The sequence below is a fragment of the Actinomadura fulvescens genome (assembly GCF_039533225.1).
GTDB lineage: Bacteria > Actinomycetota > Actinomycetes > Streptosporangiales > Streptosporangiaceae > Spirillospora > Spirillospora fulvescens.
Map to the genome: position 1 here is coordinate 961,415 of NZ_BAAATD010000001.1, position 55,649 is coordinate 1,017,063.

Annotated in this window: 55 protein-coding genes and 1 riboswitch (1 of these 56 cut by a window edge); of the genes, 34 read left to right on the forward strand and 21 right to left on the reverse strand. The window is 72.5% G+C overall.

The window, feature by feature from the left end; all coding sequences use genetic code 11:
• The 8 genes from ABD333_RS04530 to ABD333_RS04565 form a co-directional block, all read left to right on the forward strand.
• Positions 1–730, forward strand: the final stretch of a protein-coding gene (locus ABD333_RS04530; RefSeq protein ID WP_344537916.1) for a primosomal protein N'. The gene continues 1,358 nt to the left of window position 1, outside the view; the window shows 730 of its 2,088 coding nt (coding positions 1,359–2,088); the start codon falls outside the window, past its left edge; it ends in the stop codon at positions 728–730.
• Positions 731–746: 16 nt separating this feature from the next.
• On the forward strand, positions 747–2,594 hold the full coding sequence (locus ABD333_RS04535; RefSeq protein WP_344537918.1) for a hypothetical protein: 1,848 nt from the start codon (positions 747–749) through the stop codon (positions 2,592–2,594).
• A gap of 61 nt (positions 2,595–2,655) precedes the next feature.
• Positions 2,656–3,201 (forward strand): peptide deformylase, encoded by a 546-nt coding sequence (def, locus tag ABD333_RS04540; RefSeq protein WP_344537920.1) that lies wholly within the window; start codon positions 2,656–2,658, stop codon positions 3,199–3,201.
• Positions 3,202–3,203: 2 nt separating this feature from the next.
• Positions 3,204–4,130, forward strand: coding sequence for a methionyl-tRNA formyltransferase (fmt, locus tag ABD333_RS04545; protein WP_344537922.1), 927 nt, complete (start codon positions 3,204–3,206; stop codon positions 4,128–4,130).
• Positions 4,130–5,548 (forward strand): RsmB/NOP family class I SAM-dependent RNA methyltransferase, encoded by a 1,419-nt coding sequence (locus ABD333_RS04550; RefSeq protein WP_344537924.1) that lies wholly within the window; start codon positions 4,130–4,132, stop codon positions 5,546–5,548. The genes fmt and ABD333_RS04550 overlap by 1 nt, the downstream gene beginning before the upstream one ends.
• Before the next feature lie 107 nt (positions 5,549–5,655).
• A complete protein-coding gene (locus ABD333_RS04555; RefSeq protein WP_344537926.1) occupies positions 5,656–6,606 on the forward strand; it encodes a phosphatase PAP2 family protein in 951 nt (316 codons plus the stop codon).
• Positions 6,607–6,618: 12 nt separating this feature from the next.
• The gene (gene rpe, locus ABD333_RS04560) at positions 6,619–7,302 is read left to right on the forward strand and encodes a ribulose-phosphate 3-epimerase (RefSeq protein ID WP_344537927.1); all 684 of its coding nucleotides are present in this window, start codon (positions 6,619–6,621) and stop codon (positions 7,300–7,302) included.
• Positions 7,299–7,949, forward strand: a complete 651-nt coding sequence (locus tag ABD333_RS04565) for an HAD-IA family hydrolase (protein ID WP_344537929.1) — start codon at positions 7,299–7,301, stop codon at positions 7,947–7,949. The genes rpe and ABD333_RS04565 overlap by 4 nt, the downstream gene beginning before the upstream one ends.
• A 25-nt stretch (positions 7,950–7,974) precedes the next feature.
• On the opposite strand, the gene ABD333_RS04570 is transcribed toward ABD333_RS04565, so the two are convergent.
• A complete protein-coding gene (locus ABD333_RS04570) occupies positions 7,975–8,430 on the reverse strand; it encodes a MarR family winged helix-turn-helix transcriptional regulator (protein ID WP_344537930.1) in 456 nt (151 codons plus the stop codon).
• Positions 8,431–8,544: 114 nt separating this feature from the next.
• On the opposite strand from ABD333_RS04570, the gene ABD333_RS04575 reads away from it, so the two are divergent.
• Entirely contained in the window at positions 8,545–8,961 is a 417-nt protein-coding gene (locus ABD333_RS04575) for a DUF6069 family protein (RefSeq protein ID WP_344537932.1), read from the forward strand.
• A gap of 51 nt (positions 8,962–9,012) precedes the next feature.
• On the opposite strand, the gene ABD333_RS04580 is transcribed toward ABD333_RS04575, so the two are convergent.
• Entirely contained in the window at positions 9,013–9,420 is a 408-nt protein-coding gene (locus ABD333_RS04580) for a DoxX family protein (RefSeq protein WP_344537933.1), read from the reverse strand.
• Between the two features lie 236 nt (positions 9,421–9,656).
• Positions 9,657–9,787, forward strand: a riboswitch (FMN riboswitch).
• A gap of 83 nt (positions 9,788–9,870) precedes the next feature.
• Between ABD333_RS04580 and ABD333_RS04585 the strand changes: the two genes are divergently transcribed.
• From ABD333_RS04585 to ABD333_RS04615, 7 genes are all read left to right on the forward strand, one after another.
• Entirely contained in the window at positions 9,871–10,482 is a 612-nt protein-coding gene (locus tag ABD333_RS04585; RefSeq protein WP_344537935.1) for a riboflavin synthase, read from the forward strand.
• The gene (locus ABD333_RS04590; RefSeq protein ID WP_344537937.1) at positions 10,479–11,126 is read left to right on the forward strand and encodes a nicotinamide mononucleotide transporter family protein; all 648 of its coding nucleotides are present in this window, start codon (positions 10,479–10,481) and stop codon (positions 11,124–11,126) included. Before ABD333_RS04585 ends, ABD333_RS04590 begins: the two co-directional genes overlap by 4 nt.
• The gene (locus ABD333_RS04595; RefSeq protein ID WP_344537938.1) at positions 11,123–12,415 is read left to right on the forward strand and encodes a bifunctional 3,4-dihydroxy-2-butanone-4-phosphate synthase/GTP cyclohydrolase II; all 1,293 of its coding nucleotides are present in this window, start codon (positions 11,123–11,125) and stop codon (positions 12,413–12,415) included. Before ABD333_RS04590 ends, ABD333_RS04595 begins: the two co-directional genes overlap by 4 nt.
• Complete coding sequence (ribH, locus tag ABD333_RS04600; protein WP_344537940.1) at positions 12,412–12,924, forward strand: 6,7-dimethyl-8-ribityllumazine synthase; 513 nt, start codon at positions 12,412–12,414, stop codon at positions 12,922–12,924. The genes ABD333_RS04595 and ribH overlap by 4 nt, the downstream gene beginning before the upstream one ends.
• A gap of 42 nt (positions 12,925–12,966) precedes the next feature.
• Positions 12,967–13,842: an ATP phosphoribosyltransferase gene (hisG, locus tag ABD333_RS04605; protein WP_344537941.1), complete on the forward strand. Its 876-nt coding sequence runs from the start codon at positions 12,967–12,969 to the stop codon at positions 13,840–13,842.
• Positions 13,835–14,281, forward strand: coding sequence for a PH domain-containing protein (locus ABD333_RS04610; RefSeq protein ID WP_344537942.1), 447 nt, complete (start codon positions 13,835–13,837; stop codon positions 14,279–14,281). The genes hisG and ABD333_RS04610 overlap by 8 nt, the downstream gene beginning before the upstream one ends.
• A gap of 158 nt (positions 14,282–14,439) precedes the next feature.
• Positions 14,440–15,021, forward strand: a complete 582-nt coding sequence (locus ABD333_RS04615) for a Uma2 family endonuclease (RefSeq protein WP_344538844.1) — start codon at positions 14,440–14,442, stop codon at positions 15,019–15,021.
• 128 nt (positions 15,022–15,149) lie between these two features.
• On the opposite strand, the gene ABD333_RS04620 is transcribed toward ABD333_RS04615, so the two are convergent.
• The 4 genes from ABD333_RS04620 to ABD333_RS04635 form a co-directional block, all read right to left on the reverse strand.
• A complete protein-coding gene (locus ABD333_RS04620; protein ID WP_344537943.1) occupies positions 15,150–16,085 on the reverse strand; it encodes a D-alanyl-D-alanine carboxypeptidase family protein in 936 nt (311 codons plus the stop codon).
• A 97-nt stretch (positions 16,086–16,182) separates the two neighbouring features.
• Positions 16,183–16,797, reverse strand: coding sequence for a hypothetical protein (locus ABD333_RS04625; RefSeq protein ID WP_344537944.1), 615 nt, complete (start codon positions 16,795–16,797; stop codon positions 16,183–16,185).
• Complete coding sequence (locus tag ABD333_RS04630) at positions 16,794–18,197, reverse strand: selenium-binding protein SBP56-related protein (RefSeq protein WP_344537946.1); 1,404 nt, start codon at positions 18,195–18,197, stop codon at positions 16,794–16,796. Before ABD333_RS04630 ends, ABD333_RS04625 begins: the two co-directional genes overlap by 4 nt.
• 58 nt (positions 18,198–18,255) lie before the next feature.
• Positions 18,256–19,509: a sulfite oxidase gene (locus ABD333_RS04635; RefSeq protein ID WP_344537948.1), complete on the reverse strand. Its 1,254-nt coding sequence runs from the start codon at positions 19,507–19,509 to the stop codon at positions 18,256–18,258.
• Positions 19,510–19,615: 106 nt separating this feature from the next.
• Here ABD333_RS04635 and ABD333_RS04640 point away from each other — a divergent pair, with 106 nt between their 5' ends.
• From ABD333_RS04640 to ABD333_RS04660, 5 genes are read left to right on the forward strand one after another with little or no spacing between them, the layout of a single operon-like run.
• Positions 19,616–20,521 carry an AAA family ATPase gene (locus ABD333_RS04640; protein ID WP_410558463.1) on the forward strand — a complete coding sequence of 302 codons (906 nt, stop codon included), beginning with the start codon at positions 19,616–19,618 and terminating at the stop codon, positions 20,519–20,521.
• An 11-nt stretch (positions 20,522–20,532) separates the two neighbouring features.
• Positions 20,533–21,648 (forward strand): vWA domain-containing protein, encoded by a 1,116-nt coding sequence (locus ABD333_RS04645; RefSeq protein WP_344537950.1) that lies wholly within the window; start codon positions 20,533–20,535, stop codon positions 21,646–21,648.
• Positions 21,649–21,650: 2 nt separating this feature from the next.
• On the forward strand, positions 21,651–22,769 hold the full coding sequence (locus ABD333_RS04650) for an XdhC family protein (protein ID WP_344537952.1): 1,119 nt from the start codon (positions 21,651–21,653) through the stop codon (positions 22,767–22,769).
• Between the two features lie 19 nt (positions 22,770–22,788).
• Positions 22,789–23,370 (forward strand): nucleotidyltransferase family protein, encoded by a 582-nt coding sequence (locus ABD333_RS04655; RefSeq protein WP_344537954.1) that lies wholly within the window; start codon positions 22,789–22,791, stop codon positions 23,368–23,370.
• A 60-nt stretch (positions 23,371–23,430) separates the two neighbouring features.
• Positions 23,431–24,447, forward strand: coding sequence for a carcinine hydrolase/isopenicillin-N N-acyltransferase family protein (locus tag ABD333_RS04660; protein WP_344537956.1), 1,017 nt, complete (start codon positions 23,431–23,433; stop codon positions 24,445–24,447).
• Positions 24,448–24,470: 23 nt separating this feature from the next.
• On the opposite strand, the gene ABD333_RS04665 is transcribed toward ABD333_RS04660, so the two are convergent.
• Both ABD333_RS04665 and ABD333_RS04670 read right to left on the reverse strand, forming a co-directional pair.
• Entirely contained in the window at positions 24,471–25,685 is a 1,215-nt protein-coding gene (locus ABD333_RS04665; RefSeq protein WP_344537958.1) for a DUF6986 family protein, read from the reverse strand.
• Between the two features lie 103 nt (positions 25,686–25,788).
• Complete coding sequence (locus ABD333_RS04670) at positions 25,789–26,055, reverse strand: TauD/TfdA dioxygenase family protein (RefSeq protein WP_425546898.1); 267 nt, start codon at positions 26,053–26,055, stop codon at positions 25,789–25,791.
• A gap of 71 nt (positions 26,056–26,126) precedes the next feature.
• Here ABD333_RS04670 and ABD333_RS04675 point away from each other — a divergent pair, with 71 nt between their 5' ends.
• Genes ABD333_RS04675 through ABD333_RS04685 form a run of 3 tightly spaced genes read left to right on the forward strand, consistent with a single transcriptional unit; the run spans position 26,127 to position 28,583 of the window.
• A complete protein-coding gene (locus ABD333_RS04675; RefSeq protein ID WP_344538848.1) occupies positions 26,127–26,924 on the forward strand; it encodes an ABC transporter substrate-binding protein in 798 nt (265 codons plus the stop codon).
• A complete protein-coding gene (locus tag ABD333_RS04680) occupies positions 26,921–27,745 on the forward strand; it encodes an ABC transporter ATP-binding protein (RefSeq protein ID WP_344537960.1) in 825 nt (274 codons plus the stop codon). The genes ABD333_RS04675 and ABD333_RS04680 overlap by 4 nt, the downstream gene beginning before the upstream one ends.
• Entirely contained in the window at positions 27,738–28,583 is an 846-nt protein-coding gene (locus tag ABD333_RS04685; protein WP_344537961.1) for an ABC transporter permease, read from the forward strand. The genes ABD333_RS04680 and ABD333_RS04685 overlap by 8 nt, the downstream gene beginning before the upstream one ends.
• 29 nt (positions 28,584–28,612) lie before the next feature.
• Here ABD333_RS04685 and ABD333_RS04690 read toward each other — a convergent pair whose 3' ends face one another.
• Genes ABD333_RS04690 through ABD333_RS04705 form a run of 4 tightly spaced genes read right to left on the reverse strand, consistent with a single transcriptional unit; the run spans position 28,613 to position 33,462 of the window.
• Positions 28,613–29,524, reverse strand: coding sequence for an aldose 1-epimerase family protein (locus ABD333_RS04690; RefSeq protein WP_344537963.1), 912 nt, complete (start codon positions 29,522–29,524; stop codon positions 28,613–28,615).
• Positions 29,525–29,555: 31 nt separating this feature from the next.
• The gene (locus ABD333_RS04695; RefSeq protein ID WP_344537965.1) at positions 29,556–30,965 is read right to left on the reverse strand and encodes a YlbE family protein; all 1,410 of its coding nucleotides are present in this window, start codon (positions 30,963–30,965) and stop codon (positions 29,556–29,558) included.
• Positions 30,962–32,470 carry an AllF/FdrA family protein gene (locus ABD333_RS04700; protein WP_344537967.1) on the reverse strand — a complete coding sequence of 503 codons (1,509 nt, stop codon included), beginning with the start codon at positions 32,468–32,470 and terminating at the stop codon, positions 30,962–30,964. Before ABD333_RS04700 ends, ABD333_RS04695 begins: the two co-directional genes overlap by 4 nt.
• Complete coding sequence (locus ABD333_RS04705; RefSeq protein WP_344537969.1) at positions 32,467–33,462, reverse strand: oxamate carbamoyltransferase subunit AllH family protein; 996 nt, start codon at positions 33,460–33,462, stop codon at positions 32,467–32,469. The genes ABD333_RS04700 and ABD333_RS04705 overlap by 4 nt, the downstream gene beginning before the upstream one ends.
• Positions 33,463–33,683: 221 nt before the next feature.
• On the opposite strand from ABD333_RS04705, the gene ABD333_RS04710 reads away from it, so the two are divergent.
• The 5 genes from ABD333_RS04710 to cutA all read left to right on the forward strand — a co-directional run bounded on the left by ABD333_RS04710 (position 33,684) and on the right by cutA (position 40,778).
• Positions 33,684–35,423, forward strand: a complete 1,740-nt coding sequence (locus ABD333_RS04710) for a PucR family transcriptional regulator (RefSeq protein ID WP_344537971.1) — start codon at positions 33,684–33,686, stop codon at positions 35,421–35,423.
• 118 nt (positions 35,424–35,541) lie between these two features.
• A complete protein-coding gene (locus ABD333_RS04715; protein ID WP_344537973.1) occupies positions 35,542–36,993 on the forward strand; it encodes a uracil-xanthine permease family protein in 1,452 nt (483 codons plus the stop codon).
• A gap of 7 nt (positions 36,994–37,000) precedes the next feature.
• Positions 37,001–37,885 carry an FAD binding domain-containing protein gene (locus tag ABD333_RS04720; protein ID WP_344537975.1) on the forward strand — a complete coding sequence of 295 codons (885 nt, stop codon included), beginning with the start codon at positions 37,001–37,003 and terminating at the stop codon, positions 37,883–37,885.
• Entirely contained in the window at positions 37,882–38,361 is a 480-nt protein-coding gene (locus ABD333_RS04725; RefSeq protein WP_344537977.1) for a (2Fe-2S)-binding protein, read from the forward strand. Before ABD333_RS04720 ends, ABD333_RS04725 begins: the two co-directional genes overlap by 4 nt.
• Positions 38,361–40,778, forward strand: coding sequence for an aerobic carbon-monoxide dehydrogenase large subunit (gene cutA / locus ABD333_RS04730; protein WP_344537979.1), 2,418 nt, complete (start codon positions 38,361–38,363; stop codon positions 40,776–40,778). Before ABD333_RS04725 ends, cutA begins: the two co-directional genes overlap by 1 nt.
• A gap of 449 nt (positions 40,779–41,227) precedes the next feature.
• On the opposite strand, the gene ABD333_RS04735 is transcribed toward cutA, so the two are convergent.
• On the reverse strand, positions 41,228–42,043 hold the full coding sequence (locus ABD333_RS04735) for a polysaccharide deacetylase family protein (protein ID WP_344537981.1): 816 nt from the start codon (positions 42,041–42,043) through the stop codon (positions 41,228–41,230).
• Positions 42,044–42,247: 204 nt separating this feature from the next.
• On the opposite strand from ABD333_RS04735, the gene ABD333_RS04740 reads away from it, so the two are divergent.
• Complete coding sequence (locus ABD333_RS04740) at positions 42,248–42,880, forward strand: SRPBCC family protein (protein WP_344537983.1); 633 nt, start codon at positions 42,248–42,250, stop codon at positions 42,878–42,880.
• A 3-nt stretch (positions 42,881–42,883) separates the two neighbouring features.
• On the opposite strand, the gene ABD333_RS04745 is transcribed toward ABD333_RS04740, so the two are convergent.
• The 3 genes from ABD333_RS04745 to ABD333_RS04755 all read right to left on the reverse strand — a co-directional run bounded on the left by ABD333_RS04745 (position 42,884) and on the right by ABD333_RS04755 (position 45,262).
• Positions 42,884–43,705, reverse strand: a complete 822-nt coding sequence (locus tag ABD333_RS04745) for an ABC transporter permease (protein ID WP_344537985.1) — start codon at positions 43,703–43,705, stop codon at positions 42,884–42,886.
• On the reverse strand, positions 43,702–44,793 hold the full coding sequence (locus tag ABD333_RS04750; protein ID WP_344537987.1) for an ATP-binding cassette domain-containing protein: 1,092 nt from the start codon (positions 44,791–44,793) through the stop codon (positions 43,702–43,704). Before ABD333_RS04750 ends, ABD333_RS04745 begins: the two co-directional genes overlap by 4 nt.
• 94 nt (positions 44,794–44,887) lie before the next feature.
• On the reverse strand, positions 44,888–45,262 hold the full coding sequence (locus ABD333_RS04755; protein WP_344537989.1) for an FKBP-type peptidyl-prolyl cis-trans isomerase: 375 nt from the start codon (positions 45,260–45,262) through the stop codon (positions 44,888–44,890).
• A 140-nt stretch (positions 45,263–45,402) separates the two neighbouring features.
• On the opposite strand from ABD333_RS04755, the gene ABD333_RS04760 reads away from it, so the two are divergent.
• Positions 45,403–47,451, forward strand: coding sequence for a hydantoinase/oxoprolinase family protein (locus tag ABD333_RS04760; RefSeq protein WP_344537991.1), 2,049 nt, complete (start codon positions 45,403–45,405; stop codon positions 47,449–47,451).
• Positions 47,448–49,307 (forward strand): hydantoinase B/oxoprolinase family protein, encoded by a 1,860-nt coding sequence (locus tag ABD333_RS04765; RefSeq protein ID WP_344537993.1) that lies wholly within the window; start codon positions 47,448–47,450, stop codon positions 49,305–49,307. Before ABD333_RS04760 ends, ABD333_RS04765 begins: the two co-directional genes overlap by 4 nt.
• A gap of 14 nt (positions 49,308–49,321) precedes the next feature.
• Here ABD333_RS04765 and ABD333_RS04770 read toward each other — a convergent pair whose 3' ends face one another.
• A complete protein-coding gene (locus ABD333_RS04770) occupies positions 49,322–50,014 on the reverse strand; it encodes a B3/B4 domain-containing protein (RefSeq protein ID WP_344537995.1) in 693 nt (230 codons plus the stop codon).
• A gap of 7 nt (positions 50,015–50,021) precedes the next feature.
• Positions 50,022–50,633, reverse strand: a complete 612-nt coding sequence (locus ABD333_RS04775) for a LysE family translocator (RefSeq protein ID WP_344537997.1) — start codon at positions 50,631–50,633, stop codon at positions 50,022–50,024.
• A 29-nt stretch (positions 50,634–50,662) separates the two neighbouring features.
• Here ABD333_RS04775 and pdxR point away from each other — a divergent pair, with 29 nt between their 5' ends.
• Positions 50,663–52,111: a MocR-like pyridoxine biosynthesis transcription factor PdxR gene (gene pdxR, locus ABD333_RS04780; protein WP_344537999.1), complete on the forward strand. Its 1,449-nt coding sequence runs from the start codon at positions 50,663–50,665 to the stop codon at positions 52,109–52,111.
• 3 nt (positions 52,112–52,114) lie between these two features.
• Here pdxR and ABD333_RS04785 read toward each other — a convergent pair whose 3' ends face one another.
• From ABD333_RS04785 to ABD333_RS04795, 3 genes are all read right to left on the reverse strand, one after another.
• Positions 52,115–52,846 carry a GAF and ANTAR domain-containing protein gene (locus ABD333_RS04785; protein WP_344538001.1) on the reverse strand — a complete coding sequence of 244 codons (732 nt, stop codon included), beginning with the start codon at positions 52,844–52,846 and terminating at the stop codon, positions 52,115–52,117.
• A gap of 31 nt (positions 52,847–52,877) precedes the next feature.
• On the reverse strand, positions 52,878–53,354 hold the full coding sequence (locus ABD333_RS04790; protein ID WP_344538003.1) for a GAF domain-containing protein: 477 nt from the start codon (positions 53,352–53,354) through the stop codon (positions 52,878–52,880).
• A 165-nt stretch (positions 53,355–53,519) separates the two neighbouring features.
• Positions 53,520–54,071 carry a uridine kinase family protein gene (locus ABD333_RS04795; RefSeq protein WP_344538004.1) on the reverse strand — a complete coding sequence of 184 codons (552 nt, stop codon included), beginning with the start codon at positions 54,069–54,071 and terminating at the stop codon, positions 53,520–53,522.
• A 58-nt stretch (positions 54,072–54,129) separates the two neighbouring features.
• Here ABD333_RS04795 and ABD333_RS04800 point away from each other — a divergent pair, with 58 nt between their 5' ends.
• Positions 54,130–55,527: an acyl-CoA synthetase gene (locus ABD333_RS04800; protein ID WP_344538006.1), complete on the forward strand. Its 1,398-nt coding sequence runs from the start codon at positions 54,130–54,132 to the stop codon at positions 55,525–55,527.
• Positions 55,528–55,649 lie beyond the last annotated feature (122 nt).

Here is a 55,649-nt window from a genome sequence, read left to right on the forward strand (position 1 = left end):
CGGTCACATAGCCGGAGACTGGCGATGTCCCGAATGCGGGCACATCCACATCCGCGCCATCGTGGTCGGAGCCAAGCGCACCGCCGAGGAGCTCGGGCGGGCCTTCCCCGGGGTGCCGGTGAAGACCTCCGGCAGGGAGGCCGTCCTCGACAGGATCGGGCCGGAGCGAGCGCTCGTAGTGGCCACGCCGGGCGCCGAGCCGGTCGCGGGGGAGGGCTACGCCGCAGCCCTCCTCCTGGACGGCTGGGCGCTGCTCGGCAGGGCGGACCTCCGCGCGGGCGAGGAGACGCTGCGCCGCTGGATGAACGCCGCGGCCCTCGTCCGCCCTGCCGGGACGGTGGTCGTCTCGGCGGAGGGGTCGCTCCCCGTCGTGCAGGCGCTCATCCGATGGGACCCGGTCACGTTCGCCGAACGGGAGCTGGCGGAACGGCGCGACGCCGGTTTCCCGCCCGCCGTCCGGATGGCGTCGCTGACCGCGTCCCCGGCGGCGATCCGCGGCCTGCTGGCCGACGCCAGGCTGCCCGAGGCGGCCGAGGTCCTCGGCCCGGTCCCGGTCTCCGCGCCGCACGACGCCGGCGACGAGCAGGAGAAGGAGCGCGCGCTCGTCCGGGTGCCGCGCGCGGCGGGCGCGGCGCTGGCGAAGGCTTTGAAGGAGGCGCAGGGCGTGCGCAGCGCGCGCAAGGCCGACGAGTACGTCCGGGTCCAGATCGACCCCCTGGAACTGCTCTGAGCACTAGGGTTTCCGCGTGGCAGACAACTGGGTGGAGAGCCTTGCCGATGATCTTCAGCGCTGGGCGGACGGCCGCGCCGACGCCGACGACGGGCCGATAGACGATCTGGCCGACCTGCGGCGGGTCGACGTGCAGGGAGCGTTGCTGCTCCTGGACCTGGCCAGGGAGGAGCTGCGGCTCACCGCCCCGGCCGACCTCACCCCGGAGCGGCTCAGGGAGCTGCTGCTCGACGTCTTCCCGGACGAGGTCGTGGCCGGGGCCGACGAGGTGCCCGCGATCCTGGCGACCGCCGGCACGCTGCTGGAGTTCCTCGGCGAGTCCGGTGCGGTCCCGGCCGGGCAGGCTGCCGCGCTGCGCGCCGAGCTCGACCGGCTGGCGCCGGAGTTCGCCGAGCTCGTCGCGCGGACCGACACCACCGAACGGCAGGCCGCCGCGGAGGTGATCACCGCGATGATGGTGGCCGACAGGGTCTCCCTCGACGACCAGGACGCGGTCGAGGAATGGGTGCGGGCCTTCGAGGCTCTGCCCGAGGACGAACGCTACGCCCGCACCGAGGAGTACCTGCGCCAGGCGGAGGAGCTCGTCGTGCCGCCCGTACGCCTGGCGCCGGAGGCCGAGCTCGCCGCCGCCGCCCGCGCGTCCACGCTGACCTCCCAGGTCCGCGCGCTCGCCGAGTGGGCGGCGGGCCGGCCCGTCACCGAGTTCGGCGACCTCGGCGGCGACGACGCCGCGGCGGCCGTGGCCGCCCTCGGCCTGGAGACCCCGCGGCGGGCGCCGGACGCCCCCGTCCAGGACCAGTCCGACCTGCCCGAGCTCGACCGGCTCTGGTGGGCCGCGACCGAGGCCGAGGTGCTCAAGACGGTCGGCGGCGTGGCCGAGGCCGGCCCCTCGCTTCCCGAGCTCCTGGCGGGCGACGACGAGACGGTCCTCGGCCTCTGGCTGCGGCTGTTCGACGCGGTCGCGGTGCCCGAGCACGAGGGCGAGGACGGCCTCGACGCGATCGAGCTGGTGCAGAACGAGCTCACCGGCGTCCTCATCCACCTGTACGAGCAGGAGGCGCCCTCGTCCGCCAAGGTCCTGGCCGACGTCCTGATCGAGCACGTCACGGCGGCGTACGAGCTCTCCGACGGGCACGCGGTGGCCACGGCCGCCCGGCAGGCCCTCGACTGGGAGCTCGCCGATCTCGCAGGCTGGGGTGCCCTCGAAGTGGCCGGTGACGGCTACGCGCTCACGCCGCTCGGTGTCTGGGCCGTACGCGAGCTGCTGGTCGCCGACGGCTTCGTGGCCCCGGTGGTCGGCGATCTCGCCGAGTCCACCGCCGCGGACCTGGTCGCCGGGCTGGCCTGGCACCGGCAGGACACCGCCGACGAGGAGATCGCCGGCTGGCTGGCCGGCCGGGAGGCCGAGCCCGCCGCGGCCGAGCTGCTGGAGGTCATGCGCAACGGCGGCCCGGGCGCCCGCAACCTCGCGGCGGCCGTGCTGCACCGGATGGACGCGGAGATCGCCCAGCAGGTGCGGGACGCCGCCGACCACCCGCTGGTGGGCCCGTACGCGGCGGTGTGGCTCAACCAGAAGACCGGCGCGCCGATGGAGCTGGAGCGCCGTGAGTTCGCCTGGATGTTCGTCGACACGGTCGCGGGCATGCTGGAGACCACCGAGCCCGCGGAGGCGGTGGCCGCCGCCCTGGCAGGCGCGCCCGCCGAGGTCGAGCTCGACGCCATGATCGACGAGATGTGGCGCTGCGACCACCCCGACACCCCCGAGGTGCTTGCGGCCCTGGGCGACCACGTGCCGGACCGGGCCGTCGCCAAGGCGGCCCGCAAGGCGGCGTACAAGGCCCGCTCGGGTCGGGGCGGTGCCTGAGGTCTCCGTAGACTGGTCGGGTAGGTCCCACTGAACGCACGTGCAGGAAACGGAGTCCCCGTTGGCCGTCAAGCCCATCCGCCTCTTCGGCGACCCTGTGCTTCGCACCCCGGCCGAGCCGGTGAAGGACTTCGACAAGGAGCTGCGCCAGCTCGTGAAGGACCTCACCGACACGATGATCGACGCGCCCGGGGCGGGTCTGGCCGCGCCGCAGCTCGGCGTGAGCCTGCGGGTGTTCACCTACTACGTCGACGACCGGCTCGGCCATGTGGTCAATCCCACGCTCGACCTGTCGGAGGAGCAGCAGGACGGCGAGGAGGGCTGCCTGTCCCTGCCCGGGCTGAGCTTCCCCACGCCCCGCGCCTACCGCGCGGTCGCCAAGGGCTTCAACATGCACGGTGAGCCGATCACGCTGGAGGGCACTGACCTGCTCGCCCGCTGCGTCCAGCACGAGACCGACCACCTGGACGGGATCATCTTCATCGACCGCATGGACCCCGAGCAGCGCAAGGCCGCGATGAAGGCCATCCGCGAGGCTGAGTGGTTCGGCGACCCGGCGCCGGTCGTCAAGGAGTCGCCGCACCGCACGTTCGGGAAGGCACTCTGACGTTGAGACTGGTCTTCGCAGGGACGCCCGAGACCGCCGTGCCGTCGCTGGAGGCGCTGCTGGGGTCAGGGCACGAGGTGGCCGCCGTGGTCACCCGGCCCGACGCGCCGTCCGGGCGCGGCCGCAGGCTGGTCGCCAGTCCGGTGGCGCGGCGCGCCGAGGAGGCCGGGGTCGAGGTCCTCAAGCCCGCCAAGGCGAGCGACCCGGCGTTCCTCGACCGGCTGCGGGCCATCGCGCCCGACTGCTGCCCGGTCGTGGCGTACGGCGCGCTGCTGCGGCCCGCCGCGCTGGAGATCCCGCGGCACGGCTGGGTCAACCTGCACTTCTCGCTGCTGCCCGCCTGGCGCGGCGCCGCTCCGGTCCAGCACGCGATCCTGCACGGCGACGACGTCACCGGCGCGGCCACCTTCCAGATCGAGGAGGGTCTGGACACCGGACCGGTCTACGGCGTGCTGACCGAGCCGATCCTGCCCGCCGACACCACCGGCGACCTGCTCGGCCGCCTGGCGGTCGCGGGCGCCACGCTGCTCCTCGACACCATGAACGGCATCGAGGCGGGCGTTCTCGCGGCCCGGCCGCAGCCCGAGGAGGGCGTCTCGTACGCCGCCAAGCTCACGCCCGAGGACGCCCGGGTCGACTGGACCGCGCCCGCGATGCGCGTCGACCGGCTCGTCCGCGCGTGCACGCCGGCGCCGGGCGCCTGGACCACGCTGCGCGGCGAGCGGGTCAAGCTCGGCCCGGTCCGGCCCGCGCCGGACGCGCCGCCGCTGGCGCCCGGCGAGCTGCGCGCGGGCAAGAAGGAGGTCCTCGTCGGCACCGGCACCCATCCGGTCGTTCTCGGCGAGCTCCAGCCGCCCGGCAAGCGCCGCATGAACGCCGTGGACTGGACCCGCGGCCACCCGCTCACCGACGAGGATCGTTTCAGCTGATGCCGCCCACCCGAAACCGCCGCGGTGACCGCGACCGGAACCGCAGGCCCGGTACGCCGCGCCGCACCGGCCGGCCCGAGGACCTCGTCCGCCGCACCGCGTTCGACGTCATCCGCGCCGTGGAGACCCGCGACGCGTACGCCAACCTGCTGCTGCCGACCCGCCTGCGCGAACGCGGGCTCACCGGCCGCGACGCCGCGCTGGCGACCGAGCTGACGTACGGCACGCTGCGCGGCCGTGGCACCTACGACGCCGTGCTGGCCCTGTGCAGCGACCGTGAGCTGCGCCGCGTCGACGGCCCGCTGCTCGACGTGCTGCGGCTAGGAGCCCACCAGCTGCTCGCCACCAGGATTCCCGCGCACGCCGCGGTGGCCACGGCCGTCGAGCTGGCACGGTCGGTCTCCGGCCCGGGGCAGGCCAAGTTCGCCAACGCGGTGCTGCGCAAGGTGGCCACCCGCGACCTCGACGGCTGGCTCACGATCGTCGCGCCCGAGGGCGGCAACCCGACCGAACGGCTGTCGATCGCCCACAGCCACCCGCGCTGGATCGTCTCGGCCCTCCGCGACGCGCTCGGCCCGGACTCCGGGGAGATCGACGCGCTGCTCGCCGCCGACAACGCCCGGCCGCAGGTGACGCTCGTCGCCCGGCCGGGCCGCGCCACGCCGGAGGAGCTGTACGAGGCGGGCGCGGAGCCGGCGGCCTACTCGCCCTATGCCGCGCTGCTGCCCGAGGGCGACCCGGCGGCCATTCCCGCCGTGCGCGAGGGCAGAGCGGCCGTGCAGGACGAGGCGAGCCAGCTCGTCGCGCTGGCGCTGGCCGCCGCGCCCCTGGACGGCCGCGACGGCCGCTGGGCCGATCTGTGCGCCGGTCCCGGAGGCAAGGCCGGACTGCTGTCGGCCGTCGCCGCCGGCCGCGACGCCCGGCTGCTGGCCGCCGACGTCCAGCCGCACCGGGCCGGGCTCGTCCAGCGCTCCGTGACCGGCGGCACCGGGGTGATCGTCGCCGACGGCACCGCTCCGGCGTGGCGGCCCGGCTCGTTCGACCGCGTCCTCCTCGACGTGCCCTGCACCGGCCTGGGCGCGCTGCGGCGCCGGCCGGAGGCGCGCTGGCGGCGCGGTCCCGGCTCGGTGGCCGAGCTCGGCCCGCTCCAGCGCGGGCTGCTGGCGAGCGCGCTGGAGTCCGTCCGCCCGGGCGGGGTGGTCGCCTACGTGACCTGCTCGCCGCACCTGGCCGAGACCCGCGTCGTCGTGGACGACGTCCTGCGCGGCCGTGCCGACGTCGAACGGCTCGACACGCCGTCGGTGCTCCGCGAGGTCTCACCCGGCCTCGACGGGATCGGTGAGGGGCCGTACGCCCAGCTGTGGCCGCACCGGCATGGCACCGACGCCATGTTCCTGGCCCTGCTCCGCAGGACCTGACGTTTCGTCATCCCGCCGCAAAGCCTGGTATGGCCGCCTCATAAACGTTCGCTCCCTGGGTAGCCTCGTTGATCCGACGGACGCGGACCTGACGTTGGGGGATCTTGGTGCTGACCGGATTCATGCAGCTGATCTCGTTCATCGGGAGCGCGGTGTTCTACCTGCCGCTGCTGGTGCTCGTCTTCTGGTGCGTGGACGCCCGGCTGGGCGCCCGGCTCGCGGTGATCATGTCGGCGAGCTCGGTGATCAACACCGTGCTCAAGGTGACCTTCCACGAGCCGCGCCCGTTCTGGACCGATCCGTCGATCACCGGGCACGAGTCACGGCACTCCTTCGGCATGCCGTCCGGGCACGCGCAGAGCGCGGCGGTCTTCTACGGCTTCCTGGGCATCCGGTGGCCCCGTCCCCTGGTGTGGGCGGGCGCGGCGCTGATGGTGGTGCTGATCGGCCTGTCCCGCGTCCACCTCGGCGTGCACTCGATCTGGCAGGTCCTGGCGGGCTGGGCCATCGGCGGGGTGATCGTGGTCCTCGCGTTCTGGCTGGGGCCGTTCGTGGTGTCGCGGTGGGCACGCCAGCCGATCGCCCTGCAGCTCGCGCTCAGCCTCGCCGTGTCGCTGCTCTGCCTGGCGGCCTCCTGGACGGCCGTACGGTCGCTGGGCGGCTGGCAGTGGCCCGACACCTGGGCCAGGGCGATCGTCGAGGCCGGCGGCACCGCCGAACCTGTGACGCACTACGAGGGAGCGGCCGCGGCCGGTGGGCTCTTCGGCATTCTCGCCGGCCTGTCCTGGACGGGGTGGCGGGGCTGGTTCGAGGCCGGGGGAGAGGTGTGGCGGCGGCTGGCACGGATCCCGGTCGGCGTGTCCGGCGTGCTGGCGATCTACGGGGCGGGGCTCTTCCTCGGGACGACCGACCCGCTCGCCGGGTTCGTCGTGCAGGGCCTGCTCGGCCTGTGGGTGGCGGCGGGCGCCCCGGAGGCGTTCGTGCGGCTGCGCCTGACGACCCGTGCCCCCCGCGTTCTCACCCGGCCGGGTGAGGAGCTCTCGCAACTGCCGCAATAGACTCGGAGGATCATGGCTGCGCAGATCTCACCCAGCATCCTGTCCGCCGACTTCGCCAAGCTGGCCGACGACGTCGCGCTCATCGCCGACGCCGCCGACTGGGTGCACGTCGACGTGATGGACAACCACTTCGTGCCCAACCTGACGCTCGGCCTGCCGGTCGTCGAGGCGCTGCTCAAGCACAGCGCGCTGCCGCTCGACTGCCATCTCATGATCGAGGACCCCGACCGCTGGGCCCCGCAGTACGCCGAGGCCGGGGCCGGCAGCGTCACCATCCACGTCGAGGCCGCCAAGGCGCCGGTCCGCACGCTGCGGACGATCCGGGCGGCGGGGGCGCGCGCCGGGCTCGGCATCAACCCGGCCACCCCGGTCGAGCCCTACGAGGACCTCCTCGGCGAGATCGACATGCTGCTGCTGATGACGGTCGAGCCGGGCTTCGGCGGCCAGAGGTTCCTCGACGTGGTGCTGCCCAAGGTGCGCCGCGCCCGAGAGATGATCAAGGGCCGTGACCTGCCGGTGTGGCTGCAGGTGGACGGCGGCGTGAGCGCCGAGACGATCGAACGGTGCGCCGACGCGGGCGCGGACGTGTTCGTCGCGGGCAACGCCGTCTACGGGAGCGGCGACCCGGCCGAGGCGGTGCGGGCGCTGCGCGGCAAGGCCGAGCACGCCACCTCCGGCGCCGCCTGGTCGCGGTGACCGCGGTCCCGTGCGCGGCGGTCCTGTTCGACACCGACGGGACGCTGGTCGACTCCACGCCGCTGATCGAACGGGCGGCACGTGCCTGGGCGGGCGCCTACGGCATCGATCCGGACGAGTTCCTCGCCGGCGCGCACGGCCGCCGGACCAGTGACCGGATCGCCGAGTTCCTGTCGCCAGGCGAGGTGCGCGCGGCCACCGAACGGCTGGACGGCCTGGAGGCCGAGCTCCTCGCCGAGGGCGGCGTGGTGGCGCTGCCGGGCGTGCCGGCCCTCCTGAACTCGATGAACGGCCTGCCCTGGGCCATCGTGACGTCGATGGACACCGGCCAGCTGAGGGCGCGCACCCGGGTCGCGGGCGTGCCGCTGCCCGAGGTCGTCGTGACCGCCGACGAGGTCACCCGCGGCAAGCCCGACCCGGAGGGCTATCTCCTGGCCGCCCATCGGCTGGGCGTCCGGGCGGGGGACTGCGTGGTGGTGGAGGACGCCCCGGCGGGCATTCGCGCGGGCAAGCAGGCCGGTGCCACGGTCATCGCCGTCACCACGAGCCACGCGCCCGGTGAACTCGCCGAGGCCGATCTGGTGATCCCCGACCTGGCGGGCGTCACCGCCACCAAGACCGGCCTGCTCCTCCCCACGACCGCCTGACCCACCCGGCCCCGCCCCGCGGATCTCAGAGCCGGGGGCAGCTTCCGTGCCAGCCGTCCGGCATGAGCGCCTTGAGCAGGTCGCGCAGAGCCGCCTGGTCGCGTTCGGGCAGATCGAAGACCGCGTCGGCCGCGCTGGCGTTCTCGGCGAGGAGGGCGGCCCGCCTGCGCTGCCCCTCCTCGGTCAGCACGAGGTGTTTGACGCGCCTGTCGGCGGGGTCGGGCCGGCGCGTGACCAGGCCGCGCTGCTCCAGGCCGTCCACGATGCCGGTGACGTTCGAGGCGTCGCAGGCGAGGATCTCGGCCAGGTCGCGCATGCGGGCGGAACCGTGCACCGAGATGAGCGCCTGCGCCTGCGCGGGCGGCAGCTCCAGCGCGGCGGCGGCGCGGGTGAAGCCTTCGCGCAGCCGCCCGGCGACCTGGAAGACGAGCTCCACGAGCTCATGGCTGATCGGGGCGGGGTCGTCGGGCGTGGCGTGCATGCCTTCGATCATAGGCAGCGGTTGGTGGCGTCGAATGTTGAGGTCCTCAAGTATTTCCCTTATGCTCCTCAATGGTTGAGATGCTCAACAATGATCCACCTCAAGGAGTGTGGCATGGTCACGGAGACTCTTGGCACCGGGGCGCGCGTGCGCGCGCGGGGAATCGCGGTGGCGGCGACGGTGGTCGCGACGATGGCGGTATGGGCGGTCGCCGCGCTGGCGTTCGGACAGGACGACCTGGTCGTCCGGCAGCCGGGCAAGGAGGCGATGGAGCTCGGAGCCGGGCAGGTGCTCTTCTTCTCGCTGGTCCCGGCCCTGCTCGGCTGGGCTTTCCTCGCCGTGCTGGAACGGTTCGCCCCGGCGATGGCCCGGGTCGTCTGGACGGTCGTGGCCTCCGTCATCCTGGTGCTCTCGCTCGTGCCGGTCCTGCAGGTCGAGGCCGCGGACGGAACGAAGGTCACCCTCGCTCTGTTGCATCTGGTGGTCGGAGCGGTCCTCATCCCAGGCTTCTGGCGTACGGGCACGAAGTGACGCGGGGCGGTGGCCCGGCGCGTGGCCGGGTCACCGTCGCTTGGCGTGCGGTCAGAAGAGCGGGCCGACGAGATTGAGCCCGGGATTGGCGTCCGACGCGTACAGGACGAAGAACCCGAGCGCGCCGCCCGCCAGCGAGATGTCCTTGTTGAACTGGATCATTTCCATCTGGCGTGCCTCGGCGTTGCTCTGCCTCCAGAAGTCGTGGAAGAGAACCGCCGTCAGCACCAGGAACAGGGCCAGCGCCAGGGCGGCGAGGTCGGGCCAGATGCCCAGGATGAGCATGACCGCGGCCACGCCGATGTAGACGCCGGAGGCCTGCACCGCGAGTTTGGGCTGCGGCAGCTTCTTGCTGGCCGCATAGCCCGCCATGGCGTCGGCGGTCGTCAGGTGGCCCACCGCGGAGCCGAGGAAGACGACCGCGAACAGGATGCGGGCGATCAGTGCGATGACGTCCATGATGCCTCCCAGAGGATCATCGTGTGGCCGTCGTACCCAGGCTCCAAGATCGTTGAACGCCGGAAGTTGAAGCTTGAATCAAAGTTGCCGAGCGAAGCTCGTCGTTTGAATGGTGGTGGGTGGGGCTGGAGGGCTGGCGTTAACCTAACGAGCGCTTGGTTGGCCGCATGTGGCCGTGGGCATTTTCACATACGGCCGGGAATGCGAGACGTGGCACACTGGTTGGCAGCAGTGAAACGCGTGCTCCGGGGTCGGTGAAATTCCGAACCGGCGGTGACAGTCCGCGACCCGGCCGAAGCCATCGGCCGGTTGACCCGGTGGAACTCCGGGACCGACGGTTAGAGTCCGGATGGGAGGCAGCGCGCTGCACGCCCCTGTCCGCAGGGGTGTGCCGTCTTTCCCGTACGTCCCCGGAGCCCTCATGCACAGGCATTTGAGGAGGCCCGGGAGATGTTCACCGGCATCGTCGAGGAGCTCGGCGAGATCGAGTCCATCGAGACTGTCGCGGATTCGGTCACGCTGACGATCCGCGGCCCGCTCGTCACCGAGGACGCCGTGCACGGCGCCTCGATCGCCGTCAACGGCGTCTGTCTCACCGTCGTGGACGTGAAGGACGGGTCGTTCACCGCCGACGTCATCCAGGAGACCCTCGACAAGTCCAGCCTCGGCGCGCTCGAGCCCGGCTCGCGCGTCAACCTCGAACGCCCCGTACGCCTGGCCGACCGGCTCGGCGGCCACCTCGTCCAGGGCCACGTCGACGGCGTCGGCGAGATCATCTCCCGGGAGCCGGGCGAGCGCTGGGACGTGGTCACGTTCTCGCTGCCCGCCCACCTGAGCCGCTACCTGGTCGACAAGGGCTCGATCACCGTCGACGGCATCAGCCTCACCGTGGTCGAGGCGGGCGCCGACCGCTTCAGCGTCGCGCTCATCCCCACCACGCTGTCGCTCACCACGCTCGGCCACAAGAAGCCCGGCGATCCGGTCAACCTTGAGGTCGACGTGGTCGCCAAGTACGTGGAGCGGATGTTCGGCGAGCGCCCGCGGCTTGGCGGCGTGGCATGAACTGGCTGAACGCGGGCTTCGAGCTCTTCGGCGAGCACATCCTCTGGACCGATCTCATCGGCAACGTGCTCTCGCTCGCCGTGGTCTGGCTCGCCATGCGCAAGACCATCTGGACCTGGCCGGTGCAGATCACCGGCGCGCTCCTCCTGCTGGCCGCCTCGCTCCACGCGGCCGCCCCGGGCAACGCCTTCAAGCAGGTCCTGTTCATCGTGCTGGCCTCGTACGGCTGGAGCAACTGGACGCGGCGGCAGCGCGCCGACAGCGGCTTCGTCGTGCGCCGGGCGACCGCGACCGAGCGCCTGGTCCTGCTCGCCGCGCTGGCGATCGGCACCACGGTCGTCGCGCAGCTGTTCATCCACCTCGACTGGCTCAAGGTCGCCTGGTCGCCGTGGGCGAACGCCTACATCTTCGTCGGGAGCGCGGTCGCGACGTTCGCCCAGAGCCGCGCCCTGGTCGACTTCTGGATCATCTGGGTGCTCGTGGACCTGGTCGGGGTGCCGCTGGCGCTCAAGTCGGGGCTGTACGTCTCGGCGGCGGTCTACGGGATCTTCTTCGTCATGGTGATGGCAGGGTTCCGCAACTGGCTCCGGGAGTCCCGGGACCGGCAGCAGGCGGGCCCACGGAACAAGGCGGTGACCGCATGAGCGGCAGCGACAGTGTGATCAGTGACAACGACCTCGGCCTCGACGCCGGTGAGGCGCCCGGCGAGGCCTCCCGCGACAACGGCATCTTCGACTCGATCGAGGCCGCGATCGCCGACATCGCGGCCGGTAAGCCGGTCGTGGTGGTCGACGACGAGGACCGCGAGAACGAGGGCGACATCATCTTCGCGGCGGCCAAGTCGACGCCCGAGCTCCTCGCGTTCACCATCCGCTACACCAGCGGAGTGATCTGCGTGCCGATGGAGGGCGCCGACCTCGACCGGCTGCAGATCCCCCTCATGACCGCGCAGAACAACGAGCGGATGCGCACCGCCTACACGATCAGCGTGGACGCCCGCGACGGCGTGTCCACGGGGATCTCGGCGGCCGACCGCGCCAAGACGATCCGTACGCTGTGCGACTCGGCGACGGAACCGTACGAGCTGGTCCGGCCCGGCCACATCTTCCCGCTGCGCTACCACCCGGGCGGCGTGCTGCGCCGCCGCGGCCACACCGAGGCCTCGGTCGACCTCGCCCGGCTGGCCGGCCTGCACCCGTCGGGCGTGCTGGCCGAGGTGGTCAACGACGACGGGACCATGGCACGCCTGCCCGAGCTGCAGGTGTTCGCCAAGGAGCACGGCCTCAAGCTGGTCTCGATCGAGCAGCTCGTCGAATATCGCAGGCGCACCGAGTCGATGGTCCAGCGGGTCGTCGAGACGCGGCTGCCCAACCGCTTCGGCATGTGGCGCGCGGTGGGCTTCTCCAGCGCCATCGACGGCGGCGAGCACGTCGCCATGGTCTACGGCGACCTGGGCGACGGCGAGGACGTGCTGATCCGCGCCCACTCCGAGTGCCTCACCGGCGATGTCCTGCACTCCGAGCGCTGCGACTGCGGCACCCAGCTCGACGCGGCCATGGAACGTATCAGCGCCGAGGGCCGCGGCGTCGTCCTCTACCTGCGCGGGCACGAGGGCCGGGGGATCGGCCTGCTGGCCAAGCTGCGGGCGTACGCGCTGCAGGACAACGGCTCCGACACCGTGGACGCCAACCTGGAGCTCGGCCTGCCCGCCGACGCCCGCGAGTACTCCAATGCCGCCCAGATGCTGCTCGACCTCGGCGTACGCTCGATCCGGGTGCTCACCAACAACCCGGCCAAGATGCGGGGCCTGGCGGGCTTCGGGCTGGAGGTCCGGGGGCGCGAGCCCATGCCGGTCGTGGTGACCGCGCACAACCGCCGCTACCTGACGGTCAAGCGGGACCGTCTCGGACACGAGATCGAGGGCCTCATATGAGCGGAGCAGGACGTCCCGAGGACCGTACCGTCGACGCCGGGGGCCTGACGCTCGGCATCGCCTGCACCCGCTGGCACGGGCAGATCACCGACAGGCTGCTGGAACGCGCGCTGGACGCCGCCAAGACGTGCGGCGTCGCCGAGCCCGTCGCGGTACGCGTCGCGGGCGCCCTGGAGCTGTCGGTCGTGGCCCAGCAGCTGGCACGCGAGCTCGACGCGGTCGTCGTCCTCGGCGCGGTGATCCGGGGCGAGACCGCCCATTTCGACTATGTGTGCGACTCGGTCACGGCCGGTGTGACCCGCGTCGCGCTCGACGAGGCGACTCCGGTGGGCAACGGGGTGCTCACATGTGACACCATTGAGCAGGCACTGGACCGCAGCGGGCTGCCGGACAGCCATGAAGACAAGGGATGGGAGGCGACTGTGGCCGCACTCGACACGGCTCTGACCCTGCGAGGTCTGCGGCATCACGGTCACGCCGGGCATGGCGCGGAGCATCTGAGCTCCTGATCTCCCGGACTCCCGTACGACATCCCATCGAAAGGCTTCACCGTGCTGTCTCTCGTTCTGCCCAAGGGATCTCTGGAAAAGGCGACCCTCGAACTCTTCGACGCCGCCGACCTGACCGTCCGCCGCTCATCGGACCGCGACTACCGCGCCCAGATCGACGACCCGCGCATCGACCGGGTGCGCGTGCTGCGCCCGCAGGAGATCCCGACGTACCTGGAGCAGGGTCTGTTCGACCTCGGCATCACCGGCCGTGACTGGATCACCGAGACCGACTCCGACGTGGTGAGCCTCGGCGAGCTGAAGTACTCCAAGGCCACCGCCAACCCGGTCCGCGTGATCATGGCGGTGCCCCACGACGCGCCCTGGCAGACGGTGTCCGACCTGCCCGAGGGCGTGCGGATCTCCACCGAGTTCCCGGCCATGACCAAGCGCTTCCTGGACCGCCACGGCGTCAAGGCCAAGGTCGTCCCCTCCTACGGCGCCACCGAGGCCAAGGTGCCCGACATCGTCGATGTGATCGTCGACCTGACCGAGACCGGCTCGTCGCTGCGCAAGAACGGCCTGCGCATCCTCGACACGCTGCTCACCAGCTACACCGAGCTGGTCGCCAACCGCGACGCCTACGAGGACGCCGACAAGCGCGCCGCGATGGAGGACATCGCCCTCCTGCTCCAAGGCGCCATCCGCGCCCGCGGCAACGTGCTCCTCAAGCTGAACGTCGCGTCCGCCGACCTCCAGGCCGTTCTCGACATCATGCCCGCTATGGCCTCGCCCACGGTCACCTCGCTGGCGGGCGGCGAGTCCAGCGCGGTGGAGAGCGTGGTCGCCAAGCGCGGCGTCAACACGCTGATCCCGGCGCTCAAGGCCGCCGGCGCCCACGACATCCTCGAGATCCCGATTTCTAAGATCGTTGACTGACGTACCGGCTCTCCCGACCGTGTGGCGCCCCCGCACCACCCGGCTCGTCGCCTACGCCACGGCGGGCGCGATCGTGCTCGGCATGATCGTGCTCGCCGTGGTGGTGGCGCCCCAGTTCAAGGTGTTCGACCGCGTCCTGATGGTCGCGTTCGGCCTGTTCGTCGCGTGGATCCTGCACATGCTGGCCCGCTGCCGGGTGGCCGCCGACGAGTCCGGCCTGACGGTCGTCAACGCCTTCCGCACCCGCCGGCTGGAGTGGCCCGAGGTCGTCGACGTGACCATGTCGGTCGGCGAACCGTGGCCGACCCTAGACCTGGCCGACGGCACCTCACTCGGCGCCATGGGCATCAACGGCGCCGAAAAGACCCTGGCCGCCCGCCAGCTGACCGAGCTCCAGACCCTAGTCCGCCAACGAGGCGAAGCCCCCGACCCGCAATAACCCAAACACCCCGATCCCGCCGGGCCGTACCGTGTTCGGCATGATCGATACGGCTGTGTGGCTGCCCGGAAGGTAGAGCCCTGCGTAACATGACCTAGGGCTTGTGCTTCCCTGAAGGGGTTCCGTTCCGTCAGCACGATGAAGCAGAAAGTGACGACATGGGTGCCGCATCGCTGCCAGACTGGGTCATCCCCCCGCCGGGCGGTTTCACCGCCGACGAGTTCCTGAAGATGCGTGAGCTTCCCCGGCACACGGAGCTGATCGACGGAAGCCTCGTCTTCGTGAGCCCACAAACAAAGTGGCACACTCGCGTGCTTCACATGCTCACCGCCGAGCTGGACCGGCAGGCACCCGAACGCCTGAGAGCCGACCGAGAAATGGCGGTTCGGCTGGCCAAGCGGCAGGTGCCCGAGCCGGACGTCCTGGTGGTCACCGCCGAGGCGTTCGAACGGGATGATCCGTCCACTTACTACCTCCCTGACGATCTCGTGCTGGTCATCGAGGCGGTCTCACCGGATTCGGAGGAACGTGATCGGGATAACAAGCCACGCAAGTACGCGGCGGCGGGGATCCGGCACTTCTGGCGCGTCGAGACCGACGAAGGTCGCACTGTCGTCTACGCGTACGAACGCGACCCGGCTACCGGCTGCTATGGCCTGACCGGTATCCACCATGATCGCCTTAAGGTCTCGGTGCCCTTCGACATCGAGATCGATCTCAACGCGGTCGGCCGCCGCTAGCCTGAGATCTCTCGCACAGCGGACTCCAGCTCAGCCCGTGCGCCGCCAGACCACGGCCGCCACGCTTGCGGCGGTGCCGCGTGCGCAGGTGCCGCCGCCGGTACGGGCGGGGGCGCTGAGCGATGGCGTCAGTCGATGTTGGCGCCGGGGGGTACGGGGGCGACCTTGAGGACGCCCGTGGTGCGGACGCCGAAGCCCCAGTTGAGCATCCTCATGGCGTCGGTGAAGCGGACCTGCTCCTTGGTCGCCGAGCTGTTGAGGACCACGCCGATGAGGGTGCGCTTGCCGCGCCGGGCGGCGAACATCAGCGAGTAGCCGGCCAGGTCGGTCTTGCCGGTCTTGATACCGATGGTGCCGCGGTAGGAGCTCAGCAGCCGGTTGGTGTTGGTCCAGCGGTACGCGCCGTGCCCGCCGCCCGCCCGCAGCGTGAAGGACTTCCGGGCCACGATCGCGCGGAACTCCCTGTTCTTCATCGCGTGGTGGGCGAGCTTGATCTGGTCGCGGGCCGTCGAACCGGTCGCGGTCCCGGTCGGCCAGGGGAGGCCGTCGAAGTTGGCGTACTTCGTGCGGGTCATCCTGAGCTGGCGGGCCGTCTTGTTCATCTTCGCGACGAAGCCCTTCCAGCCGGGGCCGTAGGCGTCGGCGAGGACGTAGGCGGCGTCGCAGCCGGACGGCAGCATCATCGCGTTCAGGAGCTGGCGCACCGTGAGCTTGTCGCCCACCCGCAGCCAGGCGCGGGTGGCGTCGGTCTTCCTGACGTAGTCGACGTGCTTCTTCCTGACCGTGATCTTCCGGTCGAGCCGGCCGGCGCGGATGACGACCATGGCGGTCATGACCTTGGTGAGGCTGGCGATGGGGCGGCGGGTGTCGGCCGCGCGGCTCCAGCGGGTCTTCCGGGTGCCGCTGTCGAAGAGATAGGCCGACTTGGCGGCGACCCCGCGCGGCCCGGCGGCGGTGGAGGCGGGCGGGGGAGCCGGCGCGGCCTGCGCGGTGACCGGGATGGTGACGAGCGGCGCGGTCACCACGGCCGCGATCGTGGTGCGCGTTGTCCAGCGTGCGGTCATGACATCCCCGTTCACATAGGCCCCGTTGGTGGCGAAAGGAGACTGCCAGCCCGTGATCCGCCGGCGCAAGGGAATGATCAAACTCGCGGGAGAACGGTCAGGCGGTGAGCACGGTCGCGGCCCCGGCGCCGATGAGCGCCACCGCCCACACCCGGTCGAGGTCGAACCAGGCCCGGCGCAGGATCGCCAGGCCGACGATCTCGTACACCGCGACCGCGATCGCCCCCGCGACGGCGAACATCGCGAGCGTGTGCACGCCCGTGACGAAGACGCCCGCGGACAAGCCGCCGGCCGTGCCGTGCCGGTGTGCGGACGGCGCGGTGGTGAGGACGGGCACGAGCATGAGCCCGGCTCCGTGCACCGAGGACATGAGGAACGACCAGCCCGCGAGCTGCCAGAGCGACAGGCGCATGCCGACCCAGCGGAAGTGCCGCCGCGACAGCAGCCGCCACAGGCCGAAGCCCACCAGGAGGACGCCTCCGGCGATGGCCAGCACCTGCGTGGCGACCACCGACCGGGTCAGCGACACCAGCACGGCCACCACGCCGACGGACGCCGCGTGCCCGGCGGCGATGGCGGGCAGCGACTGCAGGACCAGCGCGCGGCTGCGTTCCTGGAGCCCGCGCGCGACCGCGAAGAGCCAGCCCATGCCGGGGTTGAGCCCGTGGAACGCGCCCAGCGCCAGCAGGGCCGCGAGCGACCCCTGCGTCACGGATAGCAGTAGGAGTCGGAGGAGGCGTCACCGCCCTGCAGCCGCGTCTGGTGCGGGCGCAGGCCGCGGAAGGCGTCGCCGTGCGGGAAGAACCGTTCGTCGAACGCGAGGCCCTCCGGCGTCGAGTCGAGCTTGGCCATCCAGGCGCCCACGCCGTCCGGGTAGAACTGGTCGTCCCATGAGCCGTACAGCGAGTTGGTCACGTACACCCGGGTGCCGTCGCGGCTGACCTCCACCATCTGCGGGCCGCCCGACAGCGGCACGTCCGGCGCGGCGGGGTGCGGGGTCCGGCCGGCGATGCCGCCGATACGGACCGAGCCGGCCTCGACCGGGGCGAACGGGTCGCTCACGTCGTAGCGCCTGAGCTCCCCGGTGCCCCAGCACGACACGTACAACCACTGGTCGTCCACCGACAGGTCGATGTCGGTGACCAGCGGCGGCACCGCGCCGAAGGGCCGGACGACCGGCGGCAGCGTCTCCGGGTCGGCCACGGGCTCGGCCGGGATCGAGATGACCTTCTTCGCCGCCCAGGCGTCGCCGTCGCGGTGCCAGACCCAGACCGAGGCCGACAGGTCCTCGACGCTGACCACCACGCCGACGAAGCCGTAGAGCTTCGTCGGGTCGTGGGCCGGGCGCAGCTCCAGCGCCATCTGGTGCTCGTCGCCGAGGTCCACGGTCTGGACGTGCCTGCGCTTGCGCAGATCCCAGAAGTGCAGCGCGTGCCCGTACTTGCGGCCGAGCAGCAGATCAGCGACCACGCCGTCCTCGACCATCGAGGGCGTGCCCCACTCCGAGGTCACCAGCACGTCGTGCGCGATGTGCCACCAGGCGTCGTAGGCGAAGTACTGCGGGCCGCGGTCGACCTCCCACCGGCCGAGCACCTCGAACGAGGTGTGGTCGAGCAGCGCGATCCCGCCCGGCCCGTCCGCTCCGCCGGCGCCGCCCAGTGCCGTCACGTAGAGCCCGGCCGGGCCGCAGTGCACGGTGTGCGGGCGCGAGTAACCGGCGCGTTTGGCGAGCTCCTCGGCCTCCAGGGTCTTCACCAGCTCGGGCTTGTACGGGTCGTTCTTGGTGTCGAAGACGTGGATCCGTGAGGAGCGCAGTCCCGGCACGATGAGATAACGGCGTTCGACGTGCGGATGCGGGGCGTACGGGCACAGCGCGCTGCTGCAGGCGTTCCAGCCGAAGTGGTGCAGCTCGTCACCCGTTCCGGGCAGGTCGGTCCAGCCGACGACCTCGCCGAAGGCGGCCGAATCCGGATCGACGTCCAGCACCGCGATGGCGTCGGGCCTGGCAGCGGCGCGGTCGAACGCGGCGACGTAGGCGAGCTTCTCGGGGGGCGCGGAGACGGCGTCGCGCGGCGAGGCGTAGAAGGTGGGATCGGGCTTCCAGAGTGCCATGATTCCTCCCGGTATCTCATGCATCGTTGTGCCTCGCCGTGACACCGGCAAGGGGCCGCTAGGTGATCGTCACGGGATGCCGGACGACCGCGCCGAAGAGGTAACCGAGGGTGTTGTACGGAGCGGTCGCGGGCTGTCCGGCGCCGGTCTCGTCCACCGCGCGCGCGAGCAGCTCGTACCGTCCCGGGGCCTTGGGCCGCCAGGGGAACTCCCAGCGCACCCATCCCCGCGCGGGGTGCGGCCCGGACGTCCGGGCGCGCCGCCAGGTGGCGCCGCCGTCCACGCTCACCTCGACCCGCCGGATCCGCCCGTTGCCCGACCAGGAACGCCCGGTCAGCACGTGCGTGCGGTGGACGGCGAGCCGGGCCTCCCACGGGAGCTCGAAGGCGCTCTTGACGTTCATCCGGGTGAGCGGAGCGCTGCCCTCGGGGGGATGGTCCGGCCCGAACAGCCGGTAGTAGCGCGTGTTCCACGGTGAGAACAACGGCCTGTCCGATACCTCGATGTCGCCGAGCCACTTGATGGAGGCGATCCCCACCCACGAGGGCACGACGAGGCGGACGGGGTAGCCGTGGTCAGGAGCGAGGGGTGCGCCGTTCATCTCGTACGCGAGCAGCACGTCCTTGAGCGCCTTGGCGACCGGAAGCGGACGGCGGACGCGGCCGAGGTTCTCACCCTTGTCGACGTACTCGGGGTCGAGGCCGCGGGGGAGCAGGTCCACCGCGCGACGGGTCAGCCCCGCGCGTTCCAGCACGGTCGACAGCGGGACGCCGCGCCAGCGCGCGACGCCGACGGCGCCGAGCCTCCACGGCGTGCCGGAGACCTGCTGCCCCTGCTGCGAGGCGTAGAAGGCGCGGCCGTTGCCCGTGCACTCGATGAACGCGGTGATGGTCTCGGCGCGCAGCCCGAGCAGGTCCTCGTACGAGAACTCGATCGGCCGGTCGGCGCCCGGCGAGCCGCGCAGGCCGCTGCCCCACAGCCGGAGCCGCCACGTGCCCGCGTCGATGAGCGGCGTGGCGACGTGGTTGCGGACGAAGAAGCGGTCGACCGGCGTGTGCTGACCGGTGCCCTTGAGCGCTTCCCAGCGGGTCTCGGCGTTCGTTCCGTGCGCGATGAACAGCTCGGGCGGCAACGGCTTGACGATGGGACCGTCGCCGGCCGCGAGGCCCGTTCCCGCGCGGGCCATTCCCGTGCCCGCGAGCGCGGCGCCGAGGCCCGCGCCCGCGGCGGCCCGGAACACGCCGCGGCGGGACAACCGTTGTTCGGCGCGTACGCGCTCGTAGGTGGCCTCATCGGTGAGGTCAGGCTCCATGGATCAGATCGTGGTCCAGGAATCCCTATAAAGTCAACTGTACATATCGGAAAAGTGGCGACCACAAGCCGGGATCGGCGATGGGTAGCCTGAGGGCGTGACGCGAATCGCGGCGAACGGCGCGCCCGGCGCGGAGTCCGGCATCGAGTCGCCCGGCGACCTGCTGCGGCTTTTGGACGGGCACGCCTACCTGGCCGACGAGGGCCTGGCCACGGCGGGTTTCCTCGCCCTGCGGATGCGGCGGCCGCTGTTCCTCGAAGGGGAGGCCGGCGTCGGCAAGACCGCGCTGGCCAGGGCGCTCGCCGCGGTCCTCGACGCGCCGCTGATCCGCCTCCAGTGCTATGAGGGACTGGACGCGGCGCAGGCGCTGTACGACTGGGACTTCCCGCGCCAGCTGCTGCATCTACGCGCCGCCGAGGCGGCCGGGATCGACGACGTCGAACGCCTGGAGGGCGAGCTCTACGACCGGCGTTTCCTGCTCGCACGGCCGCTGCTGCGGGCGCTGGAGACCGTGCCGAGCGTGCTGCTGGTCGACGAGGTCGACCGCGCCGACGACGAGTTCGAGGCGTTCCTGCTGGAGGTGCTGAGCGAGTTCACCATCTCCGTGCCCGAGCTCGGGACCGTGCGGGCCGAGGTGCCGCCGGTCGTGGTCGTCACGTCCAACCGCACCCGCGAGGTGCACGACGCCCTCAAGCGCCGCTGCCTCTACCACTGGCTTGAGCACCCCTCCTACGAGCGCGAGGTCGCCATCCTCCGGCGCCGCCTGCCCGGTGTCGCCGCCCGGCTGGCGGGCCAGGTCGCCCACGCGGCGCAGCGGCTGCGCGCCGAGGATCTGCTCAAGCCGCCCGGGGTCGCCGAGAGCCTGGACTGGGCCGAGGCGCTGGTCGCGCTCGGCGCTCGCGAGCTCGATCCGGGGATGGCGGCGGTCACCCTCGGCGCGGTGCTGAAGTACCGCGACGACCAGGAACGCGTCGTCAAGCACGGCCTGGCCGCCCTTCTTGACGGCGGGTAGGGGCGGCACGCATGCGGGACGGCACCGAGACGATCATCGGCTTCGCCCGGACGGTGCGCGCGGCGGGCGGTCCCGCCGACACCGAACGGGTGCGGGCGATGCTGAGCGCGCTCGACCACCTGGACGTGCTCGATCCGTCCGACGTCTACTGGGCCGGCCGGTTCACGCTGTGCGCCGGGCCGGACGACCTCGCCCGCTACGACCGCTGCTTCGCGGCCTACTTCGGCGGTCGCACGGCCCGTTCCGCGCGCCGCGTTCCGCCGCCGGCCGTCCGGCGCCACATGGTGGTTCCAGGCCCGCGGGCCTCCGCGGGTGAGGAACGGGCGACGGACGTGCGCCTCACCACCGCCAGCGGCGTGGAAGTGCTGCGCAACCGCGACGTGACACGGCTCAACGCCGCCGAGCGCGCCGAGGTCCACCGGCTCATCGCGCTGCTGTCCGCGACGGCCCAGCGCCGCCGGTCGCGCCGCTTCGCCCCGGCTACCGGAGGCCGCCTCGATCCCGGCCGGACCGTGCGCGAGGTGCTGCGCCGCGGCGGGGAGATCTCGGCGCTGCGCCACCGGACGCACCGGACGAGGCCGCGCCGCGTGGTGCTCCTCGTCGACGTCAGCGGGTCGATGAGCCCGTACGCCGACGCGCTGCTGCGCTTCGCGCACGCCGCGGTCCGGGCCGGCGGCCGGAGCGTCGAGGTGTTCAGCGTGGGAACGCGCCTGACCCGTGTCACCCGCGAGCTGCGGCACCGCGACCCCGACGCCGCGATGGCGGCGACGTCCGCCGCGATCCCCGACTGGAGCGGCGGCACGCGGCTGGGCGCGGAGCTCAAGGAGTTCCTCGACCGGTTCGGCCAGCGGGGCCTGGCCCGGGGCGCCGTGGTGGTCATCGCCTCGGACGGCTGGGAACGCGGCGACGCCGGGCTGCTCGGCGCCCAGATGGCACGGCTGCACCGGCTCGCCCATCGGGTGGTGTGGGCCAACCCGCACAAGGCCCGGCCGGGCTACGAACCGCTGACCGCCGGGATGGCCGCCGCCCTGCCCCACATCGACGACTTCACCGCCGGGCACAGCCTCGGCGCGCTGGAGGAACTGGCCAGGGTGATCGGCACCTCGACGGGCGGGAAGGGGCGCTGACGATGCGTGACGTGCTCGATGACATCGTGCGCTGGTTCGAGTCCGGCGAGACGTTCGGCCTGGCAACGGTCGTCAACACCTTCCGCAGCGCGCCGCGGCCGCCGGGCGCGGCGATGGCAGTGTCGGCCTCCGGCGAGGTGGCGGGCAGCGTTTCCGGCGGATGCGTCGAGGGCGCCGTGTACGACCTGGCCCAGTCGGTGATCGGGTCCGGCGAGCCGGTGCTGCGGCGGTACGGGGTGAGCGATGACGACGCGTTCGCGGTGGGTCTCACCTGTGGCGGCATCCTCGACATCCTCGTCGAGCCGGTCGGGCCCGCGACCTTTCCGGAGTTCGGGGCGGTCGCCGCCGCCATCGCGGCGCGCGAGCCGGTGGCCGTGGCCACCGTGGTGGCCGGACCGGGCCGGGTGGGCGCACGCCGGATCGTGTGGCCCGGGCACTCCGCCGGATCGCTGGCGCCGGGCGCCCCGTACGCCGCCCGGCTGGACGACGCGGTCGACGACGACGCGCGCGGCATGCTCGCGCAGGGCCTGACCGGGCAGCGGCACTACGGGCGCGAGGGCGAGCGGCGCCTCGACGAGCTCACGGTGTTCGTGCACAGTTTCGCGCCGCCGCCGCGCCTGCTGGTCTTCGGCGCGATCGACTTCGCCGCGGCGGTGGCCAGGATCGGCAAGTTCCTCGGCTACCACGTGACCGTCTGCGACGCCCGGGGCGTGTTCGCGACGCCCAAGCGGTTCCCCGACGCCGACGAGGTCGTGGTCAAGTGGCCCCACAAGTTCCTCGGCGAGACCGAGGTGGACGCGCGGACGGCCATCTGCGTCCTCACTCACGACCCGAAGTTCGACGTGCCGCTGCTGGAGGTCGCGCTGCGCACCCCGGCGGGCTACATCGGGGCCATGGGATCGAGGCGCACCCATGACGACCGGCTGAAACGGCTGCGCGAGGCGGGCCTCGGCGACGCCGAGCTGGCGCGGCTGCGGTCGCCGATCGGCCTCGATCTCGGCGCCCGCACGCCCGAGGAGACGGCGGTCTCGATCGCGGCCGAACTGATCCAGCTGCGCTGGGGAGGTTCGGGCCGTCCGCTGACCGACACCAGCGGCAGGATCCACGGCGAAACCGGCTGAGAGGGCTTACCCTCTCGGGATGACCTTGCATGGTGAGGTGCCTCCGGCCGGTTTGCTGCTGGCCGCGGGAGAGGGCAGTCGGCTCGGCCGGCCCAAGGCACTGGTGGAGCTCGGCGGCGAACGCCTCGTCGACCGCGGGGTGCGCATGTTGCGGCAGGCGGGCTGCTCGCCGGTGATCGTGGTGACGGGCGCCGCCGAGCTGGAGGTCATGGGCGCGGTCGTGGTGCCCAATCCGGACTGGTCCACCGGCATGGGGTCCTCGCTGCGCACCGGGCTGGCCGCGCTGCCGCCCGCCTGCCCCGCCGTCGTGGTGGCGCTGGTCGACCAGCCCCGGGTCACCGCCGCGGCCGTGCGGCGCCTGATCGAGGCCTACGACGGCGGCGCCGAGGTCGCGGTCGCCACGTACGGCGGCGAGCGGCGCAACCCGGTGCTCTTCGTCCGCGCCCATTTCGCGGCGGTCGCGGAGGCGGCCGAGGGAGACCTGGGCGCCCGGCCGTTCCTGCGCGCCCACCCCGGCCTGGTGACCGCGGTGCCCTGCGCGGACGTCGCGTCGCCCGACGACATCGACACCCCCGAAGATCTGGCCTCCTTCACCGACTGAGCCCGGCACCCGGGGACGTGAAGGTCTTGCCGGAACGGCGGTTCGGTGGTACTTGGGATCATGAGCACTCATCACCTGTCCCGGCGGGCCGCGTTGCTCGGGCTGCCGGCGGCGGGGTTCGCCGCCGCGTGCCAGGGCGGCTCGGCGGCCACCGGCGACCACCGGGCGCTGACGCGCGACGAAGAGCGCAGCCTGAAGACGCTGCGCCTGATCGACGCCGGCCACCCGCTCTTCGCGATGACGTTGTACGGGCCGTACGATCCGCTGGGCAAGATCACGTCCCCGCCACCGGCCACGGCGTTCGCCTGCTCGCTGTTCCTGGCGGGGGCGGGGCCGCGCGGGCCGCTGTTCGGGCGCAACTTCGACTGGCGTCCCAGTCCGGCCCTGCTGCTGACCACAAGGCCGTCCAACGCGCCCACCTCGCTGTCGTTGGTGGACATCTCCTATCTCGGGATCGACCAGGAGGCGGCCAAGCGGCTCATGGGGGACGCGCGGCTGCAGCGGTCACTCCTGCAGGCGGTGAGGATTCCGTTCGACGGGATGAACGAGCACGGGCTGGCCGTCGGCATGGCCGCGGTGGCCACGGCGGATCCGCCCAAGGTCCCCGGCCGCCAGGCGGTGGGCAGCGCCCGCATCCAGCGGCTCGCCCTCGACCAGGCCCGGACCGTGGACGAGGCGGTCGCGGTCTTCCGCCGCTACAACGTCGAGTTCGAGCCGGGCGAGGTGCCCCTGCACTATCTGCTGGCCGACGCGCGCGGCAAGGCGGCGGCCATCGAGTTCGTCGACGGGGAGCTGAAGGTGATCCCGAGCGCGGGCGGCTGGCACGACCTGGTCAACTTCGTGCTCTCGACCGCGGACGAACGCGAGCGCCGGGCGGACGACCGCTACCGGGCGATCGCCGACAGGATGCGCCGGACCGGCGGCAGCCTCGATCCGGCCGGAGCGATGGACCTGCTCTCGGAGGTGGCGCAGGGGCACACGCGCTGGTCGGCCGTGTACGAGCTGCGCCACGGCGAGCTGAGCCTCGCGCTTGGCCGCGACTACCGGAAGATCCGCCGTTACAAGCTCGCGGCCTGACCCGCCGGCACTCGCCGGGGCCGCTATTGCGGGAGCACGCTCTCGTCCAGGGCGCCGCAGTCGACGGCGCGCCGCAGCCGGGCGGTGAGCGCCCTGATCGTGGCCGGCTCGTCCAGCACGCCGTCGTCCCCGCCCGCCGCCTGCTCCTGCCACGCCCGTACCCGGCCGATGACCTCGTCGACGCCGCTCAGGTGGAAGGCGTAGACGGCGGCGTAACGGCTGGGCAGGTGCGCCGGATGCAGATCCCAGCCCTGGTAGAACCCGTGCTGCAACGAGTGCCGCACGTGCGCCGCGTGCACCGACCAGGCCTGGTTGACCTCGTCCGGGCCGTCGTTGCGCGGGATGACGTTGGTGGACCCGTCCGACAGGCGGATGCCGGTGCCGGCGAGCGAGACCTGCATGGCGTGCCGGGCGAAGTCGCAGGCCGGATGGTCGAGGCGCTGCTCGGCGGGCGGCAGTCCGACGGCCGCGGTGTAGTCGAACACGCCGAAGTGGGCGGCCGCCATGCGGCCTCGCGCGGCCTCGGCGATCGCGCGCAGGCCGAAGCGCCCCTCGTGGTCGATCACCGCCTCGGTGGTCTCGACCTGGACCTCGAACCGCAGGATGCCCTCGGGCAGGCCGAGCGCGGTCTCCAGCCGTTCCAGATAGTCCACGAAGATCACGACGTGCTCGGCCATGACCACCTTGGGAAAGGTGATCGTGAAGCCGCCGGGCAGCCGGCCGAGCCGGTCCCGCAGCGCGGTGAGGAAACCGTCGAGCGTCCGCATGGCGCGCTCGTGGCCCCCGTCGGCGAACGACTTGACCCGCAGCCCCCAGTAGTGCGGCAGGCCCTTGGCGTTGTAGGCGGTGGCGACGGCCTCGACCACCTGGGCGACGTGGCCGTCCTCCTCCGCGTCGGAGCGGACGCCGTAGCCGTCCTCGAAGTCGATCCGCACGTCCTCGATCGGCTCGCTCGCCAGCTTGGCGGCCACCCGTTCCCGGACCAGCCCGGCGATCTCCGGCTCGATGCCGAACGCGGTGCCGAACGAGCCGGCGCCGGGGGTGTGGGTGTTGAGCAGCCGCAGCGCCTCGGCGCCGAAGTCGGCGGGCGTGGAGCGCGAGAAACGGTCGGCCGGCACGTAGACGGTGTGCACCGGCTGCCGGCCCGAGGGCGGTCCCGGGAAGTGCGCGGCGTGCTCGGCGGACACGGCGGCCACGCGCTCGGACAGATCATCGATCGAGGTAACGCTCAGGTTCACCCCGCAATGATCCCCCAAGATCCGTCCCGCTGGAAACCGTGCGGCCCGGTGCCGGCGGGCACCGGGCCGCCCTGTCCCGAACCGGTCGGCGGACCCGCGGGCGTCAGGCAGGGGTGTAGTGCGCGGCCTCGTCGCCCTCCAGGAGCCGGCTCTCCCGCCCGTCCGCGCCGACGGGAGCGTCACCGGCCACCGTGACACGGTGCAGGCGTCGTGGCAGGTCGCCGTAGTCGTCGGGTGCGTAGTGCTGGGTGATGCGGTTGTCGAAGATGATCAGGTCCCCCGGGGGCCAGGACCAGCGGAAGACGTTCTCCGGCCGGGTGACGTACGCCTGGAGGATCTCCAGGATCGCCCGGCTCTCGCGGTTGGACAGGCCCTCGACACGCTGCGCGAAGCAAGGTCAAGCTCAAGTGGGTCGGCAACACCATCAGCGGCCCGCAGGACATACAGTCCGCGGCCACCGGCCAGACCGACTTCGGCGGCGCGTTCAACGGCGCCGTCGTCAAGCTGCGGTCGGCGGGCGCGCCCGTCACCTCGGTGATCGGCTACTACGGCATCGACAAGGACGCCTACAGCGGCTTCTTCGTACCGGAGGAGAGCCCCGTCAAGGGGCCGCGCGACCTGCTCGGCAAGAAGGTCGGCATGAACACGCTCGGTGCCCACCACGAGGCCGTCCTCGACATCTACCTGCAGCGCGGCGGGGTGTCGCAGGCCGACGTCAAGAAGGTCGAGCCGCTGGTGGTACCGCCGGTCAACACCGAGCAGACGCTCCGCCAGAAGCAGATCGACGTCGGCGTGCTCGGCGGCATCTTCCGCGACAAGGCACTAGCCGCGGGCGGGCTCCGGAAGGTGTTCAGCGACCACGACCTGCTGGGCGCCCTCACCGCCGGGACGTACGTCTTCCGCGACGACTTCATCAAGCGTCACCCCGAGACGGTGAAGGCCTTCACCGCCGCGATCGCCAAGGCCATCGAGTGGTCGCGCACGACACCGCGCCGGCAGGTGATCGACCGTTTCGTCGCGATCGTCCAGAAGCGCAAGCGCAACGAGAGCCCCGAGGCGCTGAAGTACTGGAAGTCCTGGGGCGTCGCGGGCAAGGGCGGCGTCATCACCGACAAGGAGTTCTCCGTCTGGGCCACCTGGCTGGAGCAGCAGGGCCAGATCCCCAAGGGCGAGGTCAAGGTCCCCGACCTCTACACCAACGAGTTCAATCCCTATGCCGACGGCGGGGCCCGCGCATGACGGCGAAGATGACCATCGACCGGGTCCGCAAGACGTTCCCCGCCCGGGGCGGGGGCGAGTTCACGGCCCTGGACGAGACCACGTTCGACATCGCGGCGGGGGAGTTCGTTGTCGTGGTGGGCCCGAGCGGCTGCGGCAAGTCCACCCTCCTCGACCTGCTCGGCGGCCTCACCCGGCCGACCGCGGGGCGCGTCCTGCTGGACGGCGCGGAGATCACCGGCCCCGCGCTCGACCGCGGCATCGTCTTCCAGCAGTACGCCCTGTTCCCGTGGCGGACGGCGCGGCGCAACATCGAGTTCGGGCTGGAGGCCAAGCGCGTCCCGCGCCGCGAGCGCGCCGGGATCGCCGACCACTACCTGGAACTCGTCAGGCTCCAGGGCTTCGGCGACCACTATCCGCACGAGCTGTCGGGCGGCATGAAGCAGCGGGTGGCGATCGCCCGCAGCCTCGCCTACGACCCGGGCGTGCTGCTCATGGACGAGCCGTTCGCCGCCCTCGACGCCCAGACCCGCGACTCGCTCCAGGACGAGCTGCTGAGGATCTGGCGGGAGACCGGCAAGACGATCGTGTTCATCACGCACGGCATCGACGAGGCCGTCTATCTCGGCGGCCGGGTGGCCGTCCTGACGGCGCGGCCGGGCCGGGTGAAGGAGATCGTCGACATCGACCTCGGACCGCGTGACGCCACCGAGGACCTGCGTTCGACCCCGGAGTTCGCCGCGCACCGGCACCGGGTCTGGGAACTGCTGCGGGACGAGGTGCGGGCCGCCCAGCGGCTCGACGTCCCGCGCCCGCGAGAGGAGGCGATCAGCCTTGGCTAGCACCCTGGAGGCCCCCGCCGTCCGCACGGCGGAGAAGGAGGCGGCGCCGCGCCCCGGCCGGGGCGCGGACGCGGCCCGCCGGACCGCCGCGATCGCGGCCGGCGTCTCCCGCCGGACGGTCGCGGTCATCGCCTTCGTCGCGCTGTGGGAGCTGGCGCCCCGCGCCGGGCTCGTCGACCGCATCTTCCTGCCGCCGCTCTCGGAGGTGGCCCCGGCCCTGGGGGACCTCGCCGCGAACGGTCAGCTGTGGACCGACACCCGCGCCAGCCTGACCCGGTCGCTGAGCGGGTTCGTGCTGGCCATCGTCATCGCCGTCCCGCTCGGCCTGGTCATCGGCTGGTACAGGCCGGTCGCCGAGCTGCTCGGACCGCTGCTGGAGTTGTTCCGCAACACCGCCGCGATCGCGCTGCTGCCGGTCTTCATCCTGATCCTGGGCATCGGTGAGACGTCCAAGATCTCGATCGTGCTGTACGCGTGCACGTGGCCGATCCTGCTCAACACCATCAGCGCGGTCCGCACCGTCGACCCGACCCTGATCAAGTCGGCCCGCTCGCTCGGCCTGCCCGCGCCCCGCATCTTCCAGAAGGTCGTGCTGCCCGCCGCGGTGCCCACGATCTTCACCGGCATCCGGCTGGCCGGCGCCATCTCCGTGCTGATCATGATCGTGGCGGAGATGGTCGGCGCCAAGGAGGGCCTGGGCCACCTGATCAACGCCTCGCAGCAGAACTTCGCGATCAAGGACATGTACGCCGGGATCATCGCGATCTCGGTGCTCGGCCTGATCTTCAACCAGATCCTCGTCCAGCTCGAACGCCGGTTCACCCGGTGGCAGCGGTAGGAGCACGACCGATGACCGGCCCGGTCACCTCATGACGCGCGGATGCCCCAGGAGCCGGTGTGCCGGTCTCCCGGCTTCAGGTCGACGAGGTCGATGCCGGTGGCGAACGCGTTCGGCGGGCAGGTCATCGGCTCCACGCCGAGACCCTGGCGGCGGCTCGCGGCGGGGACCGTGTCCGCGGTGAAGACCTCCAGCCAGGGATGCGTGCCGTCCAGCCAGAAGGACGTGCCCCGGCGCGACCCGGCGAGGTGGACCCAGGCCAGCCCGTCGGCGTCGCGGGCCAGCCCGGTGTAGGCGTTGTCGATCTTCTGGTCGCCGAGCACGCGGCCGTCCCGCAGGTCGTACGGGGTGCCGGCGACCTGCTGGGGCGGCCCTTCCGGGATCATGCGGTCGTTCACCGGGAGATAGCGGTCGCCGGGGATCGTGACCGTGCAGGCGTCGAGCGGCTCGCCCACCGTGATGTAGGGATGGGCGCCGTGGCCGTACGGGGCGGTGCGCGAGCCGACGTTGACCGCGGTCACGCGGATGGTGAGGCCGCCCTCGGCGTCGAGCGAGTAGTCGGCCCGCAGATCGAGGTGGAACGGGTAGCCCGCCGAGCCGAGCAGCCGGTGCGTGAGCGTCACGCGGTCCGGGTGGCGCTCCGCGAGCCGCCAGGGCGACCAGCGCACCAGCCCGTGGATCGCGCAGTCGAAGGCCGGCTCGGAGACGTCGAGCTGGTAGTCCACGCCGTCGTAGGAGTAGCGGCCCCGGTCGACGCGGTTGGGCCAGGGGATCAGCAGCTGGCCGAACGCGGCCGGGGCGGGTTCGTCGGCGCCGTGGGTGAGGATCAGCGCGTTCCCGTCGTGGCACAGGCTGCGCAGGCCCGCGCCCGCCTCGGTGACGACGGCGCGGTAGGGCCCGGCGATGATCTCGTACTGGGCCCCGGTGGTCGGCTCGCTCATGATCAGAAAACTACCCGGCAGGGCGCCGGTGTCACCCGTGGCCCGCCAGCGCGTGCAGCGCCCGGGTAAAGATCTCGCCAGGCGGCTCGACCAGCCCGGCGCCGACCTGGCCGGTGCCCGCCTCCCGCCCGGCGATACCGGTGTCGATCACCGGCAGGATCCCGGTCCGCACGACCCTCGTCACGTCGATCCCGGTGGGCGTCCCCCGAAACGACAGCGGCGGCACCTGCAGAACCGGGTGCTCGGCCATGGTGATCTCGTACATCCGCCGCGTCGCCGCCAGCGCGTCGGGCACCTCGCCGCCCACGAACCGCACGATGGCCGGCGCCGCCGCGAGCGCGAACCCGCCCATCCCGACGGTCTCGGTGATGGCCGAGTCGCCGATGTCGGGGTTGGCGTCGGCCGGGCCGTACGAGGCGAGGTAGAGCCCGTCGGGCACGCCGGCCGGACCGGTGAACCACCGGTCGCCCGTACCCGAGACCTGGATGCCGAAGTCGGTGCCGTTGCGGGCCATCGCCACCACCAGGCTCGACCCGGGCACGTCGCGCGCGGCGTCCGCCGCGCACTTGGCCGCGGCCATGCCGACGTTGAGGAAGAAGTGGTCGTTGCCGCCGATGAAGCTCAGCACCCCGGCGAGGTCGGTCCGGGAGGCGTCGGCCGAGGTGAGCGCGGGCGCCAGCTCGCGCACCAGCAGCGAGGTCGCCGCCCGGTTGCGGTTGTGCAGCTCGTCGCCCATCTGCAGGGCCTGCGCCATGAGCGTGGTCAGGTCGAGGGGACCGTGCAGCCGTACCGCCTCGCGCAGCACCGGCCCGAGCACGGCGCCCATCCAGCGCAGCCGCTCGACGACCTCCGGCCCGTACGCGCCGTACCGCAGGACCTTGCCCAGCCCCTCGTTGAGCGAGCAGTACGCGGTGCCGCCGTGTTCGGCGTCCTTGACCACGAACATCCACATCGACGGGCTCACCACCCCGGCCATGGGCCCGACCGTGCTGTGATGGTGGCACGGCTCCAAAGTCGCCGTGCCTTGCCCGAGCGCCTTCGTCGCCTCCTCCGGGGTGCCGGCGAGCTCTTCCAGGAGCATCGCGCCGATGAGCGCGCCTCGCATCGGGCCGGACGCGCGCTCCCATTCCAGCGGCGGACCCGCGTGCAGGAAGGTCGCCTGGTCCAGGCCGAGTACCTCATGCGCGGGCAGGACGTCCACCAGCTGGGGCCGGGCGCTCAGCATGCGTCCTACGGCCTCGGCGTTGGCGCCGGTGTGCCGCGGGTCGCCGAGAACGGCGGCGAGGGACCCCTCGGTACCGGGGGGAGGGGGCCGCCAGTCGACCCGTTCGACCGGGACCGCCTGCTGGCGCAGTGCCTCGGCCAGCACGTCCACGCCCGCGGCGACGACGTGCGGCTCGCGGGTCAGCAGCCCGTTCAGGCGTGGCCGGGCCTCGCTCATGTCGCCCTCCGCGATGCGTCGCGTACGGCCTGCGCGTCAGCGCCGTCCCTCGCCCGGACCAGGCCCGCAGCGTGCCGGGCGGCGGCCGCGTTGGAGAGGAAGACCGTCGCTCCCGCCCGGCACAGCGCGTTCGCCTGCTGTTCGCGGCCCTGCGGGTCGGCGCGGGTGCCGCAGAGCGACACGACGGCGGCCAGGTCGTCGCGGTCGCGCAGGGCCCGCTCGACGGCCGGGGCGAGCGCGGCGGCGGGATCGGGATCGGCGCCGTACCCGAGCACCACGTCGAGCAGCAGCACGCCGCAGGCCGGATCGGCGGCCTGGTCGGCCAGTGCCGCCAGCCGCAGCGTCGGGTCGATCATCGGGTGGGGGCGGCCACGGGTGTAGGCGTCGTCGCCGAAGTCCACGAACGCGTGCCCGTGGGCGGCCAGGTCCCAGCCGAGCACGTCGCCGGCGATGGCCGCGGCCTCGTCGCGCAGCGTGCCGCCCGCGAACAGGCCCCGCAGGCCCGGCGCGAGCCGTTCGGGCGCCGGGGCGAGCCACGACGGCCACTGCGGCACCGGGCGGCCGAGGCGTTCGAGGGTCTCCTCCGCCGCCCGCGTCAGGTCGCCGTGCTCGCCGTGCTCACCGGGATGCGCGCCGTCGCCCGCACCGGGCAGGGCGAAGATCACCGGCGTGTCTACCCGCCGGGCGGCCTCGCGGATCAGGTCGGCGACCCTGGGCGCGGGCGGCTTGGACACCACGAGGATCACCTCGGTGGCCGGGTCGGCGTCCAGCGCGGCGAGCGCCGCCAGCGCCGACCGTCCGCTCACCCGCCGGGACAGGTCCCGGCCGCCGACGCCGAGCACATGGCTCACGCCGACGTCGGCCGCGTCCAGCAGGCACATCAGCTGCTGGGCGCCGGTGCCGGACGCGGCGACCATGCCCACCGGGCCGGGTTCGACCGCGTTGGCGAAGCCGAGTCCCGCGCCGCCGACCACCGCGGTCCCGCAGTCGGGGCCGAGCACGATCAGGCCCCGCCGGGCGGCGGTCTCCTTGAGCTCGATCTCCTGGTCGAGCGGCACGTTGTCACTGAAGATCATCACGTTCAGCCCGGCGTCGAGCGCGTCCATCGCCTCGGGGAACACGTGCGGGCCGGGCACCGACAGCAGGACGACGCTCGCCTCCGCCCGCGCCGCCGCCGCGGCCGTCGTCCGGGCCGGCGCGGCGTCCCGCCCGTTCTCGCCGCTCGCCGAGGCTGAACGCGCCGTTTCGCTCAGCAGGCCGTCGAGGGCCTGCCGCGCCTCGTCGAACGCGCCGTCCGCCGCGCGGATCGCCACCACCAGATCGCCGGGGCCCGTCCCGTCCGGGACCTCGAAGCCGAGTTGCCCGAGCAGATCGCGGTTGAGCTCGGTCGCCATCGCGACCATCGCGTCGGCCACGCCGGGCCGGTCGGCGAGCCGCCGGCTCACCCGCATCAGCGTGACGGAGTCGTGGTAGGCCCCCGGCCGCACCTCCACCCGGGACCTCAAGCCGTCGCTCTCCGATCGCGTCGGAGCCGCTCGGGGGTGCGCGGAGGGTCGTCGCCTCTCGGGAAATGGCGCTCGTGGGACGCCGCGGTCGCCAGCCGCAGGGCGGCGCGGCAGCCGGCGAGCACGCCCCAGGCGAGGTCGGCGCCGGAGGTGTGCCCGGCGGCGAGCAGGCGACGGACGGCGGGTGCCGGCGGCTCCTGCCCGGCCACGCCGCGCAGCACGGCGGCGACCTCGGCGCCGGCCTCCCCGCCGGCGGCGCAGTGCAGGAGCGTCGCCGCCAGCGCTGTCGTCCGCGTGCCCGCGTCGGCGGTCACCGCGGCGCCCAGCCAGTCGGCCAGCCAGACGGCGGTGCCGCCGTGCCGGACCGCGCCGCCGACCAGGCGCAGCGAGACCAGCAGCCCGGCCAGGATGTCGTCGCCGCTGGGCGTCAGCCCGGGACCGAGGCCCACGATGCGTTCGGCGGCCTCGACCGCGTCGGCGAGGTCGCCGGTGGCGCAGTGCCGGGCGAGCAGGATCGGGTCGGGGTGGCCGGCGAGCCCGCAGCCGGCCGTGCCGCCCGCGGCGTCGAGCGCCTCCTCCAGCGCGCGCACCCCGCGGTCCAGCGCCGTCACCGAGAGCGTGCTCAGCACGGGGGAGGGCGCCCACCAGCGGCGGACCCGGACCTGGAGGCCGTCCATGTCGACCCGCCCGTCACCGACGAGGGCGTCCGAGCCCTCGCGGACGGCGCGGAACGGGCGTTCGCGGCTCGCGGCGACGACCACGACCGCGTTGGGCAGGCGCACCGCGTCGGAGCTGACCACGGCGACGACACGCGGCTCGGCGGCATCGCGCAGCTCCAGGTAGACGGCCGCGGGGAAGACCGCGATCACCCGCGCCGGCCGGCGCGGCGCGTCGACCAGGGGCCGCAGCGCGAGGCTCGCGGCGCCGGCCGCCGGTGGCCGCCGGCCGGGCCGTACGGACAACGGGATCGGGTCACGGACGACGGCTGTCACGGATCCTCCCGAGGCGGGAACGAGCGACCGCCGCGATCGGGAGTGGATGGGGCCGCCCGGCCTCTGCCGAGACGTTAGACCGGCGTTGTCGGCCGACGTATGGAGAAAACTGCCAAGACTGGTTGTCATCCTTCGTCTTTGTTGTCAGGGTTGATCGCAAAGCGGTAGCGATCACGCCATATCCGGCGATGTACGCACCGAAAGGCGAGGTGACCCCTGGCATGAGTTACACCACGGCGGACCCGGGCCCACCGGCCCTGAGGCTCGCGAGTACCGGAACACTGACGTACGGTCTGTCGGTCGGCGAAGTCCTGGGGGTGTCGACCCTGAACGGGGCTCGGCTCATCGCGGGACGCGCGGGACTCGAACGCATCGTGCAGCGGCTGAACGTGATGGAGGTCCCCGACATCCTGTCGTGGGTCAAGCCCAACGAACTGCTGCTGACCACCGGCTACCCCCTCCGCAACACCCCCCAGTCGCTCGACAATCTGGTCGCCGACCTCGACGAACGCGGCCTGGCCGCACTGGCGATCAAACTGGGCCGCTATCTGGAATCGCTGCCGCCCGAGATGATCGAGCAGGCCGACCGGCGCGGCTTCCCCCTGATCCTGCTGCCCAACGACGTGGGCTTCGACGACATCCTCAACCAGGTCCTGACCGACATCCTCAACCGGCAGGCCGCGGTCCTGGCCCGCACCGAGGAGGTCCACCGGGCGCTGGTGCAGATCGTGCTGTGCGGCGGAGGCCTCCAGGAGGTCGTCAACGAGGTCGCGTCGCTGCTCGACGTCGCGGTCGTCGTGCTGGACGCCGACCAGCGCGTGCTCGCCGGCGCCGGGCCCGAGGAGCACATCCAGGCCATGCGGGCCTTCAACGCGGTGGCCACCCACGGCGTGCCCCCGCAGGGCGGCAACCCCGCCCTGTCCGGAGGCGACCACATGATGGTGCCCGTGGTGGCGGGCGGCTTCGACCACGGCCGGATCCTCGCCTACAGCGTGAACGGCACGCTCCGCGAGACCGACCTCGGCATCCTCGAACGCGCCGCCACGGTGGCCGCGCTGGTCGTGACCAAGCAGCAGGCCGTCGCCGCCGTCGAGAGCAAGTACCGCGCCGACTTCCTGCGCGACATCCTGGCCGGGCGCGCCGGCGACGACGACCGCGTGGTGGCGCACTGTGCGGGATTCGGCTGGGACCTGGACCGTCCCGTCATGGTGGTGGTGGCCGAGCTGGACGGGCGTGCCCGGCCGGGCGACGCCGAGGGCCGCGCCGGTCGCCCGGCGGAGGCCGAGACCTCGGTGGCGCGCGGTCGCGGCGCGGACGAACGGCTGGCCCAGGAACGGCTCGCCGCCGCCTGGACGGCGGTCGTCCGCCGGCACGACCGCGGCGCGGCGGTGGCCAGCTTCGCGCACGAGGTCGTGGCCGTGGTCGGCGCCGACGCCGACGACGCGCTCGCCACGGGACCGGTCCAGACCATGCTCAAGGAGGCGAGCGCGCTGTTCGCCGAGCACCTGTCGGTCCGGCGCACGTTCTCCACCGGCATCAGCCGCACGGTCGGCTCGCCCGCGGCGCTGCCCGAGGCCTACGAACAGGCGGTGAAGGCCGTCCGGGTCGGCCGCCAGCTGCACGGCTCGGGCGCCCGCGCGCACTTCGACCAGCTCGGCGTCTACCGGCTGCTGAGCCTGGTCTCCGACCCCGAGGAACTGCACGCGTTCGTCCGGGAGACCCTCGGCGAGCTCGCGGGCGACGAGGAACCGGAACTGGTCGACCTGCGGCGGACCCTGCAGGTGCTGCTGGAGACCAACCTCAACGTGGCCGAGACTGCCCGCCGCCTGCACTTCCACTACAACACCCTGCGTTACCGCATCGGCAAGCTGGAACGGATGCTCGGCCCCTTCACCGAGGACGCGCATCTCCGGCTCAACCTCACGCTCGCGCTGCACGTGCTGCGCATGCGCGGGATCTGAGGGACCCTCGTGATTTAACACAGTCGTGATTTGAAACACACCTGGGTGGGGCATTCTCTTCACCGGAACGCTCCACGGGCGGAGACGCGGTCGCCGGTGGAGCGGTGAGGAGGGCGGCATGGCCATCGGCTGGAAGCTGCACGGCGACGGGAAGACCCCGCCGCCCGGCGAGGTGGTGCGTCCGGACGAGCGGCTGTCGTGGCCGCGCACCGCCGGGATCGGCGCGCAGCACGTGGTGGCGATGTTCGGGGCGACGTTCGTCTTCCCGATCGTGATGGGCCTGGACCCCAACCTCGCCATCATGATGTCCGGCGTCGCCACGATCCTGTTCCTGCTGATCGTGGGCGGCCGGGTGCCCAGCTACCTCGGCACCAGCGCCTCGTTCGTCGGCGCCGTCGCGGCCATCCGGGCCGCGGGCGGCAGCAGCGCGGAGGTCACCGGCGCGATCCTCGTCGCGGGTCTGGTCCTCGCGGCGGTGGGGCTGCTCATCCACTTCCTGGGCCCCGCCGTGATCCACGCGGTGTTCCCGCCGGTGGTCACGGGCGCGGTGGTCATGCTCATCGGCTTCAACCTCGCGCCGGTGGTCGCCGACGTCTACTGGCCGCAGGACCAGTGGGTGGCGTTGCTGACGCTCACGTTCGCGGTCCTGTGCGCGGTGCTGCTGCGCGGCTTCTGGGCCCGTATCGCCATCCTGCTGGCCCTGGTCTTCGGCTTCGCGCTCTCCTGGATCCTGGACAAGACCGCCGGCCAGATCACCTCGGCGATGCCCGGGCAGAACCTGCGCGACGCCGCCGGGAATACCTGCCCCCAAGAGACCGCGTACTGCGTCGCCACGTCCTTCCCCCACGACCGCGTGAACTTCGACGGCGTCAGGGCGGCGGACTGGTTCGGCTTCCCCGACCTGCACGGGCCCGACTTCAAGACCTCGGCGATCCTGCTCGCGCTGCCCGCCGTCATCGCGCTCATCGCCGAGAACACCGGGCACGTCAAGGCGGTCGCCGCGATGACCGGCGACGACCTCGACCCGGTGCTCGGCCGCGCGATCGCGGCGGACGGCGTCGGCACCGCCCTCGCGACGGCGGTCGGCGGCTCGCCCACCACCACCTACGCCGAGAACATCGGCGTCATGGCCGCGACCCGGATCTACTCGACGGCCGCGTACTACCTCGCCGCGGTCGTGGCGATCCTCTTCGGCCTGTGCCCGAAGTTCGGCGCGCTGGTCGCGGAGACCCCCGGCGGCGTGCTCGGCGGCATCACGGTCGTGCTGTACGGGATGATCGGCCTGCTCGGCGCGAAGATCTGGATCGAGAACCGCGTCGACTTCGGCGACCCGGTCAACCTCGTCCCGGTCGCCGCGGGCATCATCCTCGCCATCGGCAACGTCACCCTCACCATCACCGACGACTTCCCGCTCCAGGGCATCGCCCTCGGCACCATCGCCGTGCTCGTCGGCTACCACGCCCTCAACGCGGTCGCGGGCGCCCGGCGCGGACCCGACACCGGCGCCGGCGTGATCGCCCCGGAGGAGAAGGAGATAGGCGGCCCGGTCCGCCGACCTACAACGGAGTAGGAGCCAGGTGAAACCACCCCCCTTCGAGTACCACGCCCCCCGTACCCTCGACGAGGCACTCGGCACGCTGGCCGAGGCGGCCGGCGCGAAGGTGCTCGCGGGGGGCCAGAGCCTGATCCCGCTGCTCAACATGCGGCTCGCCGCGCCGCCGCATCTGGTCGACATCAACCGGATCGCCGCCCTCGACACGATCGAGGTGTCCGAACGGGGCGTGCTCGTCGGCGCGGTCGCCCGGCACACCGCGGTCGAACGGGCGGCGGACGCGGCGCGGGTGCAGCCGCTGCTGCGCCAGGCCGTCCGGCACGTCGCCCATCCCGTCATCCGCAACCGCGGCACGGTCGTCGGGAGCCTCGCCCATGCCGATCCCGCCGCCGAACTGCCCGCCGTGCTGTCGGTGCTCGGCGGGCAGGTCGAGGCGGCGTCGGCGCGGGGCACGCGGACGATCGCGGCCGGGGACTTCTTCCTGGGGCCGCTGGAGTCGGCGCTCGACCCCGACGAGCTCGCGGTCGCCGCGTTCTTCCCGGCGGCCGCGCCCCGTACGGGCACCGCGTTCCTGGAGACGGCCCGCAGGCACGGCGACTACGCCCTGGCCGGGGTGGCGGCGCTGGTCACGCTCGACGAGGATCTGCGGGTGAGCGGCGCCCGCGCCGGCTACCTGGGGGTGGACGCCGTGCCGCTCGTCCTGGACCTGGCCGAGCCGGCGGCGGCGGCGCAGGCGGGCCGCCCGCCGGGGACCCTCGACTGGTCCGAGGCCGCCGCGTTCGCCCGGGACAGGACCGAGCCCGAGAGCGACATCCACGCCGACGCCGACTACCGGCGTCACCTGGTCGGAGTGCTGACCGAGCGGGCGTTGCACGCCGCCACCGCCGCCGCCCTTGAGGGGGTCCGATGACGCACGACGTCGCGTTGACCGTGAACGGCGTGCACCGCGAGGCGCGGGTGCCCGCCCGGCGCCTCCTGTCGGACTTCCTGCGGCACGACCTGGGATTGACGGGCACGCACGTCGGCTGCGAGCACGGCGTGTGCGGGTGCTGCACCGTGCTCATGGACGGCGAGCCGGTGCGGTCGTGCCTGATGTTCGCCGTCACCGCGGCGGGGCACGACATCGTGACGGTGGAAGGGCTCGCGGCGCAGGACGGGACGATGTCGCCGGTGCAGCGGGCCTTCCAGGAATGCCACGGGCTGCAGTGCGGCTTCTGCACGCCGGGCTTCCTGTGCACGGTGACGGCCTTGCTGAGGGACAATCCGCGCCCCACCGACGACGAGGTGGTGGAGGGCATATCCGGCAACCTGTGCCGCTGCACGGGTTACCAGAACATCCTCAAGTCGGTGCACCGGGCCGCCGGCCTGCTCGCCGGGGAGGCGTGATGGGCACGCTCTTCGGTGAGCCGATCGTCCGGCGGGAGGACCCGAGGCTGCTGACGGGACAGGGCCGCTACCTCGACGACCTGGGGCGGGACGCCCTCGCGGCGGCCTTCGTCCGGTCGCCGCACGCGCACGCCCGCATCCTGGACATCGACGTCGAGGGCGCCCTCGACGTGGAGGGGCTCGTCGCCGTCTACACCTGGGAGGACCTGCCGGGCCGCGTCGGGGAGCCGCTGCCGCTGCTGATCCCGCACCCGTCGCTGACGCACGGCCGCACGGGGTACCCGCTCGCGCGCGACGTCGTCCGGCACGTCGGGGAGCCGGTCGTGATGGTCGTCGCCCGCGACCGCTATCTCGCCGAGGACGCGGCCGAACGCATCCGGGTGGACTACGAACCGCTGCCGCCCGTGGTCGGCATCGAGAACGCGGCGCGCGCCGACCATCTCGTGCACGACGACGTCCCGGGCAACGTGGGCGCCGTGCTCCGGCAGGAGACCGGGGACGTGGCCGCCGCCATCGAGAACGCCCCGCACGTACTGGAATTCCGGCTCGACATCGAGCGCAGCGCCTCGACCCCGCTGGAGGGCCGCGGCGTCTACGCGCGCTGGGACGCCGACGACGAGTCGCTGCGCGTCTACTCCTCGACCCAGGCGTCCACGAGCGTGCGGGCCGCGATCGCGGCGAAGCTCGGCCTGCCGCCCGGCAAGGTCGAGGTGATCGCGCCCGACGTCGGCGGCGGCTTCGGCGTCAAGATCATGCATCCGTGGCCGGAGGAGGTGCTCGTCCCGTGGGCGGCGCGGCTGCTCGGCCGCGAGCTCAAGTGGGCCGAGGACCGCCGCGAGCACTTCGTGTCCGCCGCGCACGAACGCGGCCAGGTGCAGTTCGTGAAGGCCGGCTTCGACGGCGCGGGCCGCATCCTCGGCTTGGACGTGCGGATCCTGCACGACCACGGCGCCTACACCCCGTACGGCGTCATCATCCCGATCGTCACCTCCACCCAGCTGCTCGGCCCGTACAAGATCGACGCCTACCGGGCGGAGGTCACCAGCCTCTACACCAACACCGTCATCGTCACCCCCTACCGCGGCGCGGGCCGCCCGCAGGGGGTGTTCTGCATGGAACGCACGATGGACCGGATCGCCGCCCACCTCGGCCTCGACCGCACCGAGGTGCGTGCCGCCAACTTGATCGGGCCGGACGAGTTCCCGTACGACCAGGGCCTGACGTTCCAGGACGGGCGGCCGCTGATCTACGACTCGGGCGACTACCCCGAGCTGCTCAGCAAGATCAAGGAGCTCATCGACTGGGACGGCTTCGCCGAGGTCCGCGCCGCCGCCGCCGCGAAGGGCCGCCGGATCGGTATCGGGCTCGGCTGCTACGTCGAGGGCACCGGCGTCGGACCGTACGAGGGCGGGCACGTCGAGATCGACTCGACCGGCCGGGTGAACGTGTCGACCGGGCTCACCTCGCAGGGCCAGGGCCACCAGACCGTCTTCGCCCAGATCGCCGCCGCCGAGCTCGGCGTCCCGATCGAAGACGTCCACGTCACCACCGGCGACACCCGCCGCTTCGGCTACGCCGTCGGCACGTTCGCCTCCCGCGCCGCGGTGATGAGCGGCAACGCGATCGCGCTCGCGAGCCGGAAGGTCCGCGAGAAGGCGCTGCGCATCGCCGCCGAGGCACTGGAGGCCGACCCCCGCGACCTCGACATCACCGACGGCCTGGTCCACGTGAAGGGTGACCCCGGATCGGCCATCTCCCTGCGCACCGTCGCGGTCCTGTCCAACCCGCTGCGCTACGCCTTCGACGAAGAAGCGGCCCGCGCCACCCAGTTCGCCGTGGGCGGCTCACCCGAGGACCCGCCGGTCGCGCCCGGTGACGAGCCCGGCCTGGAGGGCAGGGACTACTACTCGCCCGTCCGCTCCACCTTCGCCGCGGGCATGCACGCCGCCGTCGTCGAGATCGATCCGGACACCGCCGAGATCCGCGTCCTCCGCTACGCCGTCGTCCACGACTGCGGCCGCCTCATCAACCCGAAGATCGTGGAGGGCCAGATCCACGGGGGAGTCGCGCAGGGCATCGGCGGGGCCCTCTACGAGCGCATGGTGTACGACGAGTCGGGCCAGCTGCTGAACGCCTCGTTCATGGACTTCCTGATGCCCTACGCCACCGAGATCCCGCACGTCGAGACCGACCACCTGGAGACCCCCTCGCCGCTCAACCCCCTCGGCATCAAGGGCGCGGGCGAGGCCGGAGTGATCCCCGTCACCGCCGTCATCGCCTCCGCCATCGAAGACGCCACCGCCGTCCCGATAGACCGCATGCCCCTGTCCCCCTCCGAACTCTTCCACCTGATGCGCGAACCGGAGGAGGAGCGCGAGGTCTCCAACCTCAACCCCGCACGCGAGCGCGCTACCTGAGCGGGGAGCGAGCCGCAGGCGAGCTCCCCGCGAAGATCGCGAAGCGATGTCGCGCTCGCCGCTTTCGCGGTTTGGGTCTGAGCCGCCAGGCGAAGACCCAAGGCCGCGAAAGCAGATCAACACAGCCGCCAGGCGAGGAAGCCAAGGCCCGGAAAGAATAAATTGAGCTGACGGGGTTGCTCGGGGAGCGGGGGACCTCAACCCCGTCAGCGTTGGAACACTAGTCCCGGTGGCACGGCGCGGGCCGCGCATCCGCAAATCACCCCGGTATGTCGTAAACCAAGGGCGCGGAGCGTACCGTCCGCCTTGCCCCGCACGCGAGCGCGCTACCTGAGCGGGGAGCGAGCCGCAGGCGAGTTCCCCGCGAAGATCGCGAAGCGATGTCGCGCTCGCCCTTTCTCGGTTCGGGATCCGAGCCGTTAGGCGAGGATCCGAGGCCGGGAAAGCAATTACTCAGCGTTTCCGCCGAGGGATGTCGGGAGGTAGTTCTCGACGGCGGCGGGGCGGAAGCCTTGTGCCTTGATCCAGCCGAGGATCATCTTGAACTGCTCCGCGAGGCCCTTGCGGTAGTGCATGAGGATGATGTCGCCGGGTTTGAAGCCCGTGCCGCCGTCGCCGCGCTGGAATTCGTTGTGCTTGCCGTTCGGGCTCGTGGTGCCGTTGTAGAACTCGGCGGACCAGAGCATGATCGACTTGATGCCGCACTGCTTGGCGGCCTGGACGGTGGACTGGTTGAAGCTGCCGAACGGCGGGCGGAAGATCTGCGGACGGCGGCCGTACTGCCGGGTGATGGTGTCGGAGGCGTCGCAGATCTCTTTCTTCTGCCCGTCCGGGGAGAGCGTCGCCATGTTGCGGTGGGAGACCGTGTGGTTTTCCATCTGGGAGCCGGCGTTGCGCAGGGCCCAGAAGTACTGGGCGTGCCCCTTGACGTAGGTGGAGGTCAGGAAGGTGAGGATGGGCACCTTCTCCTTGCGGACGAGGTTCACGAACTCGGCGTCGTACTCGTAGCCGTCGTCGATCGTGAGGAAGACGACCTTCTCCTGGGTCTCGATCTTGCGGAGCACCGGCGGGAGGCCGTCCGCGGCGGCCTTCGGCACCGTCCACGAACCCGGTTTGGGCGTGTCCCACCGCTGGTCTGCGAGCACGGCCGCCAGCTGCGACTTCATCGACGGGCCGGTGGTGCCCGCCTCGGAAGCGCGTACCGCCGGCCAGGCTCCGGCGGCCATGCCGAGTCCCCCCGCCACCAGCGTGGCGATCACGGGCATCTTTCCCAACATCAGCCGCTCTTCTCCTGTTCGTGACCGGCACTCCGCGGAACGCACCCATCATTGACGCCCGAACGCGCGCCGCGGTTCGCGCGACCTATCAGATCATGTCCGGTCTGGACGGGTCGTAACTGACCAACCCCGGGCGTGTACTCGGCACAAGTTGCCCTTCGCCGGAGTGGGCCGTTTTCGTAGGGTCGGCACATGAAGGTCACCGGCAGTGCCACCGTCGCCGCTCCGCTCCCGCGCGTCTGGGACGCGCTGCAGGACCCGTCCGTGCTGGCCCTGACGATCCCGGGCTGCGAGTCGCTGGAGGCGCTCGGCGACGACCGCTACCGGATGACCGTCCAGGCGGGGGTGGCGTCCATCAAGGGCACCTACACCGGCGAGGTGGCGCTGACCGACCCCGATCCGCCGCGTTCGTTCGTGCTGCGCGCCAAGGGGCAGGGCGCGCCCGGCACGGTCGACGCCACCGTGCGGGTACGGCTCGGCGCGGACGCGGGCGGCGTCTCGACGCTGATCGAGTACGACGCGGACGCCGTGGTCGGCGGGATGGTCGGCGGGGTCGGCCAGCGGATGCTGGCGGGTGTGGCCAGGAGGACGGCGGGGGAGTTCTTCGCGGCCGTCGAGAAGACGCTGAACGCTCCGGTCGCGGCGGCCCCCGGCGGTGCGGCGCCGGAGCTCAAGGCCCGGCCGGGCGAGCTTTATCCGGGTGCGGCGTTCTTCGAGGGGGAACGTTCGGTGGCGCCCATCGTCATCGCGTTCGGGGTGGGCGGTGCCGTGGCGCTGGCGGGTGTGGCGCTCGGGCATGCGCTGGCGCGCCGTTCCCGCCGCTGAGGCTCAGGCGTCGCGCTTCTGGAAGAGGAGGAACGCGGCGGCCAGCACGATCGCCGTGTAGAGCACGAACACCCCGAAGCCCGTCCAGGGCGACAGCACGTCGTCGGCGGGCCTGGCCGACATGACGGCTCCGCCGGCGCTGGACGGCAGGAACTTCGCCACCGTCCGGCCCCAGTCGCCCGGCAGGAACTGGCCGATGATCGGGAGGACGAAGAGCACGCCCAGGATCGTGGTGACCGAGCCCGCGGTGTGCCGGAGGAGCGCGCCGATCCCGAGCGCCATGAGCGCGATGACGGCGAGGTAGAGCCCGCCGCCCACCACCGCGCGGAGCATGCCCGCGTCGCCGAGCGAGGCGTTGATGTTCTCCGACTTGAAGATCAGCTGGCTGAGCAGGAACGAGGCGAACGACACGAGCTGGCCCACGACCAGCGTGAGCACGCCCAGCACCAGCGCCTTGGCGGCCAGGAACTCCACGCGCCGCGGCATCGCGGTCAGCGACGTGCGGATCATTCCCGTGGCGTACTCGCCGGTGACCACCAGCACGCCGAGCACGCCGAACGCGACCATGCCGAAGTTGATCCCGGCCAGGCCGAAGGCCGCCGGGTCGAACTGCGCCTTGTCGGCCGCGCTCATCTGCCCGTACGCGGAGGTGAACGCCCAGGCCAGCAGGGCGCTCAGCCCGATCGTCACGATGATCGCGGCCAGCAGCGTCCAGAACGTCGACCGGACCGTGAGGATCTTGGTCCACTCGGCGGCGACGACGTTGCCGAACGTCGCGCGCCGGGGGCCGGCCGATGCCGGGGCGGTGGCGCTCGCGCCGGTCATGACGGCTCTCCATGCCGTTCGTCCCGTACCTCGGGGGGCGGCGGGGCCGGCGGCGGTGATGGCGGTGCGCCCGGCGGTGCGCCCGGCGGTGCGCCCGGCGGCGCGCCGGGCGGGGTGACGGCCCACGAGCCGTCCGAGGTGGCGACGGGCACGGCGGCAGTGGCGGCGGGTACCCCGGTGCCCGGCATGCCCGCGTGGTACTCGACGGTGTCGCCGGTCAGCCGCATGAACGCCTCCTCAAGGGACGGCTGGACCGCGGTCAGTTCGTGCAGCCGCAGTCCGGCGTCGGCCGCGGCGTCCCCGACCTCGGCCGTGCGCACCCCGTACACGCGCAGCGACTGGTCGCCGTCCATCTCCACCCGCCAGCCCCGCCGGGACATCACCGCGCCGAGGTCGCCCAGCTGGGGCGACCGGACCTTGACGTGGCTGGAGGCGTTGGTGTCGATGAACTCCCGCATGCTCGTCTCGGCGAGGATCCGGCCGCGGCCGATCACCACCAGATGGTCGGCGGTCAGCGCCATCTCCGACATCAGGTGGCTGGAGACGAAGACCGTGCGGCCCTCGGCGGCCAGCCGCCTCATCAGCGTGCGGATCCACAGGATGCCCTCGGGGTCGAGGCCGTTGACCGGCTCGTCGAACATGAGGACGCCCGGGTCGCCGAGCAGCGCCCCGGCGATGCCGAGCCGCTGGCCCATGCCGAGCGAGAAGCCCCGGAACGGTTTGCGCGCCACGTTCTCCAGGCCGACCAGGCCGAGGACCTCGTCCACGCGGCGGCGGGGGATGCCGTTGCTCTTGGCCAGGCAGAGCAGGTGGTTGTAGGCGCTCCGGCCGCCGTGAACGGCCTTCGCGTCCAGCAGCGCGCCGACCTCGCACAGCGGAGCGCCAAGCTCGCGGTAGCGCCGGCCGTTGACGGTGACGTCGCCGTCGGTGGGCCGGTCGAGGTCGAGGATCATGCGCATGGTGGTCGACTTGCCGGCGCCGTTGGGCCCGAGGAAGCCGGTCACCCGGCCCGGCCGCACGGTGAAGTCGGCGTGGTCGACCGCCACCTTCTGCCCGTACCTCTTCGTCAGCCCCCGCGCCTGGATCATGATCGGCTGATACCGACGGCGTTCGGCCCGGAAACGGCGGCGACGGGCAAGCTGAGGAGAATTTCACCCTCCGCTTGCCCGTCGTTGGAACGTGCTAGTTCACGCCGACCAGGTCGACCACGAAGATCAGCGTCTCGCCCGGCTTGATGCGCGGGCTCGGGCTGCGGTCGCCGTAGGCCAGGTGCGGCGGGATGACCAGCTTGCGCCGCCCGCCGACCTTCATGCCCTTGACCCCCATGTCCCAGCCCTTGATCACGCGGCCGCCGCCGAGCGGGAACTCGAAGGTGCTGCCGCGGTTCCAGGAGGCGTCGAACTCCTCGCCCGTCGAGAACGAGACCCCGACGTAGTGCACGGACACGGTCGAGCCGGTGGTCGCCTCCGCGCCGTCGCCGACGGTGAGGTCGGTGATGTCGAGGTAGTCGGGCGGGGTGCCCTCGGGGAAGTCGATCTCGGGCCGTTCAAGCGCCATTGCCAGGCTCCATCATGGGTCGGCGGGTCTTTTCGGATGCCGTTCAGCGTAGCCGCAGCCCGAGTCGCCAAAGAACCGCCGTCCCGTTGGGCAGGAAGCGACGGTGTCGCGGGCGGTGCCGCCCCGGTAGACCGGAGACCATGACGCGGCGGGCGGGGATCGGCGGCAGGCGGCTCAGGATCGGCATCGACACGGGCGGGACGTTCACCGACGTCGTGGCGCTCGACGAGGACACCGGTGAGATCGTCACCACCAAGACCCGCTCCACCCCCGCCGACCCGGCGGAGGGCTTCGAGGCGGGCGTCCGCAAGGCGCTGGAGCTGCTCGGCGCGTCCCGTACGGACGTCACGGCACTGGCGCACGGCACCACGGTCGCCACCAACCAGCTCCTCGAAGACCGCCTGGAGGACCTGGGCTTCGTCACCACCGAGGGCTTCGAGTTCGTCCTGGAGATCGCCCGGCAGAGCGTCCCCGACGGTTACGGCAACAGCTACTTCTGGGTGAAGCCGCCGCGCATCGTGCCCGTCCACCGGGTGCGGACGGTGGGCGGCCGGATGGACCACACCGGGACCGAGATCCGCCCGTTCGACGAGGCGTCGGCGGTCGCCGCGGCCCGGTGGTTCCGCGAGCACGGCATCCGGGCGATCGGCGTGTGCTTCCTGCACTCGTACGCCGACCCGGCGCACGAGCTGCGCATGCGCGAGGTGCTGCTGCGCGAACACCCGGAGGCGGTCGTGTCGTTGTCGTGCGAGGTGCTGCGCGAATACCGCGAGTACGAACGGTCGGTGACGACGCTCGTGGACGCCGCCGTGAAACCCACCATGGCGCGCTACCTGCGGCGGATCGCGGGCGGGCGGCTGCGGGTGATGAAGAGCAACGGCGGCGTGCTGTCGGCGGAGGAGGTGGTCCGCCAGCCCATCACGACCGTGTTGTCGGGCCCGGCCGCCGGTGCGCTGGGCGCCGCGTTCGTCACCCGCGCGGCCGGGCGCGGCTCGGTGATCACGCTGGACGGCGGCGGCACCTCCACCGACGTCGCGGTGGTCCTGGACTGCGAGCCCACGCTGACCACGGAGGGCACGATCGGCCGCCACCCCGTCAAGATCCCGATGATCGACATCGTGACGGTCGGCGCGGGCGGCGGCTCGGTCGCCTGGCTCTCGCCCGAGGGCACCATGAAGGTCGGGCCGCGCAGCGCGGGCGCCGACCCCGGGCCCCGCTGCTACGGCCAGGGCGGCACCGAGGTCACGGTGACCGACGCCCATGCCGTCCTCGGCCGCATCCCGCCCCACCTGCTCGGCGGTGAGATCCCGCTCGACGTGGACGCCGCCCGCGACGGGGTGGAGGCCCTCGCCGCCAAGCTGGGCATGACCGCCGAACGCGCCGCCACCGGCATCCTGGAGATCTCCGCCTGGAACCAGGCCAACGCCATCCGGCAGATCACCGTCAAGCGCGGCCTGGACGTGCGCGACTACCCGCTCGTGGCGTTCGGCGGGTCGGGACCCCTGCTGGCCTGCCGGCTGCTCGACCTCCTCGGCCTGCCCGCCGCCGTCATCCCGGTGAACCCCGGCAACCTGTCGGCGTTCGGGCTGCTCACGGTGGACGTCAAGAACGACTACGTCCGGACGCGCGTGGAACGGGACGCCGAACTCGACCTGGACGCCCTCGGTGCCGTCTGGTCCGAGCTCCAACGCGAGGCCGCGGTGGCTCTGGAACGTGAGGGCTTCCCGCCTTCGGACCATCGTTTCGCGCGTTCGGCCGACCTGCGTTACCACGGGCAGGCGTTCGAAGTGCGTGTCCCGGCGCCGGACGGGCCGTGCGACGACGCGTTCCGGGCCGAGGTCGTGCGGCGCTTCCATGACGCGCACGAGAACCTCTATGGCTACTGCTACCGCGACGACCCCGGACGACATCCCGTCGAGTGGGTCAACCTGCGGGTCTCCGGGATCGGCCCGATCACGCGTCCCGTCCTGCGCGAACGCCCGCCCGGAGGGGACAGCGAACCGGCGGGCGTGCGGCGGGTCTTCTACGACGAGTGGACGGAGGCGCCCATCTACCAGCGCGAACGGCTCGCACCCGGAACGGTCGTCGCGGGGCCGGCCGTCATCGAGGAGTTCGGCTCGACACTGCCGCTGCACCCGGGCTTCCAGGCCCGCGTGGACGGCCACGGAAATCTGGTGGTGACGCGATGAGCGACGTCGACCCGATCCTGCTGGAGATCGTCGAGGGCACGCTCGCCTCCGTGGAACGCGAGGTCGAGACCGCGATCGCCCGGACGGCCCGTTCACCCATGATCCGCGACGCGCACGACTTCCGCGCGGGCATCCACGACCGCCGCCTGCGCAAGCTGACGGGCCGCTCGTACTCGGCCCTCGTGCAGCCGGTCGCGCGCGACTTCCCGCTCGCCACGATGCGGCCGGGCGACGTCTACTTCCACAACGACGTCTACCTCTCCGAGGGCGGCATCGGCCACCTGCCCGACCTCTGCGTGACGGTGCCGGTCTTCCACGGCGGCGAGGTGGTGGCGTTCGTCCAGGCGTTCGGCCACCACGACGACATCGGCGGCGCGGTGCCGGGGTCGATGCCCAGCCACGCGACGAGCGCCTTCGAGGAGGGCCTGATGGTCCCCCCGATCAAGCTCTGGGACCAGGGCGTCCCCAACGAGGCGGCCCTGCGCATCATGACCCGCAACTCCCGCATGCCCGACTCGCTCGCCGGGGACCTGGACGCCGAGTGCTCGGCCTGCCTGATGGGCGCCCGCCGCCTCGGCGAGCTCTTCGACCGCTACGGCCGTGCCGCCGTCGAGGCGTGCTTCGACGCCCTCATCGACAAGACCACCGAGACGTTCCGCCGGGAGCTGCTCGCCAAGATCCCCGACGGCACGTACGTCTGGGAGGACTACGCCGAGCACGACGGCGTCGACCCGCCCCGCCTGCACGCCCAGCGCATCACGCTGACCGTCGACAACTCCGCCCGCGTGCCGCTGGTCATCGACTTCTCCGGAACGTCACCGCAGGCCAAGGGGCCGATCAACCACGCCGGCGACTACGCCGACGGCGTCTTCCTCAAGAAATGGCTCGCGCCGATCCTGCGCAACCTGGCCGACACCCCCGAACGCGCCGCCGAGCTGGACGTCAACGAGGGCGTCGTCCCCCTCATCGAGATGCGGTTCCCCGAGAAGGGCACCCTGCTCACGCCGGTGTTCCCGGCTCCGACCAACGCCCGGACGTTCGTCATCCTGCGCCTCCTCGGCGTGCTGTCCGGCGTCCTGGCGAAGGCCACGGGCGGCCGCATGCCCGCCGACCAGGAGACGATCCGCTACACCGGCGTCTACGGCGACGACGACCGCGGCCCGTACCTCATGCGCGAGGTCCTCGGCGGCGGCTCAGGCGGCCGCTACCACGCCGACGGGGAGGACACCATCCACGTCGTGCCCGACTCCCGCAACATCCCGGCCGAGTTCGCCGAGGCGCGCTGGCCGTTCCTGGTCGAACGCCTCGGCTTGGCCGCCGACTCCGGCGGGCCCGGCCTCCACCGCGGCGGGCTCGGCTATGACAAGCACATCCGCATGCTCCGCGACGCGCACTACATGTCGATCGCGGACCGTTCGATCCTGTCGTGCTGGGGTGTCAACGGAGGCCGCGCCGGCAGCCCGTTCCGCGTGGACATCGACGGCGCCGCGATGGAGGGCCTCGTCGACGGCCATCCGGTCCGCGCGGGCCAGGTCATCCGCATCCGCACGACCGGAGGCGGCGGCTGGGGTGACCCGTTCGACCGCGACCCGGCCGCCGTCGCCGCCGACGTCCGCGACGGCAAGGTCACGCTCGCCGGGGCGCGCGACGACTACGGCGTCGTCCTCACCGGTGTCGAGGTCGACGACGCCGCCACCGCCGAGGTCGACGACGCCGCCACCGCCGAGGTCGACGCCGCCGCCACCTCCGAGCTCAGGGACCGCCTGCGCGCCGCCAGGGGACCGGCCCCCTTCTTCGACCGGGGGCCCGGTTACCCCCGCCTCTCCGGCGGAAGCTCCCACGCCGACGTCGACTGAGTCCCGTTGAGCCGTCAGGAGTGAACGGCAAAGCGGGGACGAGCGCGGCTGAGGATCGCCGTCCCGGGTGAGACGTGCCAGTGCTCGGCGAGTCCGGCGGCCACCGCTTCGACGAGCCGGGGGACGTCCGTCGCGGCGGTGTCGTGCAGCGCCTCGGCGACGATCAGCACGTCGGTCGTGGACCCGCGCACGGCTGACAGGCCGCTCTGGCGGTTGGTCCAGCGGCGGGCATGGGCACGGCCCGCCTCGTCCGCGAAGACCACCTCATCCGGCGCCGGGTGCTCGACGTCGCCCCCGAACGTCACGTACTCCTCGTCGCCCGTGGCATGGCGCACCTCCAGATCACCTGTGATCTTGGACAGGTCGAGCACGGCGACCGGGACCGCCAACGCCAGTGAGATCGCGTTGCAGAGGTCGACCAGCGGGTGGAGCCGGGGGAGCGCGCCCTCCTTCCGGAAGCGGCGCAGCAGGGCCTCCGAGGCGCAGCGGTACTGCGTCGGCTTGAGGCCCATCGAGGCGAACGTGCGGCGCCAGGCCTGGATCTCGGGAAACTCGCTCTCGGGAGAGGAGCCGAGCCGGTCCTTCGCCCTGGCGAGATGGGACGAGAGGTCGGGAGAGGGAGAGGCGTCGATGCCCGTGGCGGACAGGACGCCCGCGACGAGCCCCGGGTGCTCCGACCAGAGGCGCGGTGAATGCTGGAAGTACATGGATTCCTTAGCGGGCGGCGAAGGCGAGCTTGGCGCCGAGGGAGACGAACGAACCGGCGAAGATCCGGCGCAGCCAGGTCATGACGCGCGGCCTGGAGGTCACGTGCGACCGCACCGAGGCGGCCAGGATGCCGTACGCGGCGAACACGACGAACGTGAGCAGCATGAAGACGGCGCTCAGCTCCAGCATCGAGGTGAGGGAGTCCGGCTCGTCGAAGCTCACGAACTGCGGCAGGAACGCGAAGAAGAACATGGTCAGCTTCGGGTTCAGAATGTTGATCAGTACCCCGGAGAGGATCGTCCGGACGGCCGGCCGCGGCTCCCGCTCGCCCTCGACGACGAGCGCGTCCTTGTCGCGGAGCGTCGCCCAGGCCATATAGAGCAGGTAGGCCACGCCCAGGTACTTCAGGGTCTGGAACGCGACGGCGCTCGTGTGCAGGACGGCGGCGACACCGGTGATCGTCGCCAGCATGTGCGGGACGATGCCGAGCGTGCAGCCGAACGCCGCCACGACGCTGGCCCGGCGGCCGTGGGACAGGCCCGCCGCGAGGGTGTAGATGACGCCGGTACCCGGCGTGGCGACCACGATGAGCGTGGTCAGCAGGAACGCGATGCTCACCCGTGCCAGCCTGGTGGCACTATGGCTCTGTGAACAGGTCCAATGGCGATGCTTCCGACCGGTCCATAGGCTCGGACTTCCTGCAGCTGAACGTGGCGGACGCCCCGGCGGGCGGGCTGTCGGACTGGCTGGCCGCGCAGCTCCGGGCCGCGATCGCCGACGGGCGGCTGCCGGTCGGCGCCCGCTTGCCCTCGACCCGCGTCCTGGCGGCGGAACTGAGGGTGTCGCGCGGCGTCGTCACCGAGGCCTACCAGCGCCTGGCCGAGGTCGGTCAGGTCGTCGGACGCGGCCGGGCGGGCACGATCGTCGTCGCGGCCCCCGTGACACCCGCGCCACCGCCCGGCGGCACGCCGCGCCCGAGCGTCTTCAGCGGCAAGCCGGGCGCGGACGTGTTCGACGCGTTGCGTGCCGCGCCGGCGCGGATCGATCTGTCGCCCGGCGTGCCCGATCTGGCCGCGTTCCCCCGTGCCGCCTGGCTGCGCGCCGAACGTTCGGCGCTCGCCGGGCTCGCCGCCGCCGACCTCGGTTACGGGGACCCGCGCGGGGCGCCCGCGTTGCGGCGGGCCGTCGCGAACTGGCTGGCGCGCAACCGCGGGATACGGGCGGAGGCCGGTGAGGTCGTCGTCGTCGCCGGGACCGCCCAGGCCCTCGGCCTGCTGGCCGGTGTGCTGCGCGACGACGGCATCGGCGCCGTGGCGGTGGAGGAACCGGGCTCGCTCGGTGTACGGCAGCACCTGCGGGACTCCGGCATGCGGACGCCGCCGGCGGCGGTCGACTCCCACGGCGTGCGGGTCGACGCGCTGCGGGCGACGGGGGCTCCCGCCGCGCTGCTGACACCGGCGCACCAGTTCCCGACCGGCGTGGTCCTCAGCGGCGGACGCCGCCGTGAGCTGATGCGCTGGGGCGGTCTGATCATCGAGGACGACTACGACGCGGAGCACAGGTACGACCGGACGCCCGTGCCCGCGCTGAAGTCGATGCTCCCCGAGGACGTCTGTTACGCGGGCAGCGTGTCCAAGCTCCTGGCCCCGGCGTTGCGGATCGGGTGGGTGCTCGTGCCGCGCCGATACCTGGACGCGCTCGTGGCGGCCAAGCGGTATGCCGACCTCGGCAACGCCGTGCTGCCGCAGCTGGTGCTGGCGCGGCTGATGGAGTCGGGGGAGCTGGAACGCCATCTGCGTTCGCTCCGCCGCCGCCACCGGCTCCGCCGCGACACGATGATCGAGGCCATCCGGACGCGGCTGCCGCACACGACGGTGCACGGCGCCGCCGCGGGCCTGCACCTGATGGTCACGTTCGACGGTGCCGTGCCGGAGCTGGACCTCGCCGCCGCCGCGCTCGACCACGGCGTCAAGGTCCAGCCCCTCTCGTGGCACACCCAGCGGCCGGGCCGCCGGGGTCTCGTCCTCGGGTACGCCGCCGCCAGCCCCGCGGACATCAGGGATGGCGTGGCCGTCCTGGGCAGGCTGCTCGCCTGAGCCTCAGTTGACCGGAGGGCGTTCCGGCTCGCTCGGCAGTTCCTCGCCGAGGAGTTCGGCGGCCACGTGGATGGTGCGGCGGCGGCTGTTGCGGGCGCGGTTGCGGAGCTGGTCGAACGCCTCGGCGGAGTCGAGCCCGCGGTCGGCCATCAGGAAGCCGATCGCGCGTTCGATCATCACGCGGTTGCGCAGCGCGTACTCCAGCTGCCGCGCCAGCGTGCTGGTGTGCTCGGCGGCGAGGGCGGCCGAGATCGTCTCCTCGATCAGGTCGGCGTACGCGGGCAGGCCGTGCAGGTCGGCCTCGTCCCAGTCCCGGGGCCGGTGCGAATGCAGGTTCAGGCAGCCGACCGGGGTGCCGGTGAGCCGCACGGGCGCGCCCGCCACGCCGCGCACCCCCTCGGGCTCACGGGCGAGCGTGGCGGCCAGGGCGGGCCAGCGCTGGTCGCTGAGCAGATCCGAGCAGGCGGTCACCCGGCCGTGCACGTAGGCGTCCACGCAGGGTCCCTCGCCGAGCTCGGCCTGGACGACCTCCAGCCGCCGGCCGGTCTCGTCGGTGGCCGTCACGTAGCGCAGCGCCCCGTTCCCATCGGTGAACATGAGTCCGGCCCCGTCGCAGTCGAACAACCGGTGGACCGCCGTGACTACCTTGGCCAGCGCACGTTGCAGATCCGCCTCTCGCGGCGGGTGGGACAACATGCGGAGGCTGGCATCCAGGGCCTCCGGATCGAGATGCATTGTGGCCTTCCTCCTACCTGACATTCATGGATCATTGGGGTACCCCTGAGCGGGCACTCGACACCGACCGGCCCCTCGGGCCGGCGGCGAGCAGGTAGAGAATCGCCGCCATGACCTGCGCGAGTTCGCGGCCGGCGATGATTTGACGGGAGGGCCAGGCGTGCGCCTGCCGGTCGTACAGATCCAGCGCCCCGGTGACGACCCTGCCGACCCGTATCGGCACGGAGAGGACTGCGCGGACCGGCCCCGTGTACGGGGCGAGCTCGGGATGTCCGAGGGGATAGTCGGCGAGCAGATCGCGGATGGCCACCGGGCGGCCGGTCACCATGCACCGGAAGGCCGGGCCGGAGCCGATGTCGACCTGGGCGTGTGCCAGCGACCGGCACGCGGCGTCGCTGCCCCCGATCGCGCGCGGCTTGCCGTCGCTGACCAGGATGAGCCCGGACCCGCCGACGCGCGCGGCGGCGGCAGTGGTCGTCAGCGTGGCCGCGAGGACATCGGTGGTCAACGCCCTGCGGCACTCCGTGCTGTTGCGCGGCACCTAGGTGTCCTCCGCCGCCTGGCGATCCGCAAGGGGCAGGGCGGATGCGTGAATGGACTCACCGTAGCCTGTTCGATCGAGGTACGGAGGGTGTTCCAACATTGCGAAACCGGGAGGTCGGCCCGATAGCGGTCAGGGATCGCCGCCGGTGCCGTCGACCGTCAGGTCGGCCCGTCGGCGTGTCAGGTCATCGGCGAAGTGCCGTTCCTCACGCGCGGTCCAGCCGTCCCACGCCGCGGCCCACTCCGCGCCGTCGCGGGCCAGGGCGCGTGCCCGCCGTACGTCCCTGGGCGCGTCGATCCAGATGCGGAACGCGGCAGGACACTCCCGCCACGCCGCTCCCACTCCCTCCACGATGAGCACGGGCGGCGGCGGGATCTCCTCCTCGGCGCCGTACGCGTCGTGCCGCCAGTCGTACCGCCGCAGCCGTGCCGGACGTCCCGCGCACAAGGGGTCGAGCACCGTGGCGCGCAGCGGATCCCACCAGGTCAGCGGGTCGGCGTCCCACGGCACGCGGAAGTCGTCGGACCGCACCACCGGGGCGCCGCCGAGCGCCTCGCAAAGCCGGTCCGACAGCGTCGACTTGCCAGCCCCGCTCGGTCCGTCGACGGCCACCACCCGCACCGGCCCGCACGACGGCGGCAGCATGAGGAGCCGCGCGGCCAGCCCCCGATAGTCGACCACGGCACGGAATACTCGCAGAGTCGGACAGCGACCGTGCGTACGGACTCCGGGAGGGCGAATGATGGATCTGCTCGGCGGCGAGCGGGACGGCCACGGCGAGGCGGTCCGGGTCGGCGACCGCGCGGTGTCGCGGGAGGAGTTGTTCGGCCGCGCCTCGGGCGTGGCGGCCGAGATCCGCGGCGCGGGCGTGGTCGCGGTCCACGCGACCGCGGCCCTGGAGACCGTCACCGCCGTCGTGGGCGGGCTTCTCGCCGGTGTTCCGGTGGTGCCGCTGCCGCCCGACTCGGGTCCGGCCGAACGCGACCACAGCCTCCGGGATTCGGGCGCGGAGCTGGTGCTGGCGGCGCGCGGCGCCTACGAGGCAGAGGGGCCGCCCGTCGTCCCGGTGGACGAGCTCACCGGGAACGGCACGCAGGGCACCGTCCCCGCCGACGCGACCGCCCTGATCCTCTACACCAGCGGAACGACGGGCGCGCCCAAGGGCGTGCTCGTGTCCCGGGCCGCCATCGCCGCGGGGCTGGACGCGCTGGCCGAGGCGTGGGCGTGGACGCCCGAGGACGTGGTCGTGCACGGGCTGCCGCTCTTCCACGTTCACGGCCTGGTCCTCGGGGTACTGGGCGCACTGCGGGTGGGGTCGCCGCTCGTGCACACCGGGCGCCCGCGCGCCGGCGCCTACGCGGCGGCACGTTCGCGCGGCGGGTCGCTCTACTTCGGAGTGCCCACCGTCTGGTCGCGGGTCTGCGATGATCCCGCGTCCGCCGAGGAACTGCGCGGCGCGCGTCTTCTGGTCTCGGGAAGCGCGCCCCTGCCCGTCCCCGTGTTCGAACGCCTGGAGCGGCTGACCGGCCACCGCCCGGTGGAACGCTACGGCATGACCGAAACCCTCATCACCGTGAGCGCGCGCGCCGACGGTGACAGGCGGCCGGGGTACGTGGGCACGCCGCTCACCGGCGTGGAGACGAAGCTCGTGGCCGAGGGCGGCGCACCCGGCCCCGCCGACGGAGAGACCCCCGGCGAGCTCTACGTCCGGGCGCCGATGGTCTTCAGCGGGTACCTCGACCGGCCCGAGGCGACCGCGGAGGCTCTGGGCGCGGACGGCTGGTTCCGTACGGGCGACATCGCCACGATCGGGCCCGACGGCTGGCATCGCATCGTCGGCAGGGCCTCGACCGACCTCATCAAGAGCGGCGGCTACCGCATCGGCGCCGGAGAGGTGGAGAACGCCCTGCTGGCGCACCCGGCCGTACGGGAGGCCGCGGTCGTCGGCACCCCGCACGCCGACCTGGGCGAGCAGGTGACCGCCTTCGTGGTGGCCGACGGCGTCGACGGCGAGCAGCTGGCCGCCTTCGTCGCCGAACTCCTCTCGGTCCACAAACGCCCGCGGACCGTCCATCTGGTGGAGACCCTGCCCCGCAACGCCATGGGAAAGGTGGTGAAAACCCGCCTCCGTCCATGACCTGCGGCGTCGCGGCGGGTTGGGCACCGGTGTCACGGAGCGCGACCAGTATCGTCGTGATCTGATGTCACCCACCGCACCCGGCCCGTCACCGTCGCGGGCGGCCTCTGCCTCGTTCTCAA

Excerpts from the sequence above, each read along its gene's own strand:
- ABD333_RS04650 (WP_344537952.1), top strand. The coding sequence starts at position 21,651 with ATGCGTGACGTGCTCGATGACATCGTGCGCTGGTTCGAGTCCGGCGAG.
- ABD333_RS04715 (WP_344537973.1), top strand. The coding sequence starts at position 35,542 with ATGGCCATCGGCTGGAAGCTGCACGGCGACGGGAAGACCCCGCCGCCC.
- ABD333_RS04580 (WP_344537933.1), bottom strand. The coding sequence starts at position 9,420 with ATGGACGTCATCGCACTGATCGCCCGCATCCTGTTCGCGGTCGTCTTC.
- ABD333_RS04690 (WP_344537963.1), bottom strand. The coding sequence starts at position 29,524 with ATGAGCGAGCCGACCACCGGGGCCCAGTACGAGATCATCGCCGGGCCC.
- ABD333_RS04745 (WP_344537985.1), bottom strand. The coding sequence starts at position 43,705 with ATGACCGGCGCGAGCGCCACCGCCCCGGCATCGGCCGGCCCCCGGCGC.
- ABD333_RS04655 (WP_344537954.1), top strand. The coding sequence starts at position 22,789 with ATGACCTTGCATGGTGAGGTGCCTCCGGCCGGTTTGCTGCTGGCCGCG.
- ABD333_RS04800 (WP_344538006.1), top strand. The coding sequence starts at position 54,130 with ATGATGGATCTGCTCGGCGGCGAGCGGGACGGCCACGGCGAGGCGGTC.
- ABD333_RS04630 (WP_344537946.1), bottom strand. The coding sequence starts at position 18,197 with ATGGCACTCTGGAAGCCCGATCCCACCTTCTACGCCTCGCCGCGCGAC.
- ABD333_RS04750 (WP_344537987.1), bottom strand. The coding sequence starts at position 44,793 with ATGATCCAGGCGCGGGGGCTGACGAAGAGGTACGGGCAGAAGGTGGCG.
- ABD333_RS04550 (WP_344537924.1), top strand. The coding sequence starts at position 4,130 with ATGCCGCCCACCCGAAACCGCCGCGGTGACCGCGACCGGAACCGCAGG.
- ABD333_RS04760 (WP_344537991.1), top strand. The coding sequence starts at position 45,403 with ATGACGCGGCGGGCGGGGATCGGCGGCAGGCGGCTCAGGATCGGCATC.
- ABD333_RS04590 (WP_344537937.1), top strand. The coding sequence starts at position 10,479 with ATGAACTGGCTGAACGCGGGCTTCGAGCTCTTCGGCGAGCACATCCTC.
- ribH (WP_344537940.1), top strand. The coding sequence starts at position 12,412 with ATGAGCGGAGCAGGACGTCCCGAGGACCGTACCGTCGACGCCGGGGGC.
- ABD333_RS04710 (WP_344537971.1), top strand. The coding sequence starts at position 33,684 with ATGAGTTACACCACGGCGGACCCGGGCCCACCGGCCCTGAGGCTCGCG.
- ABD333_RS04725 (WP_344537977.1), top strand. The coding sequence starts at position 37,882 with ATGACGCACGACGTCGCGTTGACCGTGAACGGCGTGCACCGCGAGGCG.
- ABD333_RS04570 (WP_344537930.1), bottom strand. The coding sequence starts at position 8,430 with ATGCACGCCACGCCCGACGACCCCGCCCCGATCAGCCATGAGCTCGTG.
- ABD333_RS04680 (WP_344537960.1), top strand. The coding sequence starts at position 26,921 with ATGACGGCGAAGATGACCATCGACCGGGTCCGCAAGACGTTCCCCGCC.
- ABD333_RS04740 (WP_344537983.1), top strand. The coding sequence starts at position 42,248 with ATGAAGGTCACCGGCAGTGCCACCGTCGCCGCTCCGCTCCCGCGCGTC.
- ABD333_RS04765 (WP_344537993.1), top strand. The coding sequence starts at position 47,448 with ATGAGCGACGTCGACCCGATCCTGCTGGAGATCGTCGAGGGCACGCTC.
- ABD333_RS04595 (WP_344537938.1), top strand. The coding sequence starts at position 11,123 with ATGAGCGGCAGCGACAGTGTGATCAGTGACAACGACCTCGGCCTCGAC.
- ABD333_RS04785 (WP_344538001.1), bottom strand. The coding sequence starts at position 52,846 with ATGCATCTCGATCCGGAGGCCCTGGATGCCAGCCTCCGCATGTTGTCC.
- ABD333_RS04660 (WP_344537956.1), top strand. The coding sequence starts at position 23,431 with ATGAGCACTCATCACCTGTCCCGGCGGGCCGCGTTGCTCGGGCTGCCG.
- ABD333_RS04635 (WP_344537948.1), bottom strand. The coding sequence starts at position 19,509 with ATGGAGCCTGACCTCACCGATGAGGCCACCTACGAGCGCGTACGCGCC.
- ABD333_RS04585 (WP_344537935.1), top strand. The coding sequence starts at position 9,871 with ATGTTCACCGGCATCGTCGAGGAGCTCGGCGAGATCGAGTCCATCGAG.
- ABD333_RS04615 (WP_344538844.1), top strand. The coding sequence starts at position 14,440 with ATGGGTGCCGCATCGCTGCCAGACTGGGTCATCCCCCCGCCGGGCGGT.
- ABD333_RS04695 (WP_344537965.1), bottom strand. The coding sequence starts at position 30,965 with ATGAGCGAGGCCCGGCCACGCCTGAACGGGCTGCTGACCCGCGAGCCG.
- cutA (WP_344537979.1), top strand. The coding sequence starts at position 38,361 with ATGGGCACGCTCTTCGGTGAGCCGATCGTCCGGCGGGAGGACCCGAGG.
- ABD333_RS04575 (WP_344537932.1), top strand. The coding sequence starts at position 8,545 with ATGGTCACGGAGACTCTTGGCACCGGGGCGCGCGTGCGCGCGCGGGGA.
- ABD333_RS04735 (WP_344537981.1), bottom strand. The coding sequence starts at position 42,043 with ATGCCCGTGATCGCCACGCTGGTGGCGGGGGGACTCGGCATGGCCGCC.
- ABD333_RS04770 (WP_344537995.1), bottom strand. The coding sequence starts at position 50,014 with ATGTACTTCCAGCATTCACCGCGCCTCTGGTCGGAGCACCCGGGGCTC.
- ABD333_RS04755 (WP_344537989.1), bottom strand. The coding sequence starts at position 45,262 with ATGGCGCTTGAACGGCCCGAGATCGACTTCCCCGAGGGCACCCCGCCC.
- ABD333_RS04620 (WP_344537943.1), bottom strand. The coding sequence starts at position 16,085 with ATGACCGCACGCTGGACAACGCGCACCACGATCGCGGCCGTGGTGACC.
- ABD333_RS04645 (WP_344537950.1), top strand. The coding sequence starts at position 20,533 with ATGCGGGACGGCACCGAGACGATCATCGGCTTCGCCCGGACGGTGCGC.
- rpe (WP_344537927.1), top strand. The coding sequence starts at position 6,619 with ATGGCTGCGCAGATCTCACCCAGCATCCTGTCCGCCGACTTCGCCAAG.